Genomic DNA, 57,671 nt, shown 5'->3' with positions numbered 1-57,671 from the left:
AGCCGTTCGGTCGGCCTGCAGTTCGAGCTGGACGAGGACACCGACAAGATGATCGTCAAGGTGGTCGACCGCACGAGCGGCGAAGTCATCCGCCAGATTCCTTCGGAGGAAGTGGTGCGCATCGCCAAGGTGCTGGGCAAGGCGCCCGGCCTGCTGGTGAGCCAGGAAGCCTGACGGGTTCCCTTCTTCTTTTTCTTCTTCTCTTATCCGTAGTTTTCAGGACATCTCAACATGGCATCGATCAGCAGCCTTGGCGTTGGCTCCAAGCTCGACCTGAGCACCTTGCTTACGCAGCTCGAGACGGCGGAGAGCCAGCCGCTCGTGCTGTTGCAGCAGCGGCAGGTGAGCTACACGAGCAAGCTCTCGGCCTACGGCACGCTGCAGAATTCGCTCAGCACGCTGCAGGCGGCGGCCAAGAAGCTGTCCGACCCCGCGCTGTTCCAGGGCGCGAAGGTCACGTCGAGCGTGCCCGAGGTGTTGACCGCATCGGCCGGCAGCAAGGCGACGGCCGGCACCTACGCAGTTGACGTGACGAAGCTTGCGCAGTCGCAGTCCCTGGTGGCGGGCGGGCGGGCGGACGCCAAGATCGCCATCGGCACCGGCACCATCACCATCGACTTCGGCACCGTGGGCGGCGGCACGCTCGATGCCGCAACCGGAACCTACACGGGTGCGAGCTTCACGAAGGACGCGAGCCGTACCGCCGTGCCGATCACCATCGACGGCACCAACAACACGCTGGAGGGCATTCGCGACGCGATCAACGCGGCCAAGGCCGGCGTTTCGGCCAGCATCGTGAACGACGGCAGCGGCACGCCGCACCGGCTGGTGCTGACGTCTTCGCAAACCGGCGAAGCATCGAGCATGCGTATCTCGGTGGCGGGCGATGCGTCGCTGCAGAGCCTGTTGAACAACGACCCCGCGGGTACGCAGAACCTGCGCCAGACGGTGGCCGCGCAGAACGCGCAGCTCACGGTCAACGGCATTGCCGTGACCAGCGCAAGCAACACGGTGAAGGAGGCCATCCAGGGCACCACGCTGAACCTGCTGAAGACCGGCTCCAGCAACCTTGCAACGCAGCCCGACACCGCCACGGTGGAGGGGGCAATCAACGAGTTCGTCAAGGCCTACAACAGCCTGCAGGCCACGGCCAACACCTTGACCACCTACGACAAGGATTCGAAGACCGGCGCCGCGCTGGTCGGCGATTCGACGCTGCGCAACCTGCAGACCCGCATTCGCCAGGCGCTCACCACGCCGCAGGCCGGCGGCCCGACCGACCTGAAGGTGCTGTCGGAAATCGGCGTCACGTTCCAGAAGGACGGCACCATGGCGGTCGACTCGACCAAGCTCAAGGCCGCCGTCAGCACCAATCTCTCGGGCGTTGCGGGGCTCTTTTCCAGCGCAACCGGCAGCACCGCCGGTTACGGCAAGCAGATCAGCGCGGTGGTGGACAACCTCACCTCCACCGGCGGCGCGCTCAAGGTGGCTTCGGACGGCATGACGGCCTCCCTCAAGCAACTCGACCAGCAGTTCACCGACATGAAGATGCGCGTGGATGCCAAGGTGGAGCGCTACCGCGCGCAGTTCACCCAGCTCGACCTGCTGATGAGCCAGATGAGCAGCACCAGCACTTATCTCACGCAGCAGTTCGCGAGCATGCAAAGCAGCAGCAGCAAGTAATTCCAGCGGAGCAACCGATGTACACCTCTCACAACTTCAGAGCCGGTGCCAATGCGTATGCACGCGTCGGCGTGGAAACCCAGGCCATGAGTGCGTCTCCGCACCAGCTCATCGCCATGCTGTTCGACGGCGTCGTCACCACCATCGGCATGGCGCGGCACCACATGGCAAGCGGCGACACCGTGGCCAAGGGCAACGCGATCTCAAAGGCCATCAGCATCGTCGACAACGGCCTGAAGGCCAGCCTGGATGCCAAGGCGGCAGGTGCCGCGGGCGCCGAGCTGGTGGCCAACCTGTCGGCGCTCTACGACTTCGTGATTCGCCGGCTGCTCTATGCAAACCTGCACCACGACGTGAAGGCGCTCGACGAGGCCGAAGCAATTCTCGAAAACATTGCGTCCGCATGGCGCGAAGTCGGCGGTGCAAGTGCCGACAACTGAAACACCGGAATCGCAGGCCATGCCGGTCCGCAACGAAGTCCTCCATTGCTACAGCGAGCTGGCCTCGACCATGTCGCTCATGGCGGCGCTCGCCCGTGCCAAGGAATGGGAACGGCTCGCCGAGCTCGAAGCCCGGTGCGCGGCGCTGGTCGACCGGCTCAAGGCCATCGGCAAGGTGTCGCTGGACCCCGTGCAGCTGGAGCAGGTGCGCAACTTGATCGATTGCATCCACTCCGACCAGGAAGACGTGTGCGACATGGTCCGGCCGCAACTCGAGGACCTGGTGTCCAAGATGGCCCAGTTGCAGATGCGCAGCGAACTCGGCAGGGCATACGGCACGCCGTATTGACCTGCAAGAGAGCACGGCAACGCAATGAACAGATCGATCGGACTCGCCGATGCGCCGCTCGCAACGAAGCTCGCCGCACTGCGGCCGGAGCTCGCTGCGCTGCAGACCGAGGTGGGCACCAGCTTGCCCGCCGGCGCCGTGGCCGAGGTCCAGCAGGTCAAGAACGATGTCCGGCTGCCGTCCCACTCACTGCTCGAATCCGTGTTGCCGGCCAAGGTGCCGGCCGGCGCACCGCGCGCCGCCGATGCACCGCCTTCGGTGGCTACCCAGTGGTCCGCGGCGGCCCGCGCCATCAGCGCCGTGCTGGCCGATCTTCATGCCGACGCCGAGCCGGTGCGCGGCGCGGCGCCCCTGTGGCCCTCGGCGCAGACGCCCGCGGCGCCCGTGCTCGCCGGCGCGCTGGCGCAGACCGTGGCCGGGAGCGGGCTGTTCTACGAATCGCATCTGGTCGAATTTGCCAATGGCCTGCGCACCGTGCAGCAGTTGGCGCAGGAGCCGCAAATGCGATTGACGCAGGCAGCCACGCCCGCCAACGCCGGCATGGCGCAGCCAGCGTCCCAGGCGCATGCACAGCCCCAGCCCGCCCAGGTAGTTCCGGGCCGGCCCGCTGCCGCGGATCAGCTTTTGGCGGTTCCCGCCGCTGGCCAACCGGTTGCCGCCGCGGGCGCATCCGTTCCCGCGGCGAGCCAGCCTCTGCCGGGCGCGCCCGCCCTGGGACAGCTCGTGGCTGCTGCGCAAGGTGCACCGGCACAGACGTCGCCGGCATCGGTGTACACGAGCCAGGGTGTTCCGGCGGCTTCGGCCGCGGTTCCGGTTTTTGGGGGCAATGCGAATGATGCGGGCACGGTTGCCGACGAGCGCCTTGCCAGCCGCAGCCTCGGCGAGAGCAGTGCCGCCGTCTCTTCGGCTCGCACGGCCGCTTCGGTGGCCGCACCGGCTGAAATGATTCATCCGCAAACCGTGGCGCTGGTGCATCAGCAGCTCGATCTGCTGGCCACTTCTGTTTTCCGCTGGAGCGGGCAGGCATGGCCGAATGTTCCGATGGAGTGGTCCATTCACGAAGAAGCCGACCAGCCCGCCGATGCGCCTGGAGACCAACGCAACGAGGAGCGCAAGGAGCGCCCGCGCAGCTGGTCGACCACCGTTTCGCTCTCGCTGCCCAAGCTGGGTGCCGTTGATCTTCGGCTGAGCCTGACGGGTGAACTCGTTCAGGCCCGCCTTGCCGCGAGCGAGAGCGCAACGCTTGCGCGCTTGCGCAATGACAGCGGCGAACTGGGGCCGCGTCTCGAAGCCGCCGGATTGCGTCTGCAAGACCTGCAGATCACGGCGATGAGCCCGCTGGAGCATGCCGAATGACTGCTTCGACCGATACGCGCCCGAGCGCGGTGGCTCTTTCGTATGCGGACCAGGCGAAGGCGCCGGTGGTGGTGGCCAAGGGTTACGGGGTGACGGCGGAATCGATCCTGCGGCAGGCGCGGGAGAACGGCGTGTACGTGCACGCCTCGGCGGACCTGATCAAGCTGCTGATGCAGGTAGACCTCGATCGGCAGATCCCGCCGCAGCTTTATCTGGCAGTGGCAGAGGTCATGGCGTGGATCCACGGGATCGAAGGCGACCAGGGTCCTGCAGGGGCTGAAAAAGTTAATGCTTTGTAATTAACTTTCGAAAACAAATGAGAACTAATTTCATCGGTGGAAACCATGTTACGTGGTTGCAACAAAAGCTTACATGTACTTGTAGCTCGCTTTACAGTTTCCCCGTGATCGAAAGTTACAAAGTGTTAAATAGTTGGAATAATTCACTCAAGACATGACTGAACGGAGTGCAATTTTGGATACGGATATTGTGATGAACGTGGCCAACGGCGAGATCTCCCGCGAGATCGGTGACATCAATCTCGCCTACATGTTGCTTGCGCAGAAGCTGGTCAAGCAGGACCGTGTGGCAGCGATGTTTCGCCTGGGCGTGAGCCGCGAACTGGCCGACATGCTGGCCAACATGTCGCTGGCGCAGATCGTCAAGCTCGCGGCGTCGAACTTCCTGCTGTGCAGTTTCCGCCTCGACGAGCATGCCTCGATGTCGGCGGTGGTTGGCGAAGGTAAGGACACGATGCTGCAACAAGCGCACATGTCGATACTGATGTCTGCACGAAACCTGCAGGGTCAAAAAGAAGCCGCAACTGTATGAGTACCAAGAGCGTCCTTGGCGAAGTGCGCGAAGTCCAGCTGGCGATCCAGCTGATCCACCTCGGCGCCCGCCTGCAGTTCCTCGAGGCGGAAGTGGGCTTGAGCCGCGAGCGGTTGATCCGCCTCTACAAGGAAATCAAGGGCGTCTCTCCGCCCAAGGGGTTGCTCCCTTTTTCAACCGATTGGTATATGACGTGGTTGGCGAATATCCATTCGTCAATGTTTTACAACATGTATCAATTCATGAAAACCCATTCCGATGAAGAAAAGGTTTGGGTATTGATTAAAAGCTACAAATTGTATTTACAGCAAATTGAAGCGCAGGAAAGCGAGCCAATTCTGGATTTCACGCGTGCATACACGATGGTTCGCTTCTTCGACAGCGACATGCTGCAACTGAGCACCTGCTGCCGGTGCGCGGGGCAGTTCGTGGCGCATGCGCACGACCACAAGAGCGGGTACGTCTGCGTGCTCTGCCGCCCCCCGTCGCGGGCAGGCAAGGCGCGCGGTTCGAAGCGCGCTGCGGGCGGCGAGATCTCGGTGCCGGGCATGGAAAGCATTGGTCTGGCCGTGGAAGCGGCGCTCGACGGCGGTGGGCTTCATTGAAAAAAGCGGACCTTGCCCCCGCGGGCAAGGCTTTTGAATCGACGCCTCAAGGGCAGTAGGGGAAGCGCGTGCTCCTTTTGGTTGGTTATCTGGTGGTCATAGGCGCCGTGTTCGGCGGCTATGCGCTCATGGGCGGGCACTTCGGGGTGCTGTTCCAGCCGGTCGAGCTGTTGATGATCGGCGGCTCTGCGCTGGGCGCTTTCATTGCGGGCAACAACGGCAAGACGATCAAGTCCACGCTCAAGGAGCTTCCGCTCCTGCTGCGCTCGTCCAAGCACAACCGGCAGCTCTACCTGGACCTGCTGGCGCTGCTCTATGAACTGCTGGCCAAGGCGCGCAAGGAAGGAATGATGAAGCTGGAGTCCGACGTGGAGGACCCGGCCAAGAGCGAGATCTTCGCGCGCTATCCCAACATCCTGGCTGACGAGGCCGTGATGGAGTTCCTGTGCGACTACCTGCGGCTGGTCATCAGCGGCAACACGGACGCGTTCGAGATCGAAGCGCTGATGGACCATGAGATCGAGACCATCAAGCACGAAGCCGAAGTGCCCATGCACAGCCTTTCGCGCGTGGGCGACGCGCTGCCCGCGCTGGGCATCGTTGCGGCCGTGATGGGCGTGGTGCATGCGCTGGCCTCGGCCGACCTGCCGCCTTCGGAAATGGGTGCGCTGATTGCGCACGCGATGGTCGGCACCTTTCTGGGCGTGCTGATGGCCTACGGCTTCGTTTCGCCGCTGGCTTCGCTCATCGAGCAGAAGGTGGCCGAGGGCATGAAGATGTACCAGTGCACCAAGGTCACGCTGCTCGCAAGCCTGAACGGGTATGCACCGCAGCTGGCGGTGGAATTCGGCCGCAAGGTGCTGTTCTCGACCGAGCGGCCCAGCTTCACCGAGCTGGACAGCCACGTGCGCGAGGTCAAGGCCCGCTGATACACGGCGTGGAACATTGCCATGAGCACGGAAAAACACAGGGTCGTCGTCAAGCGCGTTCCCGCCCACGGAGGCGGCGGGCACGGCGGCGGCTGGAAGATCGCCTATGCCGACTTCATGACGGCCATGATGGCGTTCTTTCTCGTGATGTGGCTGTTGTCGAACGCCTCGCCCAAGCAGCGTGAAGGCATTGCGGAACACTTTCGCATGCCGCTGAAGGTGGCCATCAACGGCGGCGAGAAAAGCAGCACCAGCGAAAGCGTGATTCCGGGCGGCGGCATGGACCCGAGCACGCGCGCCGACGGCGAGGTCCAGCGGGCCGACGCCGAAGAAGACGCCGATGCCGAGCGCCTCGCCAGCATGAAGGACCGGCTGGACAAGCTCATCGAGAACAGCCCGGTGTTCAAGCAGTTCCGTTCGCAGATATTGATCGACATCACCACCGAGGGGCTGCGCCTGCAGATCGTCGACAGCGAGAACCGCCCGATGTTCGACCTGGCCAGCGCGCAGCTGGTGCCGCACATGCGCGCCATCCTGCGGGAGATCGGCCCCACGCTCAACGAACTGCCGAACAGGATCACCTTGTCGGGGCATACCGACGCCATCGTCTATTCCAACGGAGACCGCTCCTACGGCAACTGGGAGCTGTCCGCCGACCGGGCCAACGCCTCGCGGCGCGAATTGGTGGTGGGCGGCATGGCCGAGAACAAGGTGCTGCGCGTGGTCGGGCTGGCCGACAGCATGCACCTGGACAGGAGCAATCCGCGCAACCCGATCAACCGGCGTATCAGCATCATTTTGCTCAACCACCGCACCCAGCACCAGATAGAGCGCGAGAACAGCGGCAGCGGCAACGCCGCGAGCTGGCCCGCCAAGTCACAGCCGTCGCCTTCGCCGCTGCTTCCCGCCCAGAGCGTCAAGGTAACGGCCAGGGGGAGCGCCGGCGGCGGCGCTTCCGCAGAGCACCCATAGAAATTGATGCCGGCCCTACAGCAAGCCGGTTCGGAGCAACGATGGATCTCAGTCAGTTCACCCAGGCATTTTTTGTCGAAGCCGTCGAGCTTCTGGCGCAGATGGAGCAATTGCTTCTCGAGCTGGACGCCGATGCGCCCGACAGCGAGCAGCTCAACGCCATCTTCCGTGCCGCGCACTCCATCAAGGGCGGCGCGGCCACGTTCGGCTTTGTTGCGCTGACCGATACGACGCACCTGCTTGAAACCCTGCTCGACCGCGCGCGCCATGGCCAGCTGAACCTGAGCCGCTCGATGATCGATGCATTTCTGGAAACGAAGGACGCCTTGCAAGAACAACTGATTGCCTATCAGGCCGAGAACGAGCCCGATCCTGAGATGGTCGCCCACATCTGCGGTGTGCTCCGGCAACTCGCGCTCGAGACCGAGGGCGGCGCGGCTGCCGTTTCGGCTCCGGCTCCCGCTCCCGCTCCCGCGCCGGTGGTGGTTGCCGTCCCTGTTGTTGCCGCCGCGGCCGCACCGGGCCACGACGCGCTGCGCATCAAGTTCTCGCGCCTTTCCGACAGCGAATGCGACCTGCTGGCCGACGAGCTCGGAAACCTCGGCAAGCTGCTGTCGCGCACGCGCAGCAACGACCAGCTCACGGTGGTGCTCGAGACCAGCTGCGCGCCGGACGACATCATTGCCGTGTGCTGCTTCGTCATCGACGAATCGCAGATCGAGATCACGCCGGAAGCCGCCCCTGCGGCGGGCGCCGAAAGCGCTGCGAGCGCGGCAGACCCGCTGCCCACTGCTGCAGTGGCTGCCGCACCGGCTGCCCTGGCAGCGGCCCGGCCCGCCGCGGCACCCGCAGGCGCGGCCGCCAAGCCTTCCGCCGCGGGCGCGGCAACGGCCGCAAAAGACTCGAGCTCGATCCGCGTGGACGTGGAGAAGGTCGACCAGCTCATCAACCTGGTCGGCGAACTCGTCATCACGCAATCGATGCTGACGCAGGCCGCCACCATGCTCGACCCGGTGGAGTGCGAGCGCTTCCTGAGCGGCCTGGGCCACCTGGAGCGCAACGCCCGCGACCTGCAGGAGTCCGTCATGTCGATTCGCATGATGCCGATGGACTATGTGTTCAGCCGCTTCCCGCGCGTGATTCGCGACGTGAGCGCCAAGCTCGGCAAAGAGGTGCGCCTGGACACCTTCGGCAAGGAAACCGAACTCGACAAGGGCCTGATCGAACGCATCATCGATCCGCTCACGCACCTGGTGCGCAACAGCCTGGACCACGGCATCGAGACACCGTCGCAGCGCATTGCCAAGGGCAAGGAGGCCGAAGGGCAGCTGCTGCTGTCGGCCCAGCACCACGGCGGCAACATCGTGATCGAGGTGAGCGACGACGGCGCCGGCCTCAACCGCGAAAAGATCCTGGCCAAGGCCATGCAGCAGGGGCTGCCCGTTTCCGAGACGATGCCCGACGACGAGGTGTGGCAGTTGATCTTCGCGCCCGGCTTCTCCACGGCCGAGCAGGTGACCGACATCTCCGGCCGCGGCGTGGGCATGGACGTGGTCAAGCGCAACATCCAGGAGATGGGCGGGCACGTCGAGATCAGCTCGCGCGAGGGCTGGGGTACCACCACCCGCATCGTGCTGCCGCTCACGCTGGCCATCTTGAACGGCATGTCCGTCAAGGTGGGCGCCGAGGCCTACATCCTGCCGCTCAGCTACGTGATCGAGTCGCTCCAGCCGCGGTCCGAGCACCTGCATTCAATTACCAGCGACGGCCATGTGATCAAGGTGCGGGGCGAATACCTGCCGCTCATCGAACTGCACAGCGTGTTCGACGTGTCGGGCGCGCAGACCGATCCGACGCAGGGCATCCTGGTGATCGTGCAGGCCGGCGAGGCGCGCTTTGCACTGCTGGTCGACGAACTGCTTGGCCAGCACCAGGTGGTGGTGAAGAACCTGGAGACCAACTACCGCAAGGTTCCGGGAATTTCGGCCGCAACGATCCTGGGCGACGGCAGCGTGGCTTTCATCATCGACGTGGACGCCATGCCGCGCATCCAGCGCGCGCACGCAACGCGCACCACCGCCCTGGTGAATGCGGCGCGGATGGACCCGGTTGCCGCCTGACGAACGATATCCATAGGGAGACGATGCAATGCGTTTTGATTTTTTCCGGCGCTCCGCCGCCGAAGAAACACCGGCACCCGAACAGTCGAAAGACCTGACGGCCTTGCGCAATGCAGACGGCTATGTGGCCTATACCCTGCTGCTGGATGCACAGAAGCGGGTTGCAGGCTACAAGCTCGGCTGGCGCCCGGCCGCCAGGCCCGAAGAAGCGCCTGACGCGATCACGCAGTTCAAGGCCCTGGTGGCCTGCGTGACCGAGCACCTCAATCCGCCGGACACCCCGTGGCAGCTGGGGCGCAGCGAGTTGTTCTTCGATGTGAACGCCGAATCGCTGGCATTGGGTGCGCTGCAATCGCTGCCGCCCGAATACACCGTTTTCTGCGTGGAGCTTGCCGATCTTGCGAACGAGGAGTTGCGGCCGGTGCTGATGTTCCTTCGCGAACAGGGGTTCAGCTTCATGCTGCGCGGCGCCACGGCGCTGCCGGAGGACCACGAGCTGCTTGGCATGGTGACCCATTTCGACGTGGGCAACGGAGACCCGATGCTCGTTGCGGCCGCCCGCCGCGGCGAGCAGCCCGACCACATGCCCATCCAGCCGATCGCGACGCGCATGGCTTCGTGGAAAGACTTCGAGGCTTGCGCCGCGCGCCGCATCGACGTGTTTGCCGATCCGAGTTGCGGCTTGCCGCCGCCCGTGGTGAAAACCGGCAGCCACGCGCTGGAGCCCGAGTCGATCCTGATCATGCGGCTGCTGCAGATGATCCAGCGCAACGAAGACCTGCGCGAGATCGAAGCCGCCCTCAAGCGCGATGCGGCGCTCACCTACAGGCTGCTGCGCCACATGAATTCGCCGGCGGTGGGGGCGGGCGTCGAGATCCATTCGCTGCACCATGCGGTGACCATGCTCGGCTACTCGCCGCTGTTCCGCTGGCTCTCGATGCTGCTGGCAACCAGCAACCCGACGGGCAGCCCGCCCTTCATGATGAAGAAGGCCATCATGCGCGGCCGGTTCGTCGAGCTGATGGGCGAAATCATGCTGCCGCGCGGCGAGTCGGACAACCTCTTCGTGGTGGGCATGTTCTCGCTCATCGATCAGCTGCTCGGCATTCCGATGCAAGAGGTGCTCAGCAAGGTGCAGCTTTCCGATTCGGTGCAGCAGGCCATCCTGACGCGCGGCGGCGTATATGGCCCATTCCTCTCGCTGGCCGAGGCCTGCGAGCGGGACACAGGCGACGCGCCGCGCCTGGCGGAGGCGCTGCTGCTGAGCGCCGACCAGGTCAACGCCGCACACCTTGCCGCGCTCGCCTGGTCGCAGGACGCGGTGCCCATTGACGGCCACTAAGACATTGAGCATGACGTCCGAATTTCTTTTTACCGACGGCGACTTCTCGCGGATTCGCACGCTCATTCACCGCCGCGCCGGCATCGCCCTGGGCGAGCACAAGCGGCAGATGGTGTACAGCCGGCTTTCGCGCCGCCTGCGGGACCTGGGGCTGCCCCAGTTCGCCACCTACCTGAACATGCTGGAAGACAGCCGCGACGGCGACGAGTGGCAGCTGTTCATCAATTCGCTGACGACCAACCTGACCTCGTTCTTTCGCGAGGCGCACCACTTTCCGGTGCTGGCGGACCTGGCACGCAAGGCGACGCAGCCCGTCACGGTGTGGTGCGCGGCCGCCTCCACCGGCGAAGAGCCCTATTCGATCGCCATCACGCTGATGGAAGCGCTTGGCGAACGCGCGAGCACAGCCCGCGTGATTGCCACCGACATCGACACCTCCGTGCTGGCCAGGGCCTCGGCCGCGGTGTTCACCATGGAGCAGGTGAACCGGCTGTCTCCGGAGCGCCTGCGGCGCTTCTTCAACAAGGGCACGGGCGCCAACGCGGGCAAGGTGAGGGTGCGCCCCGAAGTGACCGCCATGGTCAAGTTCTCGCGGCTCAACCTGCTGGACGCAGGGTGGCCGTTGAAGGAGCCCGTGGACGCGATCTTCTGCCGCAACGTGATGATCTATTTCGACAAGCCCACGCAGAAGAAGCTGCTGGACCGCTTCGTGCCGTTGCTCAAGCCCAACGGCCTGCTGTTTGCAGGGCACTCCGAGAACGCGTCGCTGGTGAACCAGACATTCAAGACGGTCGGACAGACGGTGTACACGCTGAGCAAGGCGCGCGCATGAATCCGGGCCTGCTTCAGGAGCGGGGTTCCAGGCCGTCGGCCGTGCCGGGCTCGGTGGCCACGCACCACTACTTCGACCGCGACTTCGATTGCACGGCAGTCAAGCTGCTGCCGGCGGAGTACTACGTGACGGACGCCGGCATCCTGCTGACCACTGTACTGGGCTCCTGCGTGGCGGCCTGCGTCACCGATGTGGAAGCGGGCGTTGCGGGCATGAACCACTTCATGCTCCCGGACGATGCCGAGGCCGATGCGCGGGACCAGGTCGAGTCGATGCGCTACGGCGCCTATGCCATGGACGTGCTCATTGCCGAGCTGCTGCGTGCGGGCGCAAGGCGCGAACGCCTGCGGGCCAAGGTCTTCGGCGGCGCAGCGGTGCTGGCCAACATGACCATGCTCAACATCGGCGGGCGCAACGCCGACTTCGTGCTGCGCTACCTCGAGAAGCAGCGCATCACCGTTGCCGCGCAGGACTTGCGCGGCCTGCACGCGCGCCGCGTGTGCCTGCTGCCCACCGGCAAGGCGGTGGTGCGCAAGCTGCGTGCGCAAGTCGATATTCAGGCGGTCCAGCGCGACGAAGGCGAGCTGCTGCGCAAATGGTCCGCCACGTATGGCAAGGGGAGTTGGGTCGCATGAAGAAGATCAAGGTAGTTTGCGTCGACGATTCGGCGCTGATCCGCAGCGTGATGACGGAGATCATCAACAGCCAGTCCGACATGACGGTGGTCGGCACAGCGGCCGACCCGCTGCAGGCGCGCGACCTCATCAAGGTGACCAACCCGGACGTGCTCACGCTCGACGTCGAGATGCCGCGCATGGACGGGCTGGAATTTCTCGAAAAGCTCATGCGCCTGCGCCCGATGCCGGTGGTCATGGTGTCGTCGCTGACCGAGCGCGGCTCGGAGATCGCGCTTCGCGCGCTGGAGCTGGGCGCGATCGACTTCGTGACCAAGCCGCGGCTCGGCGTGCGCGACGGCCTGATGCAGTACACGGAAATCATCGCCGGCAAGATCCGCACCGCCGCTGCCGCGCGGCTGCTGCCCGGCCGGCACAGCGCCGCGGCAAAGGGCGCGGCCGAGAGCCCGCAGGAACCCATGCTGCGCAGCCCGCTTCTGAGTACCGAGAAGCTCATCATCATCGGCGCCTCCACGGGCGGAACGGAAGCCATCCGCGAGGTGCTGCTGCCGCTGCCGCCGGACGCGCCGGCCGTGCTCATTGCGCAGCACATGCCGGCCGGCTTCACCCGGTCTTTCGCGCAGCGCCTGAACGGCTTGTGCCGCATTACCGTGAAGGAAGCCGAGCATGGCGAGCGCGTGCTGCCGGGCTATGCCTACATTGCGCCGGGCGGCTTTCACCTTTCGCTCAGCCGCAGCGGTGCCAACTACGTGGCCCAGCTGAACGAGGAACCTCCGGTGAACCGCCATCGTCCTTCCATCGACGTGCTCTTCGACTCGGCTGCACGGCATGCCGGCAAGAACGCGATCGGAATGATCCTGACGGGCATGGGGAAAGACGGTGCCGAAGGGCTGCTGCGCATGAAGCAGGCGGGCGCCTACACATTCGCGCAGGACGAGGCGAGCTGCGTGGTCTTCGGCATGCCGCGCGAGGCCATTGCATTGGGTGCCGTTGACGACGTGGCGCCGCTGGGCGAGATGGGGCGCCGCGTGCTGGCCCATCTGCGCACCTTCGGCGAACGTGCGAACCGGGTTTGAAAAACGAACTGTTGGAGTTGGAAAAATCGTGATCGATAAGAGCATCAAAATTTTGGTTGTGGACGACTTCCCGACCATGCGGCGCATCGTGCGCAACCTGTTGAAGGAACTCGAGTTCCTGAACGTCGACGAGGCGGAAGACGGCGCGGCCGGCATCGAGAAGCTGCGCGGCGGAAACTTCGGCTTTGTGGTGTCGGACTGGAACATGCCCAACATGGACGGCCTGACCATGCTGCAGACCATTCGCGCCGACCCCGAGCTCGGCAAGCTGCCGGTGCTCATGGTCACGGCCGAAGCCAAGAAGGAAAACATCATCGCGGCCGCTCAGGCTGGCGCCAACGGCTATGTGGTCAAGCCCTTCACGGCGGCCACGCTCGAAGAGAAGATCAACAAGATCTTCGAGAAGCTCCAGAAAGAGGCGGCCTGAAATGACACACGCTGCGCTCGAACCCGTGGAGCACGGAAACACCGCCGAAGAGTTGCTCGGGCGCATCGGGCAGCTGACCCGGCAATTGCGCGAAGGCCTGCGCGAGCTGGGGCTCGACAAGCAGGTGGCCAAGGCCGCGCAAGCCATTCCGGATGCGCGCGACCGGCTGGGCTACATCGCCTCGATGACCGAGCGGGCGGCGCACCGCGCGCTCAACGCCATCGACCTGGCGCAACCGCTGCAGGAAGACCTTGCAAGCAACGCCAAGGGGCTCAGCAAGCGCTGGGACGAATGGTTTGCGAACCCGGTGGAGCTGGACCATGCGCGCCAACTGGTCATGGACACGCGCGGCTACCTGCAGGAAGTGCCGCAGAAGGCCGGCGCCATCAACACGCAGCTGATCGAAATCTTGATGGCGCAAGACTTCCAGGACCTGACCGGCCAGGTCATCAAGAAGATGATGGAAGTGGTCAACGACGTGGAGACGCAGTTGCTCCAGGTGCTGATCGACAACTCGCACATCGAGAAGCACCTTGAAAAACGCCACGAGGCGGAGGCCAACAGTCTTCAGAACGGCCCGCAGGTGGTGGCCGGCAACCCCGAGGCCGTGACAGGCCAGGCCCAGGTGGACGATCTGCTGGAGAGCCTCGGGTTCTAACGGCTTGCCAGGGACGCGGAACCGGGGCGATTCGAGCCGAAGCCGCGGGCCTACTTTCCCCTGCGATTTGACGCAGACGGCGCCGAAGTCGACGAAGGCGCCGCTGCGCCATCCACGCCCAGGCGCCCGCCGCCGCCGAGGCCCTGGCCGCGTACCGTCTGCGCCTTGTAGCTGCGCAGCGACCGAACCATCTGGTTGAAGGAGTCCATGAACGCAGCGGCAATCACCTTGCCCTGTGGGGTGCGCGTGTAGCCGCCGACGCCCCCGGCTGCGGAGACGCCGCTCAGATTGGCAAAGCCCGCGAAGTCGGTCTTGGACGCACTGCCTTCGGCGGCCGCCACCTGCACGCCCGAGCGGTTGTCGATAAGGGTCAACAGCGCGCTGGCTTCTTTTGTCTGCAAGCTCGCGCCCAGCTTGGCTATGGCGAGGCCCCGTCCTCCGCCCACCAACCCGCCCAGCGCACCGCCGATGCCGCCCGCGTCGTTGTTGCTGAACACGATCTCGGGCGAAAGGCCGTAGTCGGAAGCCACCATCTGGCCGCGGCCGAAGTTGCTGCCGCCGCGCATTTCGCCCGACTGCATCAGCGCGCGTTCACGGTTCATGGCGTTCATGCCGGCCGCGCCGCGCTCGACCACCACGAAGCAGTTCGATTGCTGCACCAGCAGACGCAACAGGTTGGCCGTGGGCGGCAGCCGGTATTCGCCAGTGAGGACGGTGTACCAGCCGGCACTGACGTTCTCGATCAGCGAGACGGTGCCCAGCGGCGAGTCGCAGCGTTCGAGGGCGCTGCTTTCCCCGGAAGTGGCCGAGCCGGCCGCGCTGCCGGTGGCTACCGTCTTGGCGGATGGGCTGCCCATCTGCATGTCGAGAGCGGGCATGTTCTGGCAGCCCGCCAGAGCCATGAGCGTTGCCGCTGCCATGGCCGATCTTGAAAGTGCGAGCCGGCGTGGCTTGCCCGTGGACTTCTTCATGCGATCCTCCCCGTTTGTTGCGAAAGGGCCGAGATCAGGCCCCGCGCAAATTTAGGGGGAAGGAACGATTGCCCCCAGTGTCTAAAGTCACTTTGTGGCGCGGACGCCAACGCCGGCGGGTGCATCGCCGGAGGCACAAGTCGGTTGATCAAACGTCTATTCGGGCGGAATCAGCCAGGCCGCCAATTCCCGTGAAAGCCGAACGGCACGCGGTGCGGCAGGCGAGCGGCCGCAACCGGCCCCTCCGGCAGGCGCATGGCATCGAATACCAGCAGGTCGCTGCGCTCTTCCTTTTCGCGCCAAGCCACCGTGAGCAGCCAACCGTCGCCCTCCGCCGCATTCGCCGCGCGCGGCACGAACACCGGTTCGGCCACCACGTCTCCTTGCGGCAGCGTGTACAGGCTGCGTGTGGAGGTATCGAAGTCGAACCGGGCCAGGCTGTCGTAGAGCACGCTCTGCGAGTCGTCCCGCGCGCGCGGCGTCGCATGGCAGGTGTAAAAGCCGTAGCGGTTGCGGCGCCCGGTGTAGCGCTCGTCGATGCGCGGGAACTCCGCCGCCAGGTCGTCCAGGTATTCACGCTGGAAGCCGCTGCCCTTGCCGGCCAGGTCGAAGGTCCACCGGCACAGGCGTGCGGCCATGGCGTGCGGGTCGCCGGGTCGGCCTTCGGCATCGGGCAGGCCGGGAGCGGTGTCCGACTGCATCACATAGGCCACGATGGTGTTGCCGTCGTCCCAGGCATTCATCACGTGGAAAAAATGGCAGGCTTCAGTGTCGAACCAGCGCAGGGTGCCGGCCGCGCTGCCGCGGCGCATCACGCCGACATGGGTGCGCTTGGTGGCGTCCCACGCGAGCAGCGGCTTGCCTTGCATCGCGCGCTCGATGCTGAGCGTCAGCGGCGTGACCGGAAAGAGCACGTGGCCGCGCGTCAGCATGAAGTCGTGCGCCATGCTGGCATGCGGCGCGGTGAACGACTGCAATTGCGTGACTTCGCAATGCGCGTCCATCACGCCGTAGAGCATGGTCGGCGAGCAGGGGCCGTCGGGCGAGTACGCGAAGAAATGCAGTTCGCCGGTCTCGGGGTCGGCCTTCGGGTGCGCGGTGCAGCGCGAGGCCACGCGCCCGCCGAAGTCCTGGTGCCCCTTGGAGGCCAGCGTGAAGGCATCGAGCTCGAAAGGCTGGTGCGACTCTTCGAGTGCGAAGAGCCGGTTGCCATGCCACAGCATGCTGGTGTTGGCGGTGCCGCCGTTCTGGCCATGCGCCAGCGGATCGCTGGTGGCGGGGTTGCCGAAGGTGCCGAAAAGCGCGTGCCCGGCTTCATGCTCGAGCTGCCATTTGGGCGTGCGCGCCCAGCGATTGCTGTACGACACCTTGCCCTTGCCGATATGGAAGGCATGCACCATGCCGTCGCCCGAGAACCAGTGATAGCTGTCGTCGCGCGGTGCGAACTGCGGGTTCGGGCCGACGCGGTAGAGGCTGCCCGAGAGCCCGGGCGGCAGCGCGCCTTCGATCTCGAGCGCAGCAATTTCGTGCTCCTCGGTCAGCGGCGCGTAGTTGCCGGTAAAGAAGTGGGGGTTCTTCTGCGCTGGTGCGTTCACTGGGGGCTTTCGGGTTTGTTCATGAGGGCCGGTGTGCCGCCGAGCTGTGCAATTGCTTGCCCGACATAGGCGGCCAGCGCCTCGTCGATACCCGAGCCGGCCCGCAACGTCGCGTCCTGGCGGAACGCCTGTTGCAGCTTGGCATGCAGGGCCGCGTCACCGCCGGCCTTGGCGAGCGACAGCGCCTGCCAACGCAATGCCAGCGCGCGCATGGCCGGGCCGTGGGTGGGCGCCTTGGCCGTCATCTGCTGCCGGACTTCCGCGATGAGCGGCGGCCATGCATCGGTCTGCGCTACGTAATGCCGGCGCAGCGTGGCCATGTCTTCCTCGCTGCAGTAGGGCGCATAGAGTTGCAGGCGCGCGAACGCCATTGCGTGCGAGATGTAGCGGATGCCCGCGCGGTCCACGCCGGTGAGCGCATGGAGCGACGGCTCGTTCCAGTGCATGGCGTAGAGCTTCATCAGCAGGCCCTCGTCGCCGCCGGCTTCTTCGAGCAGCAGCGCAATCCAGCGCTGCGCCAGGGCTTGGGCCTGCGGGCTTTCGGGCGATGCGCCGGCCTCCACCAGGCTGTGCAGGCAGGCCGACAACTCCGCGCGCTCGGGCGCCATGGCATCGGCCGAGCCGCGGCGCTGGGTCTTCAGTGTGCGCTGTTCGTCGTCGCTGAAGTACTTTGCGCCCGCAACCATGCTTTCGAGCGCCAGCAGCCAGTCGTCGATGCCGGGCTCTTCGCTCGCCCGCAACAGGCCCTGCACCGCGAGCAGGTGGGTGCGCAGAGCGGAGGCACGCAGGATCTCGTCGTCGAGCTGCGCAACCTGCCGTGCCACGACTTCCGAAAGCCCTCCGGCATCGTCGTCGAGAAGTTGCTGTATGTCCGCAAGCGGCAGGTCGAGCCGCCGCAGCGCCTGGATGCGGTAGAGCCGCGCCACGTCCTTGCGGCCGTACAGGCGATAGCCGCCGCTGGATCTTTCGGACGGCACCAGCAGTGCGATGTCGTCGTAGTGGCGCAATGCGCGAACCGTGAGCCCGGTGCGCCGGGCGAGTTCGCCGATCTTCAAGAACATGCCTTCCCTCTCAAGTTGAAGGCATCGTAGACCCTGCCGCTACGTGAGGGTCAAGCGGCGCTAGAGCGAATCTTTCAGGTGCGCACGCAGGCGGCTGATGGCCTGGGCGTGCAGCTGGCACACGCGCGACTGGGTCACTTCCAGGATGGCGCCGATCTCGCGCAGGTTCAGTTCTTCTTCGTAGTACAGGTTCAGCAGCAGCTGGTCGCGCTCGGGCAGGGCGGAGATGGCGTCGACCAGCTCGTGGCGAAAACCGGCCTCGAGCAGTTGCGCCAACGGGTCGTCGTCGGCGCCGGGGCGGCCGCCGCGCGCCTGGCGGTCGAGCCAGGGGTTGTCGGATTCGCCTTCCTGCGCAAAGTCTTCGACATACAGCAACTGGCAACCCTGGATCTCCTGCAGCAGCGACTGGTAGTCGTCCAGGTCCATCTTCAGTTCCTTGGCGATCTCCCCTTCGGCGGCGGGCCGGCCCAGGCGGTGCTCCAGTGACTGGATCGCCTGCTCGACCTTGCGGGCCTGCTGGCGCAGGTTGCGAGAGCCCCAGTCGCTTGCGCGCAGTTCGTCGAGCATGGCTCCGCGGATTCGTTGGCTCGCAAAGGTTTCGAACTGCGCGCCGCGGTTGTCCTGGTAGCGGGTAGAGGCGTCCAGCAGGCCGATCATGCCGGCCTGGATCAGGTCGTCGAGCTCGACGCTGGCGGGCAGCTTGGCCAGCATCTGGAGCGCCATGCGGCGCACCATGGGCTGGTGCTGCTTCAGCAGGTGAGACTTCTCAATATTGCCCTGAGCGGTGTACACGGCCTTCCCTTTCCTCATGTGCTTGTTGCGGCGCCAGTGCCTCGGGCTGCCACGGCGCCGGCTCCGCGTCCCGCGAGCGAACCGAGGGACGCCACGGCCATTGCGCAACGTCGGCGCCGATGACACGGAAATCCACCGCCGCCGGGCTGGTCGGGAACGCCTCGACGACGGTCCGGCGCAGGCGCCTTGCATCGCTCAGGTGCGGATCGGCGCGCACCCAGCCCGCGGCGTGCATCGAAATCGCCAAGTAGCGGCTACCCGTGTCGATCAGGTTGGCCATGAGCCGCCGGGCCGCGTCGGGCTCGGCAACGCCGTTGACCAGCAGCCGCAGTTGGTGCAGCGCGTGCGCGTAGTGCAGCCGCTTGATGCCCGAGTAGGTGGCGGTGATGGACGCGGGGTTGGGCTGGAGCACCACCACCAGGTCGTCCGCCAGCCGCGCCAGCGGCGACAAATGGCCGGCACTGTCGAGCGCCGCGTCGATCAGCACCACGTCGCCCTCCCAGAAAAGACGCGGGTCGACGTGGTCGGGCTGAGCGCCCGGCACCGCCGGCAGCACATTGACGCCGCACTCGGCGCGCGCGGCCGCGCCTTCGCAGGTGAGCCGCCGGGTGGCGACGTCGGCCAGCGTTCCGAGCGGATCGACCGCCCATGCGCCGCGAACTGAATTTGCGCTCGCCTTGTGCTCGTCGAGCAGCAGCACGTCCTTGCCCATGTGGGCCAGGGCCGCGCCCAGGTTCATTGCCGCGGTGGTGGCACCCTGTCGGCGCTCCATGCCCGCGATGGCGATGAGCCGCACGGACGATCGCGCGAGCAGCCGCCGCAGTCCGTCGGCTTGATCCGGCACCAGCTTGCTCACGTGTCCAGCGCCTCCAGCAGGAAGAACAGCTTGCCCATGCCTGCATACAACACGTTGCCCGAGAGGGGCCGGCCGGGCCGCGCCGGGCGGCCGGTCAGCTGGCCCAGCAGTGCGCGCGTGCGGCCGGCCCAGTCGCCATCTGCCTGCAGCAGCCGCCACACCGTGGTGGTGATCTGGCCGGCGATGAGCAGGCGCTTCATCATGTGCGGATCGCCCGCCTCGCCGAGCCCGCCGATGACCGAGAGGCCTTGGCGCAGCAGGCGGAAGCAGGGCTCCGCTTCGGCGGACCAGGCCTGCCATTGCGCAAGCTGCCGCACGGAAACTTCCTGGCCGACGTTGGAGAGCGCGTAGGTCTGCGCCAGCACCTTGCGGCTGCGCGGATCGGTGATGCGGGTGACCACGCAGCGAAGGCCGGGCGGGCCGCCGTCGGTGCGCAGCGTGATGTTGGCCTGGGCTTCAGACTGCAGTGCGGGGCGGCCTTTGAACGTGACCGGCCGTTCTTCGCCGAACGAGAAGTCCAGGCCGGTGAGGGTGGCGTATTCGCCGGTGCGCGGATCGATCACCGCGGTGGACCCGGGTGCGCGCGCGAGCCATTGCTGGCGCTGCACTTTCCACTGCAGCATGAGTTCGGCCGCGGGCAGACGCGACAGCACGTGCACCACGGTCTTGCCGAAGTCCTGCTGGCGCAGCCACTGCACTTGCCGCACGCCCGGCCTGCGCGTGGGGTCGGCGGGGTTGCGGGCCGTGCCGGTGGAAAGCCACTGGTTGGGCGCGGCCAGCGGCATGCCGGTGCGGTCCGAAAGCAGCAGGCTGCCATGGCATTGATAGGCGTCGCCGCCTTCGTCCGACTTGAGGCTCACCTGGCTCGACAGCGCAAGCAGATGGGTGTCGCAGCCGGTAGCGATCTCGCTCGTGGCGTGCATCATGAGCGCCTGCAGCACCGCCTTGTGGCCGACGTTTTCATCGGCGGCCTGGCGCCAGAGCGCGCGCGACTGCTCGAAGCCGAGCGGGGCGTTCGCGAGCGCGGCCGCGGCGGCCGCCACCTCTTGCGCGTCGTGCGCCATGGCGCGAATCAGCTGGCGGTAACGCAGCCGCTGCCGTTCGGCCTCGGCCTGCGCGGCGGACGCATCGGCGTTTGCGGCAGATCCGTCCTGCATGTCGCTTTCTCCGGGAACGAAGAGCGCGCTGCGGCTGTTGGCCTGGAACACGCTGTCCACCAGCTGGGCGCGGTCGGCTCGCATCAGGTTCTCGGGCACCTTCTGTCCGCTGGACACGTAGTGCACCGGCAGGCGATGACGGATCACGGTATCGATCAGCGCGCCGGGGTGGGTGGCCTCGTCGACCTTGGTGAAGATGCAGCCGGCCAGCTCGTTGCCGCCGCCGTTGCGGTAGGCGTGCACCACTTCGTTGAGCGTGTCGCCATGGCTTGCGGCATTGAGCAGCAGCAGCCGCTTCACGGGCCGCTGGCTGTTGCAGAACATCGCGATCTGGTCGGAGACGGCGCGGTCGCGCTGGCTCATGCCGACCGTGTCGATCAGCACCATGTGCTTGTCGCGCAGGTCTTGCAACACCAGGTGCAGGTCGGCCGCATCCTTTACGGCGTACACCGGCACATTGAGAATCTGGCCGTAGATGCGCAGCTGTTCGTAGGCGCCGATACGGTAGCTGTCGGTGGTGACCAGTGCCAGCTTCTCGGCGCCGAAGCGCATCACGCAGCGCGCGGCGAGCTTGGCCGTGGTCGTGGTCTTGCCCACGCCTGTGGGGCCCATCAGCGCATACACGCCGCCTTGTGCCAGCAGCGCGTCTTCGTCTTCATGCACCGGAAGGGTCCGGATCAGCTCGGAGCGGACGAAGGCCATGCCCTGGGCATAGCTCTGGCCCGTGGGCAGATGCTCCAGCATGGCCTTGGACAGGCGTGCGCTGAAGCCGGCGCCGAGCAGCGTGCGCAGCAGTCGGCCGCGCATCGGGTCGCGGCGTTGCTTGTCGTTCCACACCACGCCGGCGAGCTGTTCTTCGATCATGCAGCGCATCGAGTGCAGCTCCCCGAGCACGCTTTCGACTGCGACGGGGGCCGCCGCGGGTGCAGGCGCCGGCGCCGGGGTGAGCATGAAGGCGGCTGCAGGAGCGGCAACGGGAGCCGCTGCGGGCGCGGGCGTAGGCTGCGCGGCGGGCTGCGCCGCAGGTGCGCTCGCACGCACTTCTTCCACTTCGTCCGGCGCGATGGCGACGATCTCCACGCCTTCGGCAACCACGCGATTGGTCAGCACCATCGCTTCGGCGCCGAGTGCTTCGCGCGCAAGGCGCAGGGCTTCCCGGCTGGTGGGGGCGACGAACTTGCGTGCGCTGGTCCGCACGTCTGTCTGGGTGTTCAAACTCTTCCTCCGATGGTGGCGGTGATCTTGATGTTGCGGGTGTCAGGTATCTCGGCGTGCGAGAGAACCTTGAGTTGACGGAAGCTGCGGCGCAAAAAGCGCGAGAGCAGGACGCGCAGCGAATGCTGGACGACCAGCACCGGTGCAAGGCCCATCTGCTCCTGGCGCGCAATCGCGGCGCGGGTCTGCTGCATGAGGCTGTTGGCAAGGCCCGGCTCGATGCCGTTGTTGTTGGCAAGCGCCTGCTGCAGCACGCTGTCGAGCGCGCCGTCCAGGCCGATGACCTGCAGCTCGGAATCGCCCGGGAACAGCTGCTGCGTAATGGCACGGCCAAGCGCCAGGCGCGTGAGCGAGGTGAGCTCGGCCGCGTCCTTCACGGTGGGCGCGTGCTCGGCCATTACATCGAGGATGGTGCGCATGTCGCGGATCGGCACTTCTTCGTCGAGCAGGTTCTGCAGCACCTTGTGCAGCGTGCTCAGCGAGATGATCTTGGGCACCAGGTCTTCGGTGAGCTTGGGTGCGGTCTTGCCGATCTGGTCGAGCAGCTGCTGCACTTCCTGGCGGCCCAGCAACTCGGCGGCGTTGGTTTGGATGAGGTGGTTCAGGTGCGTGGCCATCACGGTGCAGGCATCGACCACCGTGTAGCCGAGTACCTGCGCCTCCTGCCGAAGGCTGGCGTCGATCCACACCGCGGGCAAATGGAAGGCCGGGTCCTGCGTCGGCGTGCCGGGCAGGGTGCCGGTCACCTGGCCGGGGTTGATGGCCATCCACTGGTTGGGGAAGGCCTCGCCGCGGCCGATCTCGACGCCCTTCAGGCTGATGACATAGGTGTTGGGCGCAATCTCGAGGTTGTCGCGGATGTGCACCACCGGCGCCAGAAAGCCGATCTCTTGCGCGGTCTTCTTGCGGATGCTCTTGATGCGGCCCAGCAGTTCGCCGTTCTGCGTCTGGTCCACCAGCGGAATCAGGCGGTAGCCGACTTCCATGCCGAGCGGATCGACCAGCGCCACGTCGTCCCAGGTTGCCTCGGGCGCTTCCGCCGCTGGTGCGGCAGCGGCCTGCGCCGCGGCGGCTTGCTCGGCCGCGGCCTGCGGGGCGCGCTTGAGAAGGCGCCGGCCCAGCCACGCCAGGCCGCCCGCGATCAGCAGGAACGCCAGATTCGGCATGCCGGGAATCATCCCCATCAGGCCGATGATGCCGGCCGTGAGAAAGAGCACTTGCGGGTTGGAGAACAGCTGGCCGGTCAGTTGGCCGCCCACGTCTTCGTCGGTGGTCACGCGCGACACGATGACACCCGCGGCGGTGGAGATCACCAGCGCCGGAATCTGCGCCACCAGGCCATCGCCGATCGCCAGCAGCGTGTAGGTCTTGCCGGCGCTGCCGAAGTCCAGGCCGTGCTGCACCATGCCGACCACCAGGCCGCCGATGATGTTGATCACCATGATCAGGAGGCCGGCCACCGCGTCGCCGCGCACGAACTTGCTGGCACCGTCCATCGAGCCGTAGAAGTCGGCTTCCTGCGCAACTTCCTGGCGGCGCTTGCGCGCCACGTCTTCGCCGATGAGGCCGGCGTTCAGGTCGGCGTCGATCGCCATCTGCTTGCCGGGCATGGCGTCGAGCATGAAGCGCGCACCCACCTCGGCAATGCGCCCCGCGCCCTTGGTGATCACCATGAAGTTGATGAGCACCAGGATGATGAACACCATCACGCCGACCGCGAAGTTGCCGCCCACCAGGAAGTGGCCGAAGGCCTCGATCACCTTGCCGGCCGCGTCTGGCCCCGTGTGGCCGTGCATCAGCACCACGCGGGTGGAGGCCACGTTGAGCGACAGCCGCAGCAGCGTGGAGAACAGCAGCACTGCGGGAAAGGCCGCGAAGTCCAGCGCCTTCATGGTGTACATGCTCACCAGCAGCACCATCACCGACATTGCGATGTTGAAGGTGAACAGCAGGTCGAGCAGGAAGGCCGGCAGCGGCAGCACCATCATGCTCAGGATGAGCACGATCAGCACCGGGCCGGCAAGGCCCTTCCATTGGGTTCCGGAGAACAGTTGCGCCTGCAGGCGGGTCAGCGTGGCGTTCATGCGGCGTCCAACGAGTATTCGAGCGAGTCGGGAATGGGCAGGTCGACGGGCGTGCGCGGCGCTTCACCGCCTTCGCTCTTCCAGCGCTTGAGCTGGTAGACCCAGGCCAGCACTTCGGCCACCGCGGTGTAAAGGCCGGCCGGAATTTCGTCGCCCAGTCGGGTGTGCTTGAACAGCGCGCGCGTGAGCGGTGGCGCCTCCAGAATGGCAACGTTGTTCTCGCGTGCAAGCTCGCGGATGCGCGCGGCGATGAGGTCGCTTCCCTTGGCCACCACGCGCGGGGCGCGCATGTCATGGTCCACATACTTGAGCGCCACCGCAAAGTGCGTGGGGTTGGTCACCACGATGTCGGCCTTGGGAACCTCGGCCATCATGCGGCGGCGCGCCATCTGCTGTTGCTGGCGGCGGATCTGCGCCTTGATGTGCGGGTCGCCTTCGCTTTCCTTGTGCTCCTGGCGCAGGTCTTCGCGCGACATGCGCAGCTTGCGGTGGTAGCTCCACAGCTGATAGGGCACGTCGATGAGGGCCACCAGCAGCAGCGCGGAGGCAATCAGGGCACAGTTGCGTGCCACCAGGGCGATCATCTGCGGCAGCGCGGAGCGCTCCGACTGCGCCATGAGCGCATTGACCTCGTCGATGTTGCCCATGATCACCAGCCAGGCCACCCAGCCGATCAGCAGCGACTTGGCCAGCGCCTTGATCAGCTCCGACAGCGCCTGCGTCGAGAACATGCGGCCGATGCCGGCAATCGGATCGAGCTTGTTGAACTTGGGGCCGATCGCCTTGGCTGAGAACAGCCAACCGCCGAGCATCATGGGGGCGACCACGGCGGCCACCACCATCATGCCGAACAGCGGTGCCAGCGCGATCAGCGCCTCGTACGCCATGAGCCCGGCGCGCGCCATCATGTAGGAGGGGTCGAACGCCGAAGCCCGGTCGAAGTGCATGCCCTGGGCGAGCGCGCCGCGCAAGGTACCGCCGAGCGAGCCGGCAGTGAGCCACAGGCCGGCGACCGCCGTGCCCAGCATTACGAAGGTGACCAGCTCCCGCGACCGGGCAACGTCCCCCTCCTCGCGGGCCTTTTCAAGGCGCTGCGGTGAGGCGGGTTCCGTTTTTTCGAGGTCGCTTTCTTCAGCCATTCATGCTCCGGGCGAGCCTTGGCGAGAGATCGCCTGCTCATGGCTGTAGATTGTTCGTTTTCAGGGCTCCGGACAATTGATCGATCAGGGCGGGCATTTGCCCCCTGCTTGGGTGATCGGCCCACCAACCAGATAACTAGCGCTCTAGGGACTGTCGTGATATTTCGCACGAGATTGGTCGAGGCAGGTCAGAAGGTAGCCACGCGGCGAGAGTCGTAGGGAGTGGTGAGTCACGGCGGCCTTCCTAAATCTCGTGGCCGGCGGACCACAGCCGAACCGCGCCAACGACAACTTAATGACTCATCGCCATGCCCCGGCGCGTGAGATATGTGGCGCTTCCAACCTGAATCTGTGAGCACTCAGATTCCTTGACATTCCTTACAGCAACGCGCACCCAGAATCCGGGCCTGCCGACGTAGACGTCGGCAATTCAACATGCCGCGTCCGCGCCGCGTGTTGCCGCTGTCACAGGAACGATCAGGGAAGAAAAACGCCATGAATAAAAAATGCAATCGGGTCATTTGGAGCGCGGCGCGCGCGATGCGGGTTGTCGTTCATGAGGCGGCGGCCACCACCGGCAAAGGCTCCTCCAAGGCCACCTCGATCACCAAGGGCGCGCTTGCCGGTGCCGCTGCCTTTGCCCCGATGCTCGTGGGTGCCGCGCTTGCAGGCATGCTGTCAGCCTCGCCCGCTCAAGCCCAGATCGTCGGTGCCCCCAACGTTCCCGGCAACCTGCGGCCCACCGTGATGGTCGCACCCAACGGCGTGCCGCTCGTCAACATCCAGACGCCCAGCGCCGCCGGTGTCAGCAGAAATATATTCAACCAGTTCAATGTGGCCCCCAACGGGGCCATCCTGAACAACAGCAGGGTCAATGTAGCCACGCAGCTCGGCGGCATCGTCCAAGGCAATCCGTATCTCGCGACCGGCCCCGCACGCATCATCGTCAACGAGGTGAACGGCGGCAGCCCGAGCCAGCTGCGCGGCTACATCGAAGTCGCGGGGCAGCGTGCCGAAGTGATCATCGCCAACCCTGCGGGCATCAGCATCAATGGGGGCGGCTTCATCAACGCGTCTCGCGCCACGGTGACCACGGGCACGCCGCAATTCAACGCCATCGGCGGCCTCGACAGCTTCCTCGTGCGCGGCGGCACCGTCACCATCGATGGCGCGGGCCTCGATGCCAGCAAAGCGGACTACGCGGCCATCCTGGCTCGCGCCGTGCAGCTCAATGCAGCCATCTACGCCACCGATCTCAAGGTGGTCACAGGCGCGAACCAGGTCAGCGCCGATCACAGCCAGATCACGCCAACCGCCGGCACCGGAACGGCGCCCACCTTTGCCCTGGACGTGGCCGCACTCGGCGGCATGTACGCCGGCAAGATCACGCTCATCGGCACTGAGGCCGGCCTGGGCGTGCGCAATGCCGGCAGCATTGGCGCCAGCAACGGCAATCTCATCGTCACTTCAGCGGGAAGATTGGAGAACACCGGCACCCTCGAAGGCACGCGCGTCGAGCTCGCCAGCGCCGGTGACATCGACAACCGCGGCGGCACGATCCGCCAGACCAGCAGCGTGGGTCTCGCGATCTCCGCACCGGTGCTGTCCAACACGAACGGCGGCATCATCGGTGCCGAACCGGCGCCTGTGCCCACGGCGGGCTCGGGCGGCGGTGCAAACACTGGCGGCACCACCAGTCCAAGCACGCCCACGGCTGGAACGGGTTCCACCTCGGGTTCCGGCGGCACAGCCGCACCGGCACCGGCACCGTATGTGCCCACATCGCCCGGCACCCTCACCGCGGCAGGCGCCATCCTCAATGACGGCGGCAGAATCTACGCTGGTGGCCCGGTCACGCTGAACACGCCGCAGATCAACAATGCGGGCGGTTCGCTGTCGGTGGCCAGCATGGCGGTCACGGGCCCGACCTTCAGCAACGCGGGCGGGACGCTCAATGTCAGCAACAGCTTCAGCGCCAACGTGGGCCAACTGGACAACACCGGCGGGACGCTGAACGCGGGCAGCCTGAACATTGCGACCACGGGCGATCTGGTCAATGTCGATGGCACGCTGACCAGTGCGTCCGACGCCACGCTGACGGTGGGCGGCCAGGCCGACAACACGCGCGGGACGATCTCGGCCACGGGCGCACTGACCGCGAACGTGGCGGGCGCACTGAACAACACCGCCGGCACGCTGGCCTCGAACCAGGCCCTGACCGTCACCGGCCAGTCCCTGAACAACAGCCAGGGCTCGCTCCAGTCGGCCGGCGGCAACGTCCAGGCCACCATCGGCCAGCAGCTGTTGAACACCGACGGCCGCATTGCCAGCGGCGCCAACCTCACTATTCAGACTGGCAGCCTTGACGGCACCAAGGGATCCCTGCAAAGCACGGGTGATCTGAATGGCACGGCGGCTCAGGGGTTGACCTCCACAGGCACCAACGCCGCCGGCGGCAACCTGGCGTTGCAAGGCGCCTCCGTCGACCTCTCCGGCAGCCAGACCGGCGCCGCGAACATCGCCGTCACCGCCATGGAGGGCAACGTCACCACCAGCGGCGCGACCGTGGCCACGCCCGGCACCTTGGCCATCACGGCCAACAGCAACCCAGCGCAAGCCCTCGTAAACGACGCCGGCCAGTTGAACGCCGGCCAGCTGCAGCTCAACGTCGCGAACCTCGCCAACACCAATGGCGGCGAGATCGTGCAGACCGGCACCGGCGCGACCACCATCGCGACCAGCGGCACCCTGAACAACGACGGCGGACGCATCGCCAGCAACGGCCGGGACCTCACGCTGCAAGGCGCGAGCATCACCAGCAACGCGGGCAGGATCGAGCATGCCGGTAGCGGCACGCTGACCGTCGCCGGTGGCAGCTATAACGGCACCAACGGCCAGATCACGACGAACAACGCGCTGGTGGTTGCCATGTTGGACGCCTTCAACCAGGACGGCGACAAGGCCGCGACCGGCGCGAAGCAGATCACCATCGCTGCCGGCTCCTTGAGCAATCGCGGCGGCCAGATCGTCCAAACCGGCGCCGATGCCACGCGGATCACGGTGGTGGGCGCACTCGACAACGCCACCGGGACGATCGCCAGCAACGGCAACACAACCGTCGCGGCCGTCAGCCTGGCCAACCAGGGCGGCACCATTCGGGCTGCCGAGACCTCCGATCTCGGCCTGACCGTGGGCGGCTTGCTCGACAACAGCAACCAGGGCGTGATCGGCGCGGGCGGCAGCACCAGCATCACCGCCAGCAGCCTGAACAACAACGCCGGCAGCGTGACCGCGGTCGGTGATCTGAACGCCGCCTTCAACGGGGCGGCCTCGAACGTGGGCGGCACGCTGGCGGCGAACGGCAATACGACATTGATGGCAGTCAGTCTGGACAACAGCGGCGGGACGGCCGCGGCCGCCACCGGCAACCTGAGCGTCACAACCTCGGGTGCGACGACGAACAACGGCGGCAGCTTGCAGGCCGGCAGCGCGACCACGCTGCTCAACAGCGGCCTGAGCAATGTCGGGGGCAAAGTCTTCGGCAACAGCCTGTCGGCGGACACGCATGGCAATGCACTGGACAACAGCGCAAAGGGCACATTGGCAGCGACCGCCGCCGTCGACGTGAGGTCCGGTGCGCTGAACAACGACACAGGCCTGGTGCAAAGCGGCGCCGCCATGACCATCAGTACGAATGGTCAGGTGCTCATCAATACCAACGCGGCCGGCTACACCAACGGGCAAGGCGGCATTTCCAGCGGTGGAACGCTTGCGCTGACCACCGGAACGGTCAACAACAACGCCGGCTTCATCGGCGCCAAGAACGCATTGGTCGCCGACACGCAGGCCTTCTCCAACACGGGTGAAGGCAAGGTGCTCGGACAGTCCACCGTGGCCATCGACACCAACGGAGCAGGCTACGACAACAGCGGCGGCCAGACGCTGGCCATCGGTGATCTGGGCATCAATGCCGGCAGCATCACAAACACCAGCGGCCTCGTCCGGTCGATCGGCACGACGACGCTGAACGCCGGCACCATCGTCAACACGAACACATTGGGCACTGACCAGGGCATCGAAGGCAAGAACGTGGCCATTGGCGCTGGGGACCTGAACAACACCTCGGGCGCCATCCGCGCCGATGTCAATGCCACCCTCACCAGCGGCGGCACTGTCAACAACACGAACGGATTGATCTCAGCCGGCAATGAACTGGGCATTCTCGATCCGAACCGTGCGAACCCCGCTGCCAAGACGCTGAACGTGATCAACACGGGCGGCACCTTGGTCGCCGGCACGGCCGCCGCACTCGGCGCAGACGGCAAGCAGATTGCTGCTTTCGGTAAATTGGAGGTCGACGCCAAAAGCTTCAGCGGCGACGGCACGACCGTCGGCGTCAACGACCTGAGCATCGCACTCGCGCAGGACGTGACGAACAAAGCCGAGGTCAAGGCGGGCGGCAATCTGACCTACGCGACCACTGGCAAGCTGACCAACAACGGCAAGCTGCTCGCGGGCGGCACAGTCACCGCCAGCGGCAACGAGCTCGACAACACCGTGACCGGCGAGATCACGGGCGACACCACCATCGTCAGCGCAGCCAGTACGCTGACCAACCGGGGACTGATCGACGGCTACAACACGCAGATCAACGGTGGCACGGTCAACAATCTGGGAACGGGGCGCATCTATGGCGACATCGTTTCGGTCGCAGCAGGCACGCTGAACAACGACAGCGAGGGCGTCGGTAGCGAGACCAGAGCGGGCACCATCGCCTCGCGCAATACCTTGGACATTGGGGCCCAGACCATCACCAACCGCGAGCACGCGCTGCTCTTCAGTGCCGGCGACATGTCCATCGGCGGTGGCCTGGACGCCAACCGCCAGGCCGTTGGCAAAGGAGGCACGCTCAACAACCTGAGCGCCACGGTCGAATCGCTGGGCGACATGTCCATTGCGATGGGCCAGATCAACAACTTCGACAACCATTTCGCCGTGGTGCGAACTAGTACTGGCCCTGTCCTCGACAAGCAGACCATCACCCCTCTGGGCGGCATCGAACTCCCGGCCAACCAGTTCGTGCTGGACCGTGGCGGCCGGATCTGGACCACCATCGTGAACGGCCAGGTGCTCAGTGGCAGCGGCTGGATCGAACGCAACTACACGACCACCACCGAAGTAGACCAGGCCGCCAATCCACCCGATCCGGGCCGCATTTATGCGGGCGGCAAGCTGAGCATCGACGGCAAGCTGCGCAACCGCGACAGCCAGGTGATGGCGGGGCCGCAGTCTACGTTTGATCCTGCGGACATCGACAACACCCCAACCCAGGGCCAGCGGGTCGTGACTGTCGGCGGCCTGCAATCCTATGCACCACCCGAGAAGGGCAGCCAAGTCATCGGCAGCTTCATCCCAGAGCAAAAGTCGATCTACACCATCGACTTGGGATCGAGCTGCTTCAACGATTGCACCAGTGTGACGCCCTCGAGCACGAAGCCGAACGCCGTTCAAGGCACCGTGGTCAGCGACCGGCCCGCCATGGCCGGCGCGGTGACGGCGGGTACGCGAGCACGCGCCATCGTCGAGGTGCCGTCGGCGGTCGGAGGCTCCGTCAAGACGAGCGGCAATACCGCCAATGGCGCGGGCGCCGCGGACTCGGGCGGCACCGGCACCATCGCGCTGGTGGTGCGCACCAGCCTGCCCAACACGACGGTTCCCACCACCAGCCTCTTCGGCATTCACGCCGGTCCTGGCGGCTACCTGATCGAGACCGATCCGCGCTTTGCCAATTACCGCCAATGGCTCAGCAGCGACTACCTGCTGAACAGCCTCGGGCAAGACCCGAACAACATCCTCAAGCGCCTGGGCGACGGCTTCTACGAGCAGAAGCTCATCCGCGAACAGGTGGCCCAGCTCACGGGCTACCGCTTCCTGGAGGGCTATTCCAAGGACGAAGACCAGTACACCGCCCTGATGAATGCAGGGGTGACTTTCGCGAAAGAATACGGCCTGCGCCCCGGTATCGCGCTGACGCCGGCACAGATGGCCCAGCTCACCAGCGACATCGTCTGGCTGGTGGAACAGGCCGTGACCTTGCCCGACGGCACGACGCAACAGGTGCTGGTGCCGCAGGTGTATGTGCGCGTACAGCCCGGCGACATCACGGGCTCGGGCAGCGTGCTGTCGGCCGACCGGATGATCATCAAGGGCAAGGGCGACCTGACCAACAGCGGCACCATCGCCGGGCGCACCCTGGTTTCCATCAACGCCGACAACATCAACAACCTTGGCGGCCGCATCGCGGGCGGCAGCGTCGCGCTGGATGCCACCAATGACATCAACAACATCGGCGGCACCATCACCGCGGCCAACTCCGTGTCACTGAAGGCCGGACACGACATCAACATCGACACCACCACCAGCGCACAAAAGGGCTGGCTGGCCAACAAGACCAACATCGACCGCGTCGCGGGCGTCTACGTCACCAATCCTGGCGGCACGCTGGTCGCGAGCGCGGGCAACGACGTGAACGTGATCGGCGGCATCCTGTCGAACAAGGGGCCGGGCAGCGTCACTTCCGTGACGGCTGGCAAGAACATCAACCTGGGCACCGTCACCGAATCCAGCAGCCGGTTGTCGATCTTCAACTCGGGCACCTACCACGGCGATGCTTCCAGCAAGGAAACCGGCAGCACCATCGTCGGCAACGGCACCGTGTCGCTCAACGCCAAGGGTGGTGACATCAATGCGCGGGCGGCGACGCTGGATTCCGGCGGCGGGTTGCTGAGTCTTGCCGCGACGGGGGACATCAACATCATGTCGGGCGTCGAAACGCATGCCACCATGGGCGCCGGCCAGTCGACCAAGAAGGGGTTCCTTAAATCCACCACCAACAGTGTCTCGGGCCAATCCGAAACCACCGCCAGCATCGGCAGCAGGCTGTCGGGCCAGACCATCGATTTGTCGGCGGGGCGCGACATCAACGTCGTGGGCAGCGACATCGATGCGCGCGGCGATGCAAGCCTCAAGGCCGAGCGCAACGTGAACATCGTGTCTGCGGTGCACAGCGCTTCCGGGAGCCTGGACCGCTCACGCGCAATCAAGGGCTTCATCGTTCCGAAGCCGGGCGGTTCCAGCATCGACAGCGGAATTCGCTACGAGCAGCATGCCGAAGTTTCGAGCCAGGTCGAGCGGGCCTCCAATGTCAGGGCCGGCGGCAACCTGGGCGTCAAGGCCGGCGAGCAGGTCAATATCTACGCCAGCAATCTCAGCGCCGGTGAAGACCTGAAGATCTCGGGCAAGGAAGTGACGGTCCTGAGCGGCGTAAACCAGGAACACAAGGAACTCGGCAGCAAGACTTCCAAGCAGTCCATCGGCACGATGGGCAATTTCAAGCGCTTTGGCAAGGGCATGAACGGCAAGGAGAGCGTGACCAATCGACTGGACCAGAGCACGCTCGCGGCAGCCACGCTGACCGGCAAGAACGTCTCGGTCATCGCCACCGACGGCGATCTGACGCTGGGCGCTACGCGCATCAAGGCAGAGGAAGCTGTGGCACTGAATGCCCCCAAGGGGGCCGTGAACTTCGACGTGGTCAAGACGGGCCTCGAACTGGGCCAGAGCCGGGGCGAGAGCGACCCGATGTACCAGCGCACGCGCGACACCGGTGCGCATGTTGAAGCCGCGAACTACACCCAGATCGAGAGCAAGACCCTGACCCTGGACACCCCGACGGTGAACGTGCAGGTGGGACAGAACGCGATCAAGGGGCCGGGCGACATCTATGTCGCACAACAAACCATCGAGCAGGTGCTGCAGGGCCAGCGCAACCAGCCCGGCATGGGGTGGTTGAACCAGATCCAGAACGACCCGGCGCTCAACAAGGTGCCGATCAACTGGCAAGGCGTGCCGCTGGAGCAGCGCCAGTGGGCGGAGAGCCAAGGCAGCCTGACCGAGGCTGGCGGCGCGGTGGTGGCGATTGTGGCGACGGTGCTGACCTGGGGAGCGGCCAGCGCGGCTGGCGGCGCGGTTGGCGGCGCGGTGGGTGGAACCTCGGGCGTTGTCGTCGGGGCCGCGGTAGGCGCCGGTGTATCGAGCATCGCCGCGCAAGCCGCGGTGGGCCTGATCAATCACAACGGCAACATCAGTGCCGTATTGGAAGATTTAGGTTCTAGCCGAGGAGTAAAGACAATTCTCGCGTCCATGCTATCTGCTGGAGTAGGGGCCGCCTTCCCGGCTAGCAGCGGCTTGACCGGCGTGGCAATTCAAGCCACCGCGGGCTGCGCGACTGGAGAGTTGACAGGACAAGGTTGCGCCCGGGGAGCGGCGACAGCTGGACTAATTGCCGGCTTGCAAGCAGCCGGATACTATCTCAGACAAGATCAAATTCGCAGCTCGCAGTTATTTCAGGGCGTCGTTGACGAAAACGGAAATATCCTGACGAACACCTCTGGATCCAGCGTCGGAGTTAATGGGGATGGGATAAAAATCGGCGGCAACCGGGTTGATGTTCGTCAATTGTGTGGCGTCGCGGGTATTTGTACCGATTTCAAGATCGATCCGGCGGGGGCCTCGGAATGGTATAGCCCAAGCGACAGTCGTGTTCATCTGCAGCCTGGCATCAATCTTAGCTCGGTGATCGCATCGAGTCCGGGCTTGGCGCCGAGTCCATTGGGTGGCCTGCAAGGAGGTCTGGCGTCGATTAACGGCATCCCTTATGCCCGAGGCAGCTTCTTGGACAATTTGGTCGAGTCTTTCGCTGGCCCTCATGACTTTTTGAATGCCGTGCATTATTACGACGAGCTTGGAAATAACATTCAAAATGGCGCCTCAGGAGTTTGGAATGTTGTAGATTTGCTTCCGGCCATGCCAGTTGGATTGGCCACTTTGGCCTCTCAGTACCCTGGCGTCTGGCAGGCAATGGTGAATGGCTACAATGCCGAAAGAAATGATGAGAAATACTAACTTAATGCCAATTCTAACTTGGAAGTTAAAAGATGAAAAAACTCATTAAGGCATTTTCTCTTGGCATTTTGCTAGTTTCCGGATCTTTGTTGTACGGGTGTGGAGTCGTGCGAGGCGTGACGGCAAACGATTTGGACTGGAATCCGCCCAAATTTATCGCAGATCAGTGTCCTGATTTAAGTGGGGACTACACATTTACGATCACCCGCTTGTCTAATGGGGGCTACGCAACAGATCTGCTTAAAACCTATGCGGGTTCCATATATATGCTTTGGAGAACCGCGAAAATTGATCCGGGTACCGGGCGACCTCGGCAACCACTAACTATTGATGATCTTCCGGATTTCCAATCTTATTATCTTGAGGTTGCCTTAAAAAAGGAGGAAGAAAATCGCATCAATAACGTTCTTCATATTGAGCAAACAAAAGATAAATTTATTCAAGGCGGAATTACCAAAACCAGAACGGTTACGCGACTGGGCACCGAAATGTCAGGCTGTTTTGATGGGGCTCTAATTCTAAGAACACTGGAAATAAATGGCGGGCAGGATTTCGTTCCACGTACTGTTTCCTATGGAGAGTTTGAAATTCGAAAGGATGCTGGCGGCGGATTGAAAGTTGCGCAACGAAAGCGCCATAGATCCATTTCCTCTTCAACCGGCCTGCTTGGAGATCGAAAAGAATTGCCCTCGGTGATTCGTATTTATCCGCCGGTCAAATTCTAGAAAAAACTCCGTAAGCGTTGCATCAGGAACCGCAGCGCGACTTCGGGTGTCCGTGGATAGCCGACTGGTTGAATAAGAAAGAAACGAGGGAGTCGATTTGAAACGCAACCTGTTAGCGGTCGCCATAACCGCCGGTCCATTGTTGGCCCTGGCCCAAGTGCCGAGCGCGCCGCAACCCTTCGTTGAACAGCAACGCCAACAGGAACGCGAACGCGCCCTGCGCGAGCAGAACGAGCGCACCGTCGACCAGCGCCTGCAGGCGGCCCCGCCCGCACCGGTGGCACGCATTCCCGAGACCGAAGCCCCGTGCTTTCGCATCGACCGCGTGCTGCTGGTCGGCGAGCAGGCCGAATTGTTCCAATGGGCGGTCTCTGATCTGTCTGGCCCTGACGGCAACGATTCGCCTCTCGGCCGCTGCCTGGGCACCGCCGGCGTGAACGTGGTGCTCGCCCGCGCCCAGCAGGCGGCCATCGCGCGCGGCTTTGTCACCACCCGCGTGCTGGCTGCGCCGCAAGACCTGTCCACCGGCACCCTGACCCTGTCGCTGGTGCCGGGACGCATCGCGGCAATCCGGGCCACGCCCGATTCTTCATCCACGCTGCTGGGCAGCGGCGCCTTGCTGGGTTCGGCCATTCCCGCCCGGCCGGGCGACCTCTTGAACCTGCGCGACATCGAGCAAGGCCTGGAGAACCTCAAGCGCGCCCCCACGGCCGAGGCCGACATCCAGATCGAGCCCTCGACCGCGCCCGATGCCAAGCCCGGCGACAGCGACCTGGTGGTCAAGTACGTGCAGGTCAGGAAGTGGCGCGTGGCCCTGAGCCTGGACGACAGCGGCACCAAGGCCACGGGCCGCTACCAGGCCGGTGCCACGGTGTCACTGGACAACCCCTTCGGGCTGAACGATCTGTTCTATGTCAGCGCCAACCACAGCATCAACAGCCATTTCCTCTCGGAGCCGAGCTACGGCACCGAGGGCCAGACGGTGCACTATTCGCTGCCGTATGGCTACTGGATGCTGGGCTTCACCGCCTCGAACAGCCAGTACCACCAGAGCGTGGAAAGCTTCAACGGACCGATCAACTACGCCGGCAAGTCCAACAACGCCGAAGTGAAGCTCTCGCGCCTGCTGTACCGGGACCAAAGCCGCAAGACGACGCTGGCGCTCAAGGGCTTCCGCAGGGAGTCGCGCAGCCTCATCGAGGACACGGAAGTGCCGGTGCAGCACCAGGTGGTGGGCGGCTGGGAACTCGGGCTGAACCACAAGGAGTTCATCGGCGAGGCCACGCTGGAGGGCACGCTGGCGTTCAAGCACGGCACGGGCGGCTTCGGCGCCCGGACCTCGCCGCAGGAGATCTACCACCGCAGCAACCCTGCCGAGCCGCTGGACGGCACTTCGCGCATGAAGCTGTACACGGCCGAAGTGAGCCTGAATGCGCCGTTCAAGCTGGGTGCACAGAAGCTGCGTTATTCGGGCCTGATCCGCGCCCAGTGGAACCGCACGCCGCTGATGTCGCAGGACCGGTTCGCCATCGGCGGGCGCTACACGGTGCGCGGCTTCGACGGCGAGACGAGCCTGATGGGGGAGCGGGGCTGGCTGATCCGCAACGACGTCGGGTGGGCCATGGGGCAGAGCGGCGCGGAGCTGTATGTCGGCGCCGACTACGGGCATGTGGGCGGGCGCTCGACGGTCGACCTGCTGGGCCGCAGCCTGGCGGGTGCGGTCATTGGCGTGCGGGGGCAGTGGAGCAAGTTGAGCTATGACTTCTTCATGGGGGCGCCGATCAACAAGCCGGAGGGGTATCGCACGGCCAGGACCACCTTTGGATTCAATCTCAACGCAAGTTTCTAAACCAAAAAGGGAGTATCAAAAAAATGAAAAAACAAGTGATCGCGAAGGCCGTTGCCTTGCTCGCAATCGGAGCACTGCATGGCTGCGGAGGAGGTGGTGGGGGCGGTGGCGCCTTTCTGCCCATTGCGACTGCTCCTGCAGCAGCACCTGCGGCGCCTGCTCCAGCATCAACATCTGGCACGGACCCAACAACTCCACCGGCTCCCTCACCGACATCGACAGCTCCACCAGTCCCCGCAACGGAGCCTGCACCTTTGCTTGATCCCACCGCGTGCATCAACACGCCGCAGCCTGGATCAACGGCAGAAGTGGGCAACGGCTATGAGGGGATTTGGGATCAGAACATTTATGGCGGAGCCATCGGACGCATGCTGGTCGGCGCCGCTGGCGACGTGGTTGGCTACCGTAGAGCAGAAGCATCAAGCGTGAATGTTGACAACTTCAATGGAGCGTTCAACTTCAACGCGGCCAATTCCTCTTGGCAGGTCACATCGGCAACGATCAACCCCTATCCGACCACCAATGGGGTTCCCCTCACCGGGAGCGGTACCTTTGTGGCGAAGAGCACGATGGACGGTACCTACTCTGTAGATGGCGCCGCCCCCAAGGGATTCGATACCTGGGTCTATCGAATTTCCAACTATCTGGCCGTCGATCCCGCATTGTTGACCGGTGCGTGGGGCGGTAGTCAGTACGGCATGAGCGGGCTGATCGAAGTGGCACCGGATGGTAGCTTTACCGGATCAACGCGAAACGCAAACGAAATCGCATTCGGTGCTTGCACGCTCAACGGCACTGTTTTGCCGAGGGAATCTGGAGCAAGCAAGAAAAACTATCTGACCATTCGCGTTCAGGTTGTTGACGCAGCGAACGCGGGTGAGAAGAGCTGCAACTTGGTCGCTGTCAAAGAGGGCGTGGGATACATCGCCGTGAATCAAGGAACGACGGACGGTGTATGCAAGCGTTCAATGAGCCTGAACTTCCTTCTGAAGGACGCTGCCGGAAACTACAGCATTGGTGCTGGGTTCCCGAGGTAACACGAGTGCGAGATCGGGGCGTGTGAAGGAACCACGGAGGTCGCACTTGGCTTCAACTTCAGTACGAGCTTTGGAGAAAAATCCAGTCATACCCACCAGCATTTCCCCCAAACCAGCCGCCAAGTATGGCATTACCCACAGCGGCTGGGGCTGGACCGTCGCATTCAGGCGCAGTGGCGTGGAGATTTCCAGGCATTTCAGCGCCAAGCTATATCAGGGCGAGGAAGCTGCGCTGGCGTTCGCCAAGGCATGGCGCGACGAGATGCTGCGCGCGCATCCACCGGTGGCTCGGCAGGTGCGCGCTCAAACCCTCAGGAGCACCAACACAACGGGAACTCCAGATCTTTCAACGCGCAAGGGCGCCGACGGCCAAGTGGTGGCGTGGCGCGCGACCACCGAGATCACGCCGGGTCAGCAAGTCTCCAGGTTTTTCAGCGTCAAGCGCTACGGTGCCAAGGCCAAGGAGATGGCCATCGCCGAACGCCACAAGCAGCTCCAGCAGATGGTCGGATTGGGGCGTCCGCATCCCGCGGAAGCCGAGTTGCGCGAGGCACCGCCGCGCGTGCTGCCGGCGCACACTTCGGGCCCGTTGATCCGCAGGGAAATACCCTTGCGCACCAATACGAGTGGCATTCCCGGCGTGCGACACGTCCCGGGGCCCCATCCGGAACACCAGGGCTGGTGGGCGGCCATTACCACTACGGCAGACGGCAAGAGACTGACCAAACACTTCAACATCAGAATTTGCGGCGAGGAAGGCGCCAAGGCGTTGGCTATTGCAGAACGCCAGAAGCAACTTGAGCTGGCGGCGCATCTGGTCCCACGCAAAGTCATGAAGCGGGAGGGTCGCCTTGAGACCTGACAACGGCCTTCAAGGATCTCCAATGGCCGCAGTAGCTGGCGCGCAACGTCGGTCGACGCCTACGCGGTAGCCGGTTTGGGGCCGCCCGTCAGATCGGGCGGCGCCACGGCCGCATAGGGCACCAGCTCGATCCGTTCGGCGCGCAGGCGCTCCAGAATGGTGAACAGCAGGTCGCTGCGCACGCTCCCGGCCAAGCGCGGGCTGGGCACATAGGCAATGGCCTGGAAGATGAGCAGGCTCCCCTCGATGCCTTCGAGCGTGAGCGAAGGCGCGGGGGTTTCCAGCACGCCCTCGTGCGCGCGGCAGGCTTCCAGGATGAGGTCGCGCACGCGCTGGGCGTCGGTGGTCAGCGGCATCGGCAGGCGAATGAGCACCCGGCCTTCCGCATTGGCCAGCGTCATGTTGCGGACGGTCTTGGTGATGAACTCGGAGTTGGGCACGATGACCGTCGAGCGGTCTCCAAGCTGGATTTCCGTGGCGCGCACGTTGATGCGCCGCACATCGCCCTCGGTGGTGCCCAGCACCACCCAGTCGCCCACCTTCACCGGCTGCTCGGCCAGGAGAATGAGGCCCGAGATGAAGTTCTGCACGATGGCCTGCAAGCCGAAGCCGATACCCACCGACAGCGCGCTGGCCACCCACGCGATTCGCTCGATGCCGATGCCCAGCGCCGAGAGCGAGAACGCGACCACCAGGATGCCGCCCACATAGCCCAGCAGCGTGGTGATCGAACTCTGCATGCCCGGCTCGAACTGGGTGCTGGGCAGGTAGCTGCGGGCCAGCCAGCGCTTGAACACCCGCAGCATGATGAAGCCCACCAGCGCCACGGCAATGGCGCTGAAGATGGCGCCGGGCACCAGCTGGAACTCGCCCACCTTCACGCCGGTGCCGAACTTGCCGCTGCGCTGGAACACTTCGCCGGGCCCGGTGCCCAGGGGCGCCGCCAGGGCGATCAGCATGTAGAAAAACAGCGCCACCCGGCTCAGGCCGGAGAGCACCGTGGCCGCCTGGTCGAGCGTTTGCGGCGCCAGGCCAAAGCTCTTCTGCAGGCGCTGGCCGAAGGTGCTGCGCGACGACACTCCGGCCATGAAAACGTCGTCGGCAAACTTGAACAGCACGTAGAACGCCGCCGCGACGATGCCGCTCCAGGTGAGCTGCGAAGCCAGGAAGCTAGCAAGCGCCACGTAGCCGACCGCGACCAGCACCCAAATGGCGACGATCAGCACGCCGATGCATGCCACCAGCAGGCCCACCCACATCGGCCGCTCGGGCAGACCGGCCTCGGGCGCATCGGCACGCAGCGGCTTCAGGCGGTAGAGCACCGCGCCGACCAGTGCCGTGAGTACCAGTGCCGTGAGCACATGCGTGGCGACCACGGCGGCGAAGCTCGCGTTCACCAGCTGGTTGATTTCCGCGGGCGTCCAGGCCAGCGCGGCCACCAGTGCCACCAGCCATGGCAGCGCTGCAAGGCGGGTTGCCATCGCGTCGGGCATGGGCGGCAGCCGCCAGCTTGGGCGCGCGGTGGCCAGCAGCGCGCGGCCAAGTCCGATGACGAAAGCCATGAACACCAGCGCCTGCGCCATCGAGCGCATGGCCTTGCGCGCCTGCGGCTGCCAGGTGGCGTATTCCTCGAGCACCCACACGAAGCCGTGCGCCGCAATCGCAACCAGCAGCACATGGCTCGCCACGATGGCAATGACCAGCAGCGAACGCCGGAGCCGGCCTGCCGGCAGCAGCCGCGCGGCAAGGCGTGTCAGCAAGTGCTCGGCCACCCAGTTGCCGAGTATTGCGAGCAGCACCGCCAGCACCAGCGCCCCGAGCACCGCCGAGCCCCGCTGCATGGCTTGCGTGAACCCGTCCTGCAGGCCGGACGCGAGCGCGTTCAGGCGTTCGAGATCGCTGGGCCATGCCTCTTGCAGGTCGCGCCAGAACTCGCCGCCGAGCGGCGAGGGCGCGCGCTCGGCGATCTGCGCCTCGAAAAGCGCCCGGCGCTGGGTGAGCAGCTCGGCGCTGCGCTGCCGCACGTCGATGGTCAGGAGGCGCGCGAGCCTGATGTCCGCATCCAGCGCGTTGCGTTCCTTGGTCAGGCGGGCGCGCTGGCGCGTGATGTCGGGGTCTTCCGACGCACCCGCGGCCGGCGGGTTGCCCAGCTCGCCGAGCCGGGCGTTCAGGTCGGCCAGCTCGCCGGTGCGCGCGGCGACGAACTTGTCGGCCTGGGTGCCGATTTCGTTGATCTGCGCGACGAGCTTGCGCACATCTGCATCGGAATCGGGCGAGGCGGTGATCTTGGAGAGCTGCTCGCGCAGTTCGGCCACGGTGGGTTCGGGCGCGAGCGCCGCGGCGGCGGCGCTGTTGCCGCCCATGCCGGTGTCCGGCTGCGCCACTGCGGCACCGCAAGACAGCAGGGCCGCCAGCCAAAGGGCCATCAGGCGTGGGATGAAACTCATGGCTGCCATCATAGAAGGCACCATTTGCGGCCCGCGGCGCGGCTCGTGACAGCGTGTGTCTAGCCGCCGCGGCCGGTGCCCGGGGCGGTCAGGCGGCTGGGCTGAACAGGTCGACCCGGTCGGTGATGATGCCGTCGGTATCCAGGGCGATCAGCCGCTGCGCGGCTTGCTCGTCATTCACGGTGTAGCTCAGCGCGCGCATGCCGGCGCCGTGCACCTGGGCCACCGTGTCGGCGTCCCAGAGCTTGTGGTTGCAGACGATGGCGGCGCACTCCAGGCCGATTGCGGCCTCCAACCAGCCATTCCAGAGCTTGTCGAGCAGCAGCCCGCGCGGCAATCCGGGCTCGACCGCCTGGGCGCCCTTGAGCGACTCGACCTGGAAGGACGTGAGCAGCGGCGCAATGGCGGCGCCCTGCCACAGCCGTGCGGCTTGCCGTGCCACCGCTTCGCCGGTTTCGCGCTCGGTACCGGGCGTGGGCTTGATCTCGATGTTGAGCAAATGGTTGCTGGCCAGGCAGAAGCGGGCCAGGTTCTCGAGCGTGGCGAGCGGTTCGCCCGCAAAGGCGCGCGAGTGCCAGCCGCCCGCGTCGAGCTGCGAGAGCGCGCTCCACGGCTGCTCGCCGCCAATGCCATGGCCGTTGGTGGTGCGGTCGAGCTCGGCGTCGTGCATGAGAAAGGCCACGCCGTCGGCGCTGAGCTTGGCGTCGCACTCGAACATGCGGTAGCCATGCGCGGCGCCGAGCCGGAACGCGGCCAGCGTGTTCTCGGGCGCCAGCTTGCCGGCGCCGCGGTGTGCAACCCAGCGCGGGTAGGGCCAGGGTTTCAGTTCCGGCATCGTGCTTCAGTCCACGCGCTTGCCGGAGCCGGCGTCGAACCAGTGCAGCTTGTCTTCGCGCGCCGCAATCTTCACCGTGTCGCCAGCAACCGGCGGATGATCGCCTTCGTCCGTGCGCATGATGATCTGCTCCTCGCCGATGCGGCCGTACACCAGGCGTTCGGCGCCCAGCAACTCGACCGACTCGACCTGCACGGACCAGCCGCTTTCGTCGAGCTTCATGTGCTCGGGGCGAATGCCGAGAATCTGGCCCGGCCGCACGCCGGGCGCATGCTGCAGCAGGTTCATCGGCGGCGAGCCGATGAAGCTGGCCACGAAGGTGGTGGCCGGCCGGTTGTAGACCTCTTCGGGCGTCGCGAACTGGTCCATCACGCCGCCGTTCATCACGATGATGCGCTGCGCCAGCGTCATGGCCTCGACCTGGTCGTGCGTGACGAAGAGCGAGGTGATGCCGAGTTCGCGGTGCAGTTTCTGGATCTCGATGCGGGTCTGCGCACGCAGCTTGGCATCCAGGTTGGACAGCGGTTCGTCGAACAGGAACACCTGGGGCTGGCGCACGATGGCGCGGCCCATTGCCACGCGCTGGCGCTGGCCGCCCGAGAGCTCGCGCGGCTTGCGCTCGAGCAGGTGGCCCAGTTCGAGGATCTTGGCGGCCTTGTCGACGCGCGTCTTGATCTCGGGCTCGAGCACCTTGGCGATCTTCAGGCCGTAGGCCATGTTCTTGAACACGCTCATGTGCGGATAGAGCGCGTAGTTCTGGAACACCATGGCGATGTCGCGCTCGGAGGGTTCGAGCTGGTTCACCACGCGCCCGCCGATTGCGATTTCGCCGGCCGAGATTTCTTCCAGGCCTGCCACCATGCGCAGCAAGGTGGACTTGCCGCAGCCCGAAGGCCCGACGATGACGATGAATTCATGGTCGGCAATCTCGGCGCTCACGCCGTGGATGACCTGGTTGGCTTTCGGCCCGTGGCCGTAGCGCTTGATGACGTTGCGTAAAGAGAGAGCAGCCATATTTGTTTATTTTTCGGTATCCACAAGGCCCTTGACGAACCACTTTTGCATCAGCACCACCACGAGCGCGGGCGGCAGCATGGCGAGGATGGCGGTGGCCATCACCACGTTCCATTCGTTCTGGCTGTCGCCGCCGGCAATCATTCGCTTGATACCTACCACCACGGGGTACATGTCTTCGCCGGTGGTCGCGAGCAGCGGCCAGAGGTACTGGTTCCAGCCGTAGATGAACTGGATGACGAACAGCGCCGCAATCGAGGTCTTCGACAGCGGCAGCAGCACGTCGAAGAAAAAGCGCATCGGGCTGGCGCCGTCCATGCGCGAGGCTTCCGTGAGCTCGTCGGGCACCGTGAGGAAGAACTGGCGGAACAGGAACGTGGCCGTGGCCGACGCGATCAGCGGCACCGTGAGGCCCGCGTAGGTGTTCAGCATGTTCAGGTCCGACAGCACCTTGTAGGTAGGCAGGATACGCACCTCCACCGGCAGCATCAGCGTCACGAAGATGGCCCAGAAGCAGATCTTCTTGAACGGGAACCGGAAGTAGACGATGGCAAAGGCCGACAGCAGCGAGATGGCGATCTTGCCGATGGAAATCACCAAGGCCGACACCAGGCTGACCCACATCATGTGGGCCACGGGAGCGTTGGAACCGGCGCTGGTTTCGCGCCCGAAGAGCGCGCCCTTGTAGCTGTCCAGCATGTTGGTGCCCGGCAATAGCGGCATCGGGGCCTGCACGATCTCCTGTGCGGTGTGCGTGGACGCCACGAACGCGAGGTAGAGCGGAAAGGCGACCACGAAGACGCCGAGGATCATCACCACGTGGGCCAGGATGCCGTGGGTGCCGCGTTTCTCAACCATGGGACACCCCCGCCAAATTCTTGTTTTGTTTCATCAGTATTGAACCTTCTTTTCCACGTAGCGGAACTGGATGACGGTAAGCGCCACCACGATCACCATCAGCACGACGGACTGCGCCGCCGAACCGCCGAGGTCCATGGCCTTGAAGCCGTCGTAATACACCTTGTAGACCAGGATGGCCGTGTCCTTGCCCGGGCCGCCCTGGGTGGCTGCATCGACGATCGCGAAGGTGTCGAAGAAGGCGTAGACCACGTTGATCACCAGCAGGAAGAAGGTGGTGGGCGACAGGAGCGGAAACTGCACCGTCCAGAAGCGGCGCCACGGGCGCGCTCCGTCGATGGCTGCGGCCTCGATGAGCGACTTGGGAATCGACTGCAGGCCGGCCAGGAAGAACAGGAAGTTGTAGGAAATCTGCTTCCACACCGAGGCCATCACGATCAGCGTCATGGCGTGCCCCGAATCGAGCAGGTGGTTCCAGTCGATGCCGACCTTGCCGAGCGCATAGGACACCACGCCCAGCGAAGGCGAGAACATGAAGACCCAGAGCACGGCCGCCACAGCGGGCGCCACCGCATAGGGCAGGATCAGCATGGTCTTGTAGAAGGTGCCGCCGCGCGTGATGCGATCGGCAAACACCGCGAGCGCCAGCGAAAGCGTGATGCCGATGCCCGCCACCAGTACCGAGAACAGGGCGGTGGTCTTGAACGACTCCACATAGCTCGGGTCACTGAATATCTGGCGGAAGTTGTCGAGCCCGACGAACTCCACCGACGTGCCGAAGGCGTCTTGCTGCTGCAATGACTGCAACAGCGCCTGCGCCGCCGGCCAGAAGAAAAACACGAGGATCACTGCCATTTGCGGCAGCAGCAGCAGCCAGGGCAACCAGCCCGAGCGAAAGAAAACGCGTTTTTCCATGAAACCTCTGCATAAAAAATCCCGCCCAGCCCGCTCTTGCGCAAGAGCGAACGGGGGCGGGCGATATTAGCCGGACACGAAGGCCCGGGCCTCAATCGTTAGCTTTTGTTTGCTTTTTGAAAGCGTTCCAGTTGCTCGTTGCCGCGCGTCACGATGGAGTCGAGCGCTTCCTTGGCGGTTTTCTTGCCGCTCCAGACCTGTTCGAGTTCTTCGTCCTCGATGGCGCGGATCTGCACGTAGTTGCCCAGGCGGATGCCGCGGCTCTTGTCGGTGACCTTGCGCACCATTTGCGTCACGGCCACGTCGGTGCCGGGGTTCTGCTTGTAGAAGCCGGATTCTTCGGTGAGCTTGTAGGAGGCCGTGGTCACGGGCAGGTAGCCCGTGCGCTTGTGGCTGGCGGACTGCACTTCAGGCGTGGAGATGAAGCTGAAGAACTTGGCCACGCCCTTGTACTCGGCCGGCTTCTTGCCCGACATCACCCAGAGGCTTGCGCCGCCGATCACGGTGTTCTGCGGTGCGCCCGGCACGTCCGGGTAGTAGGGCAGGGGAGCCACGGCGTAGGCGAACTTGGCGTTCTTGGCAACGTTGCCGTAGAAGCCCGACGACGTGTTGATCATTGCGCACTCGCCCGACACGAACGAGGCTTCAGGCACGTTGCCGCGGCCCTTGTAGATGAACAAGCCCTGCTTGGCCATGTTGGCCAGGTTCTCGATGTGGCGCACGTGCAGCGGCGAATTGATCTTCATGCGCGCGTCTAGACCGGCAAGGCCGTTGCTCTTGGTCGCGAACTCGACGTTGTGCCAGGCCGAGAAGCTCTCCAGCTGGGTCCAGCCCTGCCATGCGGTAGTGAACGGGCACTTGTGGCCACTTGCCTTCAGCTTGGCCGCGGCAGCGGTCACTTCGGGCCAGGTCGAGGGCAGCTTGGCGGTGTCGATGCCGGCAGCCTTGAAGGCGTCCTTGTTGATATAGAACACCGTCGTCGAGCTGTTCAGGGGGAAGCTCAGCATCTGGCCGTTGGGCGCGGTGTAGTAGCCGGCCACGGCGGGAATGTAGGCGGCCGGGTCGAATTTTTCGCCTGCATCCTTCATGACCTGGCCGACCGGCACGACAGCGCCCTTGCTGGCCATCATGGTGGCGGTGCCCACTTCGAACACCTGCAGGATGTGCGGTGCGTTGCCGGCGCGAAAGGCCGCAATGGAAGCCGTCATCGATTCGTCATACGTGCCCTTGTAGGTCGGCACGATCTTGTACTCTTTCTGGCTCTCATTGAACTGCTTGGCCAGGTCGTTGACCCACTCGTTGTTGACGGCGGTCATGGAATGCCACCACTGGATCTCAGTCTGGGCGTGGGCCACATTGAACAGCGTGGTGGCGGCCAGCGCCGATGCCAGCGCGAGCGTCTTGAATCGCATGAAGACTCCTGATGGGAAATGAAAGCGCGGATGCTAGGCCATGTGGATGACATGGCCGCGTCACATTGGCGCACGGACCGTTGTCATTTTCCAATCGGGAAAACCCCTTTGGCACAAGGCTTCCGGCAGGGTGAGCTCCCTCATGCTGCGTCGCAGCATGCTAGCATCGCCTTCCCTTTTTTCGGCCTAGCCTGTTGCCGTGGCCGGGGCTTTCGCGAGTACGTCATGAGCAGCAAAACCTCCCTCGACAAAAGCAGGATAAAGTTCCTTTTGCTCGAAGGCATCCACCCTTCCGCCGTGGAGGTCCTGCATGCCGCGGGCTACACCAATGTGGAATCTCTGCCGGGCGCACTCCCCGATGCGGAGCTCAAGGCGAAGATCGCCGACGTTCACTTCCTGGGTATCCGCTCGCGCACGCAACTGACGGCCGAGGTCTTCGCGGCCGCCCAGAAGCTGGTGGCGGCGGGGTGCTTTTGCATCGGCACCAACCAGGTCGACCTGGAAGCCGCGCGCGAGCACGGCGTGGCGGTGTTCAACGCGCCTTATTCCAACACCCGCTCGGTGGCCGAGCTGGTGCTGGCCGAGGCCATCCTGCTCTTGCGCGGCGTGCCTGAAAAGAGCGCGGTGGCGCACCGCGGCGGCTGGCTCAAGTCGGCCGAGAACGCTTTCGAAATCCGCGGAAAGACGCTGGGCATCGTGGGCTACGGCTCCATTGGCGCCCAGCTGTCGGTGCTGGCCGAGGCGCTGGGCATGCAGGTGGCTTTCTTCGACGTGGTGACCAAGCTGCCATTGGGCAACGCGCGCCAGGTGCGCGAGCTGCATCAGCTGCTGGCGCAGAGCGACATCGTGACCCTTCATGTGCCCGAGACGCAGGCCACCCAGTGGATGATTGGCGCCGCCGAAATCGCCGCCATGAAGCCGGGCGCCATCCTGATCAACGCTTCGCGCGGAACGGTGGTGGAGATCGAGCCCTTGGCCGAGGCCCTGAAGCAGAAAAAGCTGCTGGGCGCCGCAATCGACGTCTTTCCGGTCGAGCCGCGCACCAACAAGGACGAGTTCCAGTCGCCCTTGCGGGGGCTCGACAACGTGATTCTGACTCCCCACATCGGCGGTTCGACCATGGAGGCGCAGGCCAACATCGGCCTCGAGGTGGCGGAAAAACTGGTCAAGTACAGCGACAACGGCACCTCGACCTCGTCGGTCAACTTTCCGGAAGTGGCGCTGCCGGCCCACCCCGGAAAGCACCGGCTGCTGCACGTGCACCGCAACGTGCCCGGCGTGCTGTCGGAAATCAACAAGATCTTTTCCGACAACAACATCAACATCTCGTCGCAGTTCCTGCAGACCAACGAGAAGATCGGCTATGTGGTGATGGACATCGACGCGGCGTACTCCGACCTAGCGCTGGAAAAGCTGGCCAAGGTGAACGGGACGATCCGCAGCCGCGTGCTGTTCTGAGGCGCCTCCGGGCAAACCCGCGGGCGCTGGCCTAAAATCCCACCCCCGGCTATGGGCGCGCAGCGCCCGGCCGAGGTGCCACCCCCGATGAATGCTCCGACTGCGTTGACCACGCTGTTGTCGCAGGCCGCAGAGCCTGTACGACTGCGCGAGATCCCCTATAACTACACCAGCTTTTCCGATCGAGAGATCGTGATCCGCCTGTTGGGCGGGCGCGGCTGGGAACTGCTCCAGACCCTGCGCGCCGAGCGCCGTACCGGCCGATCTGCCCGCATGCTGTACGAAGTGCTTGGCGACATCTGGGTGGTGCAGCGCAACCCCTACCTTGTCGACGACCTGCTCGACAACCCGCGCCGCCGCGGCCAGCTGGTCGATGCGCTCAAGCATCGCCTGGCCGAAGTCCAGAAGCGCCGCACCCCCGACAGCGACCTGCCGCGCGACCAGCTCGTGGGCGAACTCACGGGGCTCGTCGGCCAGGCTGTTGCCGCCTTCGACACCGCTTTTCGCGACGTGGCGGCCCTGCGCCGCAAGGCCACGCGCGTGCTGGGCCGCCTCACGGCCAAGGACAACATCAAGTTCGACGGCCTCTCGCGCGTGTCGCACGTCACCGACGCCACCGACTGGCGCGTCGAATATCCCTTCGTGGTGCTGTGCCCCGACACCGAGGCCGAAATGGCCCTGCTGGTCAAGGGCTGCATCGAACTGGGCCTGACCATCATTCCGCGCGGCGGCGGCACCGGCTACACCGGCGGCGCCATTCCGCTCACGTGGAAGAGCGTGGTCATCAACACCGAAAAGCTCGAGGCGATGACCGAGGTCGAGATGGTCTCGCTGACCGGCCTCGATGCGCCCGTGCCCACCATCTGGACCGAAGCGGGCGTCGTCACCCAGCGCGTGGCTGACGCAGCCGAGCGCGCGGGCTATGTGTTCGCGGTCGACCCCACCTCCGCCGAAGCCTCGTGCGTCGGCGGCAACGTGGCTATGAATGCCGGTGGCAAGAAGGCCGTGCTCTGGGGCACGGCGCTCGACAACCTGGCGTCGTGGCGCATGGTGACGCCGCAGGCCGAATGGCTCGAAGTCACGCGCATCGGCCACAACCTGGGCAAGATCCACGACGCTGAAAGCGCCGTGTTCGAGCTGCAGTACTACGCCGCCGATGGCAAGACCAAGCTGCGCACCGAGCGCCTCGATATTCCCGGCCGCACGTTCCGCAAGGAAGGCCTCGGCAAGGATGTGACCGACAAGTTTCTCTCTGGCCTGCCCGGCATCCAGAAAGAGGGCTGCGACGGCCTCATCACCAGCTGCCGCTGGGTTGTGCACCGGATGCCGGCGCACACCCGCACCGTGTGCCTCGAATTCTTCGGCAACGCGAAAGACGCGGTGCCCAGCATCGTCGAGATCAAGGACTTCATGTTCGCCGAGCAGAAGCGCTCGGGCGTGCTGCTGGCGGGCCTCGAACACCTGGACGACCGGTACCTGAAGGCCGTGGGCTACGCCACCAAGTCGAAGAAGCATGGCGGCCTGCCGAAGATGGTGCTGTTCGGCGACATCGCAGGCGACGACGCCGATGCGGTGGCGCGCGTTACCTCGGAGGTGGTGCGCATCGCCAATTCGCGCAGCGGCGAGGGCTTCATTGCCATCAGCCCCGAAGCGCGCAAGAAATTCTGGCTCGACCGCAAGCGCACGGCGGCCATCAGCAAGCACACCAACGCCTTCAAGATCAACGAAGACGTGGTCATTCCGCTGCCCCGCATGGCCGAGTACAGCGACGGCATCGAGCGCATCAACATCGAACTGTCGCTGCAGAACAAGCTCGCGCTCACCGACGCACTCGAAGCCTTTTTGCTGCGCGGTAACCTGCCGCTCGGCAAGACTGACGATGCGCATGAAATTCCGGCGGCCGAGCTGCTGGAAGACCGCGTGGCGCAAGCCGTGGCACTGGTGCAGGGCGTTCGTGCCCTCTGGGCCGAATGGCTGCGCGACGTCGACACCCTGTTTCCGCAGCTGCAGGACCATACGTTGCGAGCCAGCTGGAAGACCCAGCTGCGCCAGCCGCTGCAGGAGATTTTCAGCGGCGCCGAGTTCGCCCCCATCCTGGCCGAGTGCACGGCCATTCACAAGCAGGTGCTCAAGGGCCGCGTGTGGGTGGCGCTGCACATGCACGCGGGCGACGGCAACGTGCACACCAACATTCCCGTCAACAGCGACAACTACGACATGCTGCAGACCGCGCATGCCGCGGTAGTGCGCATCATGGCGCTGGCGCGCAGCCTCGACGGCGTGATTTCGGGCGAGCACGGCATCGGCATTACCAAGCTCGAATTCCTGAGCGACGAAGAGCTCGCGCCCTTCATGGACTACAAGCAGCGCGTCGACCCCGAAGGCCGCTTCAACAAGGGCAAGCTGCTGCGCGCGCCCGCGGGCCAGAACATCGAGCTGCATGCCGACCTGACCAACGCCTACACGCCGAGCTTCGGCCTCATGGGACACGAGTCGCTGATCATGCAGCAGAGCGACATCGGCGCCATTGCCGACAGCGTGAAAGACTGCCTGCGCTGCGGCAAGTGCAAGCCGGTGTGCGCCACGCACGTGCCGCGCGCCAACCTGCTGTACAGCCCGCGCAACAAGATCCTGGCGACCTCGCTGCTGGTCGAAGCTTTTCTCTATGAAGAGCAGACCCGGCGCGGCATCAGCATCAAGCACTGGGAAGAGTTCGAGGATGTGGCCGACCACTGCACCGTGTGCCACAAGTGCCTCACGCCGTGCCCGGTGAAGATCGACTTCGGCGACGTGTCGATGAACATGCGCAACCTGCTGCGCAAGATGGGGCAGAAGAGCTTCCGTCCCGGCAATGCGGCCGCGATGTTCTTCCTGAACGCAACCAACCCGCAGACCATCAAGGCGGTGCGCGCGGGCATGGTGGGCATCGGCTTCAAGGCGCAGCGCCTGGCCAACGACCTGCTGCGCGGGCTTGCCCGCAAGCAAACGGCCGCACCGCCGGCCACGCTGGGCCCGGCGCCGGTGAAGGAGCAGGTGATCCACTTCATCAACAAGAAGATGCCGGGCAACCTGCCGAAGAAGACGGCGCGCGCGCTGCTCGACATCGAGGACGCGGACTACGTGCCGATCATCCGCAACCCGAAGGCGACCACCTCGGAGACCGAGGCGGTCTTCTACTTTCCGGGCTGCGGTTCGGAGCGGCTGTTCTCGCAGGTGGGCCTGGCCACGCAGGCCATGCTCTGGCATGCGGGCGTGCAGACCGTGCTGCCGCCGGGCTACCTGTGCTGCGGCTATCCGCAACGCGGCAGCGGCCAGTTCGACAAGGCCGAGAAGATGATCACGGACAACCGCGTGCTCTTCCACCGCGTGGCCAACACGCTCAACTACCTGGACATCAAGACGGTGGTGGTGAGCTGCGGCACCTGCTACGACCAGCTCCAGGGCTACCAGTTCGACAAGATCTTCCCGGGCTGCCGCATCATCGACATCCACGAGTACCTGCTCGAGAAGGGCATTACCCTGGCCGATGCGAACGGCGGCGGCTATCTGTACCACGACCCCTGCCACAGCCCGATGAAGCTGCAGGACCCGATGAAGACCGTGAAGGCGCTGGTCGGCGACAACGTGCTCAAGAACGACCGCTGCTGCGGCGAGTCGGGCACGCTGGGCGTGTCGCGGCCCGACATTTCCACGCAGATCCGCTTCCGCAAGGAAGAAGAGCTCAAGAAGGGCGAGGCCGCATTGCGCGCGAGCGGCCAGGTCGGCGAGAAGGACAACGTCAAGATACTCACCAGCTGCCCGAGCTGCCTGCAAGGCCTCTCGCGCTACGGCAACGACCTGAACAACGGCTTGCTCGAGGCCGACTACATCGTGGTTGAAATGGCCAACAAGATCCTCGGCAACGAATGGATGCCCGAATACGTGGCCGCTGCCAACAACGGCGGCATCGAGCGGGTGCTGGTATGAATGTGGCCCCCACGCTCGGCACTGGCGTGTCCTCGCTGCCCCCCGAGGGGGCGCTCGCCGCCTTGGGGCGGCCCGGCGGCGGCTCGGTGCAGGGTTGCCCGTTCTGCGAAGGCCCCGGTGGACGCATCGTGTTCGAAGGCGCGAAGCTTCGCGTCATTCATGCCGAAGAGGCCGGCTTCCCGGCCTTCTATCGCGTGATCTGGCGCGAGCATGCGGCGGAGTTCTCCGATCTCAGCGCCGCTGATCGCGTGCTGTGCATGGAAGCCGTCGCGGTGGTCGAGCAGTGCCTGCGCGAACACCTCTCGCCGGCCAAGATCAACCTCGCGGCGCTCGGCAACATGGTGTCGCACCTGCACTGGCACGTGATTGCGCGGTTTGCCGACGACACCCATTTTCCTGACTCCGTGTGGGCGCCAGTGCAGCGCGAGCCGAACGCGGCCCGGGAGGCCGCCGTGGCCGCGCGCCTGCCCGCACTCGAGAGTGCGATGATCGCCCGACTGGGCACAAGGAGCTTCTGATGGCAGGTTTGCAAGCCGGCGCACCGACGCCGCAATCGATCACCGTGCACGGCCAGTCGCGCATGCTCGAGGTCGGGTTTTCCGACGGCGCCACGTTCCGCATTCCGTTCGAGTTGATGCGCATCTATTCGCCATCGGCCGAAGTGCAGGGCCACGGCCCGGGCCAGGAAGTACTGCAGACCGGCAAGCGCGAAGTCGAACTCGTCGACCTGAAGCCGGTGGGCAACTACGCCGTGCAGCCGGTCTTCAGCGATGGGCACGACACGGGCATCTTCTCGTGGAACCTGCTGTACGAACTCGGCGCCAAGCAGGCCGAGCTCTGGGCCGAATACGAACGCCGGCTTGCCGCAGCCGGCGTCGACCGCGACGCGCCGATGATCGAAAAGGGCGGCTCCGCCTGCAGCAGCCACTGAGCCCCAAACGGCCTCCGCTACCGAAAAGATAGCCGCGCAGGCAAGCGCGGCGCGCTCTGCGGCGCCCCGCTATTTGAAGAAAAAGCAACAAATGCCCGGCGTCTTCGCAGGGTCGCCATCTTGAGGTGTGTGCTTCCGGCCTAATATCAGGCCAATGAGCACCACCCACTTCGGCTTCGAAAAAGTCGACGAAAGCGAGAAAGCGCAACGTGTTCGCGGCGTCTTCGACTCCGTCGCCACGCGTTACGACCTCATGAACGACCTGATGTCGATGGGGCTGCACCGCGCCTGGAAGGCGTACACCGTGATGGTGGCCAATGTGGGCGAAGGCTCGCGCGTGCTGGACATCGCGGGCGGCACCGGCGACCTCGCACTGGCTTTCTCCAAGAAGGTCGGCGCCAGCGGCCAGGTGGTGCACACCGACATCAACGAAGCCATGCTGCGCACCGGCCGCGACCGGCTGCTCGATGCCGGCGTGGCGTTGCCCACGCTGGTGTGCGATGCCGAGAAGCTGCCCTTCCCGAGCGACCACTTCGACGTGGTGACCGTCGCCTTCGGCCTGCGCAACATGACGCACAAGGACATTGCCCTGAAGGAAATGAACCGCGTGCTCAAGCCGCGCGGCAAGCTCCTGGTGCTCGAGTTCTCGAAGGTGGCCAAGCCGCTCGCAAAGGCCTACGACTGGTATTCGTTCAATGTGCTGCCGCGCCTGGGCAAGCTGGTGGCGGGCGACGACGCGAGCTACCGCTACCTGGCCGAATCGATCCGGATGCATCCAGCGCAGGACGAACTCAAGACCCTCATGAAAGAGGGCGGTTTCGGGCATGTGGACTATCACAACATGACGGGTGGCGTGGTCGCCCTTCATGTTGGAATCAAGTGTTGATGACGCGAATTCTTCGCTCTAAAGAGGAGACGACATGAAAAGTTTGAGTTCTTTGTTTCTGGCTTGCGTGCTGGCCCTGGTCAGCGTGCAGGCTGACGCTGCCCGCATCGGCGGCGGCAAGTCTTTCGGCCGCCAGTCGTCGAATGTGACGCAGCGCGAGAGTGCGTCGCCCAGCTCGCCCGCACAGCAAAGCGCAACCAATGCAGCGCCACGGCCCGCAACGCCGGCGCCCGCTGCCGCGGCGCCCAAGCGCCCGTGGGGTGCGATGCTCGGCGGCCTCGCCGCCGGCCTGGGCCTGGCTTGGCTCGCAAATTCGCTCGGCCTTGGCGCCGGCTTTGCCAACATCCTGCTGATCGGCCTGCTGGTCATGGCCGGCCTGTTTGTCTGGCGCATGTTCAAGGCGCGCTCGGCCGCCTCGTCGGGCGCCAACCGCCAGGGCGGCTTTGCCTTCCAGGGCGCAGGCAATCCGGCGAACGCCAGCGCACCTGCGCAGTACAGCCCCGCCAACGTCGGCAACGACGCCTCGGCCCGGCCCTGGGAGCGCAACACCACCGCATTCGACGGCGCGCCCGCGCAAACCGACGAGCGGCACGGCAGCAGCCTCTCCGCAGCTGGTGCGGCGGCCGGTGGCAGCATGATCGGCTCGGCGTTGTCGGGTTCTCAGTCGTGGGGCATTCCCGCGGGCTTCGACGTGGATGGCTTCCTTGGCGCCGCCAAGCGCAACTTCGTCACGCTGCAAGACGCCTGGGACCGCGCTGACGTCACTACGCTGCGCTCCATGATGACCGACAGCATGGTCGACGAGATCCGCACGCAGCTGGCCGACCGCGCCAGCCACACCGGCGGCGCTCCGAACAAGACCGAGGTGGTGATGCTCGACGCCAAGCTGCTTGGTATCGAGGAACTGGCCGATGCCTACATGGCCAGCGTGGAGTTCTCCGGCATGATCCGCGAAGACGACTCGGCCGGCCCGGGCCCGTTCCGCGAAGTCTGGAACATGACCAAGCCCGTCAGCGGCAACAGCGGCTGGCTGGTGGCAGGCGTGCAAGCGCTGCAGTAAGCGCATTCCGGCGGCCATGAGGCCGCTTACAGAACCGATAATGGGGACATGGCCACACCATCGTCCCCATTTTCTTTTCTCGACGACCTGTTCAATCGCATCGGCGAACGGCTGCAGCCGCCCGCCTGGGCTGTGCACGAGATCCAGCACCGCGCGGTGCTGTTTCTCAATCATGTGCTGCAGCAGGAGCCCGAGGCCCAGCAGCGGCTGCTGCGGCAGCAGGGGCGGGTGGTGCGATTCCAGTGGCGCTTTGTCACGATGGAGCTGGTGGCCACGCCCGCCGGCCTGCTCGACCTGGCGCCGCCGGGCTCGGTGCCCGAACTCACGCTCACCGTCACGGATGAGTCCCCCTTCGACCTGGCGCGCGCCACGCTGCGCGGCGACAAGCCTTCAGTGCAGATCATCGGCGACGTGCAGCTCGCGGCCGAAGTCAACTGGCTGGTCGACCATGTGCGCTGGGATGTCGAGGACGACCTTGCGCGCCTGATCGGCGACGTGCCGGCGCACACCATTGCCAACGGCGCTCGCAAGGTGGCGGGCGCGCTGCGCCAGTTCGTCGGCGGCAAGCCCCCGCAAGCCGGCGGTTCGGCGGCCGGCCCGGCGAGCACGGCCGAATGAGGCGCTTCTACCGCGGATTCTTCATCGTCTGGGTCGCTCTGCGCTACGGCCTGGACGAGCTCGTGCTCACGAGCTTCCAGAAGCCCTGGCTGCGCGTGGTGGCTCGGGTGGTCTCCATCGGCCGCAACCTCGACGCGCCGCGCGGACAGCGCCTGCGCGAGGCGCTCGAGCGGCTGGGCCCCATCTTCGTGAAATTCGGCCAGGTGCTCTCCACCCGGCGCGACCTGCTGCCGCCCGACATTGCCGACGAGCTCGCCTTCTTGCAGGACCGCGTGCCGCCGTTCCCGTCGTCCGTGGCCATTGCCACCATCGAGCGGGCCTTCCGCCGGCCGGTGGGCGACGTGTTCGTGCAGTTCGACGAAACCCCGATTGCCAGCGCGTCCATCGCCCAGGTCCACTTTGCGACCATCCGCACCGACCAGGGCGAGGTTCGGGAAGTTGCCGTCAAGGTGCTGCGCCCCAGCATGCGCGGCGTGATCGAGAAAGACCTCGCGCTCATGGCCATGATGGCCGGCTGGGTCGAGCGGCTCTCGCCCGACGGCAAGCGCCTGAAGCCGCGCGAGGTGGTCGGCGAGTTCGACAAGTACCTGCACGACGAGCTCGACCTGGTGCGGGAAGCTGCCAATGCGGCCCAGCTGCGCCGCAACATGGCCGAACTCGACCTGGTGCTCATCCCCGAGATGTTCTGGGACTTCTGCCACCCCGAGGTGATCGTGATGGAGCGCATGAACGGCGTTCCCATTGCCCAGCTCGACCGGCTGCGCGCAGCCGGTGTCGACATTCCCAAGCTCGCTCGCGACGGCGTCACGATCTTCTTCACCCAGGTGTTCCGCGACGGCTTCTTTCATGCCGATATGCACCCGGGCAACATCCAGGTGAGCCTCGCGCCGGAAACCTTCGGGCGCTACATCTCGCTCGATTTCGGGATCATCGGCACGCTCACCGAGTCGGACAAGGAGTACCTGGCGCAGAACTTCGTGGCCTTCTTCCGGCGCGACTACAAGCGCGTGGCCGAGCTGCACCTGGAAAGCGGATGGGTGCCCGAAGGCACCCGCATCGACGAACTGGAAGCGGCGATCCGCACCGTGTGCGAGCCGTATTTCGACCGGCCGCTGAAAGAGATCTCGCTTGGCATGGTGCTGATGCGGCTGTTCCAGACCTCGCGGCGCTTCCACGTCGAGATCCAGCCGCAGCTGGTGCTGCTGCAGAAGACCCTGCTCAACATCGAGGGCCTGGGCCGCCAGCTCGACCCGGAGCTCGACCTCTGGCACACCGCCAAGCCCTTCCTCGAGAAGTGGATGGTCGACCAGATCGGCCCCAAGAAGCTGTTTCAGCAGCTCAAGGCCGAGGCGCCGCGCTACGCAAAACTGCTGCCGCAACTGCCGCGGCTGCTGCACGATTTCCTTGAGAATCGGCCCGCCGACAACCGCCGCGAGCTGCTCGAATTGCTGGCCGCGCAAAAGCGGACCAACCGTTTGCTGCAGACCATCATCTACGGTGGCATAGGATTTGTATTGGGATTGCTCGCCATGCAGTTGCTGGTGCGCGTGAAGTTGTTCTAGAGGAGAGTCCCTGTGTTGCTGACGCTGGTTGTCGTTTATCTGCTGGTCACCATTGCGATCGGTCTCTACGCCGCCAAGCGGGTGAAGAACACCACCGACTTCGCCATTGCGGGGCGGCACCTGCCGCTCTTCATGATCGTGACGACCACCTTCGCCACCTGGTTCGGCTCCGAAACGGTGCTCGGCATTCCGGCCAAGTTCATCGAGAGCGGGCTGAACGGCGTGGTCGAAGACCCGTTCGGCGCGGGCACTTGCCTCATCCTGGTCGGGCTGTTCTTTGCGGGCAAGCTCTACCGCATGACGCTCCTGACCATCAGCGACTACTACCGCGAACGCTACGGCCGCGGCGTGGAGGTGGCCTGCTCGCTCATCATCATGCTGAGCTACCTGGGCTGGGTGTCGGCGCAGGTCACGGCGCTGGGGCTGGTGTTCAACGTGCTTTCCGCCGGCGCCATCAGCATTCCGGTGGGCATGGTGATCGGGGTGGTTTCCATCCTGGCCTACACCCTCTTCGGCGGCATGTGGTCGGTGGCGGTCACCGACTTCATCCAGATGATCATCCTCGTCGCGGGGCTTGCAATCATTGCGGTGTTCGCCGGCAACATGGCCGGCGGCGCGGACAAGGTGGTGGCCTTCGCGGTCAGCAAGGATCTCTTCAAGTTCTGGCCCGAGCCCAACTGGCACGACATGGTGTTCTTCCTTGCCGCAGCCATCACGATGATGCTCGGCTCCATTCCGCAGCAGGACGTGTTCCAGCGCGTCATGTCGGCCAATGGCGTCAAGGCAGCGACGCGGGGGCCGGTCATTGGCGGCGTGGCGTACATCCTGTTCGCCTTCGTGCCCATGTTCCTGGTGGCCAGCGCGCTCCTGATCATGCCGGAGCAGACGGCCGCGCTGCTGAAGGACGATCCGCAGAAGGTGCTGCCGACCCTGGTGCTCGAGAAGATGCCTTTCGTGATGCAGGTGCTGTTCTTCGGCGCGCTGCTGTCGGCCATCAAGTCGACCGCCTCGGCCACGCTGCTGGCGCCGAGCGTTACCTTCACCGAGAACATCTGGCGCCAGTTCCGCCCGTCGGGCACCGACCGCGAGAACCTCATGACCATGCGCATCACGGTGCTGGTCTTCAGCGCGGCCGTGCTGGCCTATG

At 65.1% G+C, this 57,671-nt stretch carries 45 protein-coding genes (2 of these 45 only partly in view); 31 read left to right on the top strand and 14 right to left on the bottom strand.

What is annotated here, in order from left to right; translation table 11 throughout:
- The 17 genes from GOQ09_RS21235 to cheZ all read left to right on the top strand — a co-directional run.
- On the top strand, positions 1–174 hold the 3' portion of the coding sequence (locus GOQ09_RS21235; protein ID WP_157615462.1) for a flagellar protein FlaG. Its footprint begins 183 nt before the window's first position; only the last 174 of its 357 coding nucleotides appear in the window; the start codon falls outside the window, past its left edge; the stop codon is at positions 172–174.
- Between the two features lie 57 nt (positions 175–231).
- Positions 232–1,683, top strand: a complete 1,452-nt coding sequence (gene fliD / locus GOQ09_RS21230; protein WP_157615460.1) for a flagellar filament capping protein FliD — start codon at positions 232–234, stop codon at positions 1,681–1,683.
- Positions 1,684–1,700: 17 nt separating this feature from the next.
- Positions 1,701–2,123, top strand: coding sequence for a flagellar export chaperone FliS (fliS, locus tag GOQ09_RS21225; RefSeq protein WP_157615458.1), 423 nt, complete (start codon positions 1,701–1,703; stop codon positions 2,121–2,123).
- Positions 2,124–2,142: 19 nt separating this feature from the next.
- Positions 2,143–2,472 carry a flagellar protein FliT gene (locus GOQ09_RS21220; protein WP_242630901.1) on the top strand — a complete coding sequence of 110 codons (330 nt, stop codon included), beginning with the start codon at positions 2,143–2,145 and terminating at the stop codon, positions 2,470–2,472.
- Between the two features lie 24 nt (positions 2,473–2,496).
- A complete protein-coding gene (locus GOQ09_RS21215; protein ID WP_157615456.1) occupies positions 2,497–3,828 on the top strand; it encodes a flagellar hook-length control protein FliK in 1,332 nt (443 codons plus the stop codon).
- Positions 3,825–4,127 (top strand): EscU/YscU/HrcU family type III secretion system export apparatus switch protein, encoded by a 303-nt coding sequence (locus GOQ09_RS21210; protein ID WP_157615454.1) that lies wholly within the window; start codon positions 3,825–3,827, stop codon positions 4,125–4,127. Before GOQ09_RS21215 ends, GOQ09_RS21210 begins: the two co-directional genes overlap by 4 nt.
- Positions 4,128–4,320: 193 nt before the next feature.
- Positions 4,321–4,659, top strand: a complete 339-nt coding sequence (flhD, locus tag GOQ09_RS21205; RefSeq protein WP_207309883.1) for a flagellar transcriptional regulator FlhD — start codon at positions 4,321–4,323, stop codon at positions 4,657–4,659.
- The gene (gene flhC / locus GOQ09_RS21200; protein ID WP_157615452.1) at positions 4,656–5,264 is read left to right on the top strand and encodes a flagellar transcriptional regulator FlhC; all 609 of its coding nucleotides are present in this window, start codon (positions 4,656–4,658) and stop codon (positions 5,262–5,264) included. The genes flhD and flhC overlap by 4 nt, the downstream gene beginning before the upstream one ends.
- Before the next feature lie 68 nt (positions 5,265–5,332).
- Positions 5,333–6,193: a flagellar motor stator protein MotA gene (gene motA, locus GOQ09_RS21195; RefSeq protein WP_126748349.1), complete on the top strand. Its 861-nt coding sequence runs from the start codon at positions 5,333–5,335 to the stop codon at positions 6,191–6,193.
- 21 nt (positions 6,194–6,214) lie between these two features.
- Positions 6,215–7,165 (top strand): flagellar motor protein MotB, encoded by a 951-nt coding sequence (gene motB, locus GOQ09_RS21190; protein WP_157615450.1) that lies wholly within the window; start codon positions 6,215–6,217, stop codon positions 7,163–7,165.
- A 41-nt stretch (positions 7,166–7,206) separates the two neighbouring features.
- Complete coding sequence (cheA, locus tag GOQ09_RS21185) at positions 7,207–9,285, top strand: chemotaxis protein CheA (RefSeq protein ID WP_157615448.1); 2,079 nt, start codon at positions 7,207–7,209, stop codon at positions 9,283–9,285.
- Positions 9,286–9,313: 28 nt separating this feature from the next.
- Entirely contained in the window at positions 9,314–10,627 is a 1,314-nt protein-coding gene (locus GOQ09_RS21180; RefSeq protein WP_157615447.1) for an EAL and HDOD domain-containing protein, read from the top strand.
- Positions 10,628–10,637: 10 nt separating this feature from the next.
- Positions 10,638–11,459: a CheR family methyltransferase gene (locus GOQ09_RS21175; protein ID WP_157615445.1), complete on the top strand. Its 822-nt coding sequence runs from the start codon at positions 10,638–10,640 to the stop codon at positions 11,457–11,459.
- Positions 11,456–12,094 (top strand): chemoreceptor glutamine deamidase CheD, encoded by a 639-nt coding sequence (cheD, locus tag GOQ09_RS21170; protein WP_157615443.1) that lies wholly within the window; start codon positions 11,456–11,458, stop codon positions 12,092–12,094. The genes GOQ09_RS21175 and cheD overlap by 4 nt, the downstream gene beginning before the upstream one ends.
- Entirely contained in the window at positions 12,091–13,170 is a 1,080-nt protein-coding gene (locus GOQ09_RS21165; RefSeq protein WP_157615441.1) for a protein-glutamate methylesterase/protein-glutamine glutaminase, read from the top strand. Before cheD ends, GOQ09_RS21165 begins: the two co-directional genes overlap by 4 nt.
- 31 nt (positions 13,171–13,201) lie before the next feature.
- On the top strand, positions 13,202–13,597 hold the full coding sequence (gene cheY / locus GOQ09_RS21160) for a chemotaxis response regulator CheY (protein ID WP_185868148.1): 396 nt from the start codon (positions 13,202–13,204) through the stop codon (positions 13,595–13,597).
- A 1-nt stretch (position 13,598) separates the two neighbouring features.
- Positions 13,599–14,255 (top strand): protein phosphatase CheZ, encoded by a 657-nt coding sequence (gene cheZ / locus GOQ09_RS21155; RefSeq protein ID WP_157615439.1) that lies wholly within the window; start codon positions 13,599–13,601, stop codon positions 14,253–14,255.
- Between the two features lie 50 nt (positions 14,256–14,305).
- Here cheZ and GOQ09_RS21150 read toward each other — a convergent pair whose 3' ends face one another.
- From GOQ09_RS21150 to flhB, 8 genes are all read right to left on the bottom strand, one after another.
- Positions 14,306–15,226, bottom strand: a complete 921-nt coding sequence (locus tag GOQ09_RS21150; RefSeq protein ID WP_157615437.1) for a CsgG/HfaB family protein — start codon at positions 15,224–15,226, stop codon at positions 14,306–14,308.
- A 170-nt stretch (positions 15,227–15,396) separates the two neighbouring features.
- Positions 15,397–16,821, bottom strand: a complete 1,425-nt coding sequence (locus tag GOQ09_RS21145; protein ID WP_157615436.1) for a carotenoid oxygenase family protein — start codon at positions 16,819–16,821, stop codon at positions 15,397–15,399.
- Positions 16,818–17,882: a MerR family transcriptional regulator gene (locus GOQ09_RS21140; RefSeq protein WP_157615434.1), complete on the bottom strand. Its 1,065-nt coding sequence runs from the start codon at positions 17,880–17,882 to the stop codon at positions 16,818–16,820. Before GOQ09_RS21140 ends, GOQ09_RS21145 begins: the two co-directional genes overlap by 4 nt.
- A 60-nt stretch (positions 17,883–17,942) precedes the next feature.
- A complete protein-coding gene (locus GOQ09_RS21135; RefSeq protein ID WP_165442110.1) occupies positions 17,943–18,692 on the bottom strand; it encodes an RNA polymerase sigma factor FliA in 750 nt (249 codons plus the stop codon).
- Positions 18,649–19,530 carry a MinD/ParA family ATP-binding protein gene (locus GOQ09_RS21130; RefSeq protein ID WP_157615430.1) on the bottom strand — a complete coding sequence of 294 codons (882 nt, stop codon included), beginning with the start codon at positions 19,528–19,530 and terminating at the stop codon, positions 18,649–18,651. The genes GOQ09_RS21135 and GOQ09_RS21130 overlap by 44 nt, the downstream gene beginning before the upstream one ends.
- Complete coding sequence (flhF, locus tag GOQ09_RS21125; RefSeq protein ID WP_157615429.1) at positions 19,527–21,902, bottom strand: flagellar biosynthesis protein FlhF; 2,376 nt, start codon at positions 21,900–21,902, stop codon at positions 19,527–19,529. Before flhF ends, GOQ09_RS21130 begins: the two co-directional genes overlap by 4 nt.
- On the bottom strand, positions 21,899–23,986 hold the full coding sequence (flhA, locus tag GOQ09_RS21120) for a flagellar biosynthesis protein FlhA (protein ID WP_157615427.1): 2,088 nt from the start codon (positions 23,984–23,986) through the stop codon (positions 21,899–21,901). The genes flhF and flhA overlap by 4 nt, the downstream gene beginning before the upstream one ends.
- The gene (gene flhB / locus GOQ09_RS21115; protein ID WP_157615425.1) at positions 23,983–25,125 is read right to left on the bottom strand and encodes a flagellar biosynthesis protein FlhB; all 1,143 of its coding nucleotides are present in this window, start codon (positions 25,123–25,125) and stop codon (positions 23,983–23,985) included. Before flhB ends, flhA begins: the two co-directional genes overlap by 4 nt.
- A gap of 540 nt (positions 25,126–25,665) precedes the next feature.
- On the opposite strand from flhB, the gene GOQ09_RS21110 reads away from it, so the two are divergent.
- The 5 genes from GOQ09_RS21110 (at position 25,666) to GOQ09_RS21090 (ending at position 38,562) form a co-directional block, all read left to right on the top strand.
- Complete coding sequence (locus GOQ09_RS21110; protein WP_242630900.1) at positions 25,666–34,089, top strand: filamentous hemagglutinin N-terminal domain-containing protein; 8,424 nt, start codon at positions 25,666–25,668, stop codon at positions 34,087–34,089.
- A 32-nt stretch (positions 34,090–34,121) separates the two neighbouring features.
- Positions 34,122–34,814 carry a hypothetical protein gene (locus GOQ09_RS21105; protein ID WP_157615421.1) on the top strand — a complete coding sequence of 231 codons (693 nt, stop codon included), beginning with the start codon at positions 34,122–34,124 and terminating at the stop codon, positions 34,812–34,814.
- 142 nt (positions 34,815–34,956) lie between these two features.
- Positions 34,957–36,663 carry a ShlB/FhaC/HecB family hemolysin secretion/activation protein gene (locus GOQ09_RS21100; protein WP_431769286.1) on the top strand — a complete coding sequence of 569 codons (1,707 nt, stop codon included), beginning with the start codon at positions 34,957–34,959 and terminating at the stop codon, positions 36,661–36,663.
- A gap of 254 nt (positions 36,664–36,917) precedes the next feature.
- Positions 36,918–37,700 (top strand): hypothetical protein, encoded by a 783-nt coding sequence (locus GOQ09_RS21095; protein ID WP_157615420.1) that lies wholly within the window; start codon positions 36,918–36,920, stop codon positions 37,698–37,700.
- A gap of 46 nt (positions 37,701–37,746) precedes the next feature.
- On the top strand, positions 37,747–38,562 hold the full coding sequence (locus tag GOQ09_RS21090; RefSeq protein ID WP_157615418.1) for an AP2 domain-containing protein: 816 nt from the start codon (positions 37,747–37,749) through the stop codon (positions 38,560–38,562).
- Between the two features lie 59 nt (positions 38,563–38,621).
- Here the strand turns inward: GOQ09_RS21090 and GOQ09_RS21085 are convergent, their stop codons facing one another.
- The 6 genes from GOQ09_RS21085 to ugpB form a co-directional block, all read right to left on the bottom strand.
- A complete protein-coding gene (locus GOQ09_RS21085; protein WP_157615416.1) occupies positions 38,622–41,021 on the bottom strand; it encodes a DUF3772 domain-containing protein in 2,400 nt (799 codons plus the stop codon).
- Between the two features lie 76 nt (positions 41,022–41,097).
- Positions 41,098–41,844, bottom strand: a complete 747-nt coding sequence (gene ugpQ / locus GOQ09_RS21080; RefSeq protein WP_157615414.1) for a glycerophosphodiester phosphodiesterase — start codon at positions 41,842–41,844, stop codon at positions 41,098–41,100.
- Positions 41,845–41,850: 6 nt separating this feature from the next.
- The gene (gene ugpC / locus GOQ09_RS21075; RefSeq protein WP_157615412.1) at positions 41,851–42,858 is read right to left on the bottom strand and encodes a sn-glycerol-3-phosphate ABC transporter ATP-binding protein UgpC; all 1,008 of its coding nucleotides are present in this window, start codon (positions 42,856–42,858) and stop codon (positions 41,851–41,853) included.
- Between the two features lie 6 nt (positions 42,859–42,864).
- The gene (gene ugpE, locus GOQ09_RS21070; protein ID WP_157615410.1) at positions 42,865–43,716 is read right to left on the bottom strand and encodes a sn-glycerol-3-phosphate ABC transporter permease UgpE; all 852 of its coding nucleotides are present in this window, start codon (positions 43,714–43,716) and stop codon (positions 42,865–42,867) included.
- A 33-nt stretch (positions 43,717–43,749) separates the two neighbouring features.
- On the bottom strand, positions 43,750–44,631 hold the full coding sequence (gene ugpA / locus GOQ09_RS21065; protein WP_157615408.1) for a sn-glycerol-3-phosphate ABC transporter permease UgpA: 882 nt from the start codon (positions 44,629–44,631) through the stop codon (positions 43,750–43,752).
- Between the two features lie 98 nt (positions 44,632–44,729).
- The gene (gene ugpB / locus GOQ09_RS21060) at positions 44,730–46,043 is read right to left on the bottom strand and encodes a sn-glycerol-3-phosphate ABC transporter substrate-binding protein UgpB (protein ID WP_157615407.1); all 1,314 of its coding nucleotides are present in this window, start codon (positions 46,041–46,043) and stop codon (positions 44,730–44,732) included.
- A 225-nt stretch (positions 46,044–46,268) separates the two neighbouring features.
- On the opposite strand from ugpB, the gene serA reads away from it, so the two are divergent.
- The 9 genes from serA to GOQ09_RS21015 form a co-directional block, all read left to right on the top strand.
- A complete protein-coding gene (gene serA / locus GOQ09_RS21055) occupies positions 46,269–47,501 on the top strand; it encodes a phosphoglycerate dehydrogenase (RefSeq protein WP_126748371.1) in 1,233 nt (410 codons plus the stop codon).
- 87 nt (positions 47,502–47,588) lie between these two features.
- Positions 47,589–51,467, top strand: coding sequence for a DUF3683 domain-containing protein (locus GOQ09_RS21050; RefSeq protein WP_157615405.1), 3,879 nt, complete (start codon positions 47,589–47,591; stop codon positions 51,465–51,467).
- Positions 51,464–51,985 (top strand): HIT family protein, encoded by a 522-nt coding sequence (locus tag GOQ09_RS21045; RefSeq protein WP_242630898.1) that lies wholly within the window; start codon positions 51,464–51,466, stop codon positions 51,983–51,985. Before GOQ09_RS21050 ends, GOQ09_RS21045 begins: the two co-directional genes overlap by 4 nt.
- Entirely contained in the window at positions 51,985–52,398 is a 414-nt protein-coding gene (locus GOQ09_RS21040; RefSeq protein WP_157615403.1) for a gamma-butyrobetaine hydroxylase-like domain-containing protein, read from the top strand. The genes GOQ09_RS21045 and GOQ09_RS21040 overlap by 1 nt, the downstream gene beginning before the upstream one ends.
- A 154-nt stretch (positions 52,399–52,552) precedes the next feature.
- On the top strand, positions 52,553–53,284 hold the full coding sequence (gene ubiE, locus GOQ09_RS21035; protein ID WP_126748374.1) for a bifunctional demethylmenaquinone methyltransferase/2-methoxy-6-polyprenyl-1,4-benzoquinol methylase UbiE: 732 nt from the start codon (positions 52,553–52,555) through the stop codon (positions 53,282–53,284).
- A gap of 34 nt (positions 53,285–53,318) precedes the next feature.
- The gene (locus tag GOQ09_RS21030; RefSeq protein ID WP_157615401.1) at positions 53,319–54,344 is read left to right on the top strand and encodes a Tim44 domain-containing protein; all 1,026 of its coding nucleotides are present in this window, start codon (positions 53,319–53,321) and stop codon (positions 54,342–54,344) included.
- A gap of 48 nt (positions 54,345–54,392) precedes the next feature.
- On the top strand, positions 54,393–54,962 hold the full coding sequence (locus GOQ09_RS21025) for a ubiquinone biosynthesis accessory factor UbiJ (protein WP_157615399.1): 570 nt from the start codon (positions 54,393–54,395) through the stop codon (positions 54,960–54,962).
- The gene (gene ubiB, locus GOQ09_RS21020; protein ID WP_157615397.1) at positions 54,959–56,524 is read left to right on the top strand and encodes a ubiquinone biosynthesis regulatory protein kinase UbiB; all 1,566 of its coding nucleotides are present in this window, start codon (positions 54,959–54,961) and stop codon (positions 56,522–56,524) included. Before GOQ09_RS21025 ends, ubiB begins: the two co-directional genes overlap by 4 nt.
- A gap of 12 nt (positions 56,525–56,536) precedes the next feature.
- Positions 56,537–57,671, top strand: the 5' portion of a protein-coding gene (locus GOQ09_RS21015) for a sodium:solute symporter family protein (protein WP_157615395.1). 314 nt of this gene lie beyond the right edge of the window; the window shows 1,135 of its 1,449 coding nt (coding positions 1–1,135); its start codon is at positions 56,537–56,539; its stop codon lies beyond the right edge, outside the window.

Origin of the sequence: Variovorax paradoxus, from assembly GCF_009755665.1 — a bacterium.
Lineage (GTDB): Bacteria > Pseudomonadota > Gammaproteobacteria > Burkholderiales > Burkholderiaceae_C > Variovorax > Variovorax paradoxus_G.
This window is presented reverse-complemented; position numbering and strand designations above follow the sequence as displayed.

What these genes read in the sequence shown, in the direction of transcription:
- ubiB (WP_157615397.1), top strand. Translation starts at nt 54,959, where the DNA reads ATGAGGCGCTTCTACCGCGGATTCTTCATCGTCTGGGTCGCTCTGCGC.
- GOQ09_RS21175 (WP_157615445.1), top strand. Translation starts at nt 10,638, where the DNA reads ATGACGTCCGAATTTCTTTTTACCGACGGCGACTTCTCGCGGATTCGC.
- flhB (WP_157615425.1), bottom strand. Translation starts at nt 25,125, where the DNA reads ATGGCTGAAGAAAGCGACCTCGAAAAAACGGAACCCGCCTCACCGCAG.
- cheZ (WP_157615439.1), top strand. Translation starts at nt 13,599, where the DNA reads ATGACACACGCTGCGCTCGAACCCGTGGAGCACGGAAACACCGCCGAA.
- ugpC (WP_157615412.1), bottom strand. Translation starts at nt 42,858, where the DNA reads ATGGCTGCTCTCTCTTTACGCAACGTCATCAAGCGCTACGGCCACGGG.
- flhC (WP_157615452.1), top strand. Translation starts at nt 4,656, where the DNA reads ATGAGTACCAAGAGCGTCCTTGGCGAAGTGCGCGAAGTCCAGCTGGCG.
- ugpE (WP_157615410.1), bottom strand. Translation starts at nt 43,716, where the DNA reads ATGGTTGAGAAACGCGGCACCCACGGCATCCTGGCCCACGTGGTGATG.
- ubiE (WP_126748374.1), top strand. Translation starts at nt 52,553, where the DNA reads ATGAGCACCACCCACTTCGGCTTCGAAAAAGTCGACGAAAGCGAGAAA.
- GOQ09_RS21025 (WP_157615399.1), top strand. Translation starts at nt 54,393, where the DNA reads ATGGCCACACCATCGTCCCCATTTTCTTTTCTCGACGACCTGTTCAAT.
- GOQ09_RS21030 (WP_157615401.1), top strand. Translation starts at nt 53,319, where the DNA reads ATGAAAAGTTTGAGTTCTTTGTTTCTGGCTTGCGTGCTGGCCCTGGTC.
- GOQ09_RS21210 (WP_157615454.1), top strand. Translation starts at nt 3,825, where the DNA reads ATGACTGCTTCGACCGATACGCGCCCGAGCGCGGTGGCTCTTTCGTAT.
- GOQ09_RS21135 (WP_165442110.1), bottom strand. Translation starts at nt 18,692, where the DNA reads ATGAGGAAAGGGAAGGCCGTGTACACCGCTCAGGGCAATATTGAGAAG.
- GOQ09_RS21040 (WP_157615403.1), top strand. Translation starts at nt 51,985, where the DNA reads ATGGCAGGTTTGCAAGCCGGCGCACCGACGCCGCAATCGATCACCGTG.
- motB (WP_157615450.1), top strand. Translation starts at nt 6,215, where the DNA reads ATGAGCACGGAAAAACACAGGGTCGTCGTCAAGCGCGTTCCCGCCCAC.
- GOQ09_RS21165 (WP_157615441.1), top strand. Translation starts at nt 12,091, where the DNA reads ATGAAGAAGATCAAGGTAGTTTGCGTCGACGATTCGGCGCTGATCCGC.
- GOQ09_RS21220 (WP_242630901.1), top strand. Translation starts at nt 2,143, where the DNA reads ATGCCGGTCCGCAACGAAGTCCTCCATTGCTACAGCGAGCTGGCCTCG.
- cheD (WP_157615443.1), top strand. Translation starts at nt 11,456, where the DNA reads ATGAATCCGGGCCTGCTTCAGGAGCGGGGTTCCAGGCCGTCGGCCGTG.
- ugpA (WP_157615408.1), bottom strand. Translation starts at nt 44,631, where the DNA reads ATGGAAAAACGCGTTTTCTTTCGCTCGGGCTGGTTGCCCTGGCTGCTG.
- GOQ09_RS21050 (WP_157615405.1), top strand. Translation starts at nt 47,589, where the DNA reads ATGAATGCTCCGACTGCGTTGACCACGCTGTTGTCGCAGGCCGCAGAG.
- flhD (WP_207309883.1), top strand. Translation starts at nt 4,321, where the DNA reads ATGAACGTGGCCAACGGCGAGATCTCCCGCGAGATCGGTGACATCAAT.
- serA (WP_126748371.1), top strand. Translation starts at nt 46,269, where the DNA reads ATGAGCAGCAAAACCTCCCTCGACAAAAGCAGGATAAAGTTCCTTTTG.
- fliS (WP_157615458.1), top strand. Translation starts at nt 1,701, where the DNA reads ATGTACACCTCTCACAACTTCAGAGCCGGTGCCAATGCGTATGCACGC.
- GOQ09_RS21085 (WP_157615416.1), bottom strand. Translation starts at nt 41,021, where the DNA reads ATGATGGCAGCCATGAGTTTCATCCCACGCCTGATGGCCCTTTGGCTG.
- GOQ09_RS21110 (WP_242630900.1), top strand. Translation starts at nt 25,666, where the DNA reads ATGCGGGTTGTCGTTCATGAGGCGGCGGCCACCACCGGCAAAGGCTCC.
- ugpQ (WP_157615414.1), bottom strand. Translation starts at nt 41,844, where the DNA reads ATGCCGGAACTGAAACCCTGGCCCTACCCGCGCTGGGTTGCACACCGC.
- GOQ09_RS21180 (WP_157615447.1), top strand. Translation starts at nt 9,314, where the DNA reads ATGCGTTTTGATTTTTTCCGGCGCTCCGCCGCCGAAGAAACACCGGCA.
- flhA (WP_157615427.1), bottom strand. Translation starts at nt 23,986, where the DNA reads ATGAACGCCACGCTGACCCGCCTGCAGGCGCAACTGTTCTCCGGAACC.
- fliD (WP_157615460.1), top strand. Translation starts at nt 232, where the DNA reads ATGGCATCGATCAGCAGCCTTGGCGTTGGCTCCAAGCTCGACCTGAGC.
- GOQ09_RS21045 (WP_242630898.1), top strand. Translation starts at nt 51,464, where the DNA reads ATGAATGTGGCCCCCACGCTCGGCACTGGCGTGTCCTCGCTGCCCCCC.
- GOQ09_RS21140 (WP_157615434.1), bottom strand. Translation starts at nt 17,882, where the DNA reads ATGTTCTTGAAGATCGGCGAACTCGCCCGGCGCACCGGGCTCACGGTT.
- ugpB (WP_157615407.1), bottom strand. Translation starts at nt 46,043, where the DNA reads ATGCGATTCAAGACGCTCGCGCTGGCATCGGCGCTGGCCGCCACCACG.
- cheA (WP_157615448.1), top strand. Translation starts at nt 7,207, where the DNA reads ATGGATCTCAGTCAGTTCACCCAGGCATTTTTTGTCGAAGCCGTCGAG.
- GOQ09_RS21150 (WP_157615437.1), bottom strand. Translation starts at nt 15,226, where the DNA reads ATGAAGAAGTCCACGGGCAAGCCACGCCGGCTCGCACTTTCAAGATCG.
- GOQ09_RS21105 (WP_157615421.1), top strand. Translation starts at nt 34,122, where the DNA reads ATGAAAAAACTCATTAAGGCATTTTCTCTTGGCATTTTGCTAGTTTCC.
- GOQ09_RS21215 (WP_157615456.1), top strand. Translation starts at nt 2,497, where the DNA reads ATGAACAGATCGATCGGACTCGCCGATGCGCCGCTCGCAACGAAGCTC.